The sequence below is a fragment of the Frigoribacterium sp. VKM Ac-2530 genome (assembly GCF_015350835.1).
In the GTDB taxonomy this organism is placed as follows: Bacteria; Actinomycetota; Actinomycetes; order Actinomycetales; family Microbacteriaceae; genus Frigoribacterium.
This window is the reverse complement of record NZ_JADKSE010000001.1, coordinates 1,606,123-1,662,661: the sequence shown is the minus strand read 5'-3', so window position 1 is coordinate 1,662,661 and position 56,539 is coordinate 1,606,123. Positions and strand designations below refer to the sequence as shown.

The following is a 56,539-nucleotide window of genomic DNA, read 5'->3' as shown; positions in this document are numbered from 1 at the left end:
GTTCGTGTCGCGGATACCCGCACCACCACGTGAGCCGCGCTCGTGGTCGCTCGGACGCGCCGCGTCAGACGCGCCGGTCGACGAGCGCGTCGGCCAGCTGCCGGGTGACCTCGGCGTCGATCGGCACCGGCTCGCCGTCCAGCGACGAGAGCGGCGCGACCAGCCGGCCGCTCGAGACGAGCCAGAGCGCGTCGGCCCGGCGCACCTCGTCCATCGGCAGCAGCACCTCGGCGACCTCGTGCCCCAGCGAGCGCAGCACCTCGAAGGCGGCGGCCTGGGTCGTGCCCTCGAGGATCCCCTGGTCGGTGCGCGGCGTGACGTACACGCCGTCGAGGCGCGCGATCAGCGACGCCGACGGCCCCTCGAGCGCGTAGCCGTCGCTGCTCACGAAGAGCACGTCGTCGGCTCCTCGGCGGGCGGCCTCGCGCAGCACGCTCTTGTTGACGGCGTACGACAGCGTCTTGGCGCCCTGCAGCAGCCACGGCGAGGTCTGTGCGACGTCGTGCCGGTAGCCGCGGTCGAGGGACACGACGCGGATGCCGTGCACGCGCTCGGCGTCGTGGTCGGGCATCAGCTCGGTGCGCACCCACGCCGTGGGCGACCCGTCGCCTCCCTCGATGCCCCGCGTCACGACGAGCTTCTGCAGGAGGAGCGGCGCCGGCTCGTGCAGCCTGGCCGACTCGAGGCAGGCGGCCCGGATCACGTCGAGGTCGAGCTCGGGCAGGTCGAGCAGGGCCGCCGAGCGGGCGAGCCGGGCGAGGTGCGGCTCGAGGGCCTGGATCGAGCCGTGCGAGACGCCGAGGCCCTCGAAGATCCCGTCGCCGCGGGTGACGCCGAGGTCGGTGACGTGGATCGTGCGCTCGGACGGCTCGACGACTCGCCAGCCCGTCTCGCCCGGACCGAGCGGTGGTCCGCCCGCGGCGGCTCGGTCGATCATCACGAGCACGGGAGGAGGGGCGTCGGTCATGGGGGCGACGCTAGCAGCGCACCGCGACCACGGGACAGTCGCTAGGCGGACTAGTCAGAGTGTCTAGCAAAAGTGGATGGTGACCAGGCTTTTTCGTCAGAGTCAACCCCTGTCGGGGAGTCGCCTGCGGCCGTAGGCTGGCGGAGCCCGCCTCGAGCAGGCACGTGGCTCTCCGCACTGTCGGAGCTTCACGCAGGGACGATCGCTGCGGAGGGTCACGAGGGGCAGGCTCGCGACACGTCGCCGCCGGGCCCGTCGCCTCCCGGCCTGACGCCGCCGGCTGGCCGTCCCCTCCGAGGAGGGGCCGCGCCCCTCGAGCGAGGAGCGCGACCCGGATGCCGCTCCGCGAGCGTGAGCTTCACGGGCAGGGAACGCTCGCGAGGCACGACATCCTGTGGGACCGGTGAGGTCCCGACCCGACAAGGCTACGCGTTCCGTCGAGTCCCCCGGAAGGGGGCCGGCGGACGCGCACGGCATGCACAGGCTGCACGGAGCCCCCCGGCGCGGCCCGTACCCCGGCGAGGTCCCCCGTCCTGCCCACGACCGCGCCGGCCACCACCCTGCCGTCCACGGCCGTCCCGCCAGGGTCGTGCGACAGACTGACGCCATGAGCCCCGAGCAGCCCCGCACGACCCTGACCGCCCGGGCGGTCGTCTTCGACATGGACGGGACGCTCGTCGACTCGACGGCCCTCGTCGAGCGCATCTGGACCGAGTGGTGCGGTCCGCTCGGCCTGCACCCCGGCGAGGTGCTCGCCTTCGCGCACGGTCGGCAGACCGCGGACACGGTCAGGCGGTTCCTGCCCGAGCTGGACGAGGAGGCGGTGCTCCGGCACGTCGACGCGCTGCTGTCGGTCGAGGGCGAGGCCCCCGACGGCGTGGTGGAGATCCCCGGCGCGGCCGCGTTCGTCGCCGCGCTGCCCGTGCAGCTCGTCGCGCTGGTGACGAGCGCGCCGGGGAACATCGCGCGGAGCCGCACCGCCGTCGCGGGGGTCGGGCTGCCCGCGGTCGTGCTCGCCTCCGAGGACGTTCCCGTCGGCAAGCCCGCTCCCGACGGGTACCTGCGGGCGGCCGAGCTGCTGGGCGTCGAGCCGGGCGATGTCGTCGTCTTCGAGGACGCGGAGGCGGGGCTGCAGGCCGCACGCGCCTCCGGGGCTCAGGTCGTGGTCGTGGGCGACCACGACGGGCCGGCCTCCGAGGGGCTGACGCGCGTCGCCGACTACCGCGGTGCCGCGGTCGAGCTCGGCGACGACGGGCTGCTCACGATCACGCTCTGAGCCTGGTCGGCAGCGCCCTCGCGGCCGTCAGCCGCTGAGCGGGTGCGAGCCGGCGTGCGAGTCGCGACGGCCGATCGCGCGGGCGAAGGCGCGCAGCGTGTCGCCGGAGGAGTACCGCGGCGTCCAGCCGAGCTGCTCGCGCGCGGCGTCCGTCGACATGACGGGGACCTTGGCGGCGATGTCGAGCCAGCCGGGCTCCGTCGGCTGCAGGCGCAGCAGCCACGTCACGAGCGCCGCGGCGCGCATCACGCGGTAGGGCACGGGCAGCAGCCGCGTGCCGAACGCCTCGGCCACCATCTGCGGGTCGACGATCGGCTCTGCCGCGAGGTTGAAGGCCCCGCCCACCCGGCGGTCGATCGCGCGCCAGAAGGCGTCGGCGACGTCCTCGGCGTGCACGACCTGCGACACGAAGCGCGGCGCGAGGGGGAGGAAGGGGAGGCGGTGGTGCTGCATCCACCGCGTCGGGACCCAGCGGCCGAGGAACAGGCCGATGATCTCGCTCGCGGCGGCAGGCTGGAACACGAGCCCGGGACGCATCCGCGTCAGGACGACGTCGGGGTGTGCCACGGCCCACGCGTCCATCAGCCGTTCGTTGACCGCCTTGTGCTTCGAGTAGCTCGACCGGCGGACGCCCTTGGTCTTGTAGGACTCCGAGACGCGACGCGACTTGGGGCCGCGGCTGTAGGCGCCGACGGACGACGCGACGAGCACGTGCGGCACCCCGGCCAGGGCGACGGCGTCGAGCACGTGGCGGGTCCCGACGACGTTGGTGCGCCACATCGCGTCGCGGTCGTGGCTCGGCTGCAGCGCCCAGCCGAGGTGCACGACGGCGTCGGCGCCGACGAAGGCGCGGGCCAGCCGGTCGGGCGAGGCGTCGTCGCCGACGTCGAGGGTGAACCACTGGACGTCGCCGTACGGCGGCGAGGCCGTCCGGGGCGCACGGCGGGCGATGCCGACCAGCTCGGTGACGTCGGCTTCGGACTGGAGCCGCGTCAACAGGGCCGTGCCCAGGTTGCCGGTGGCTCCGACGACGACCACGCGCATGCTGCGGTCTCCCTCGCATAGCTCTCGGACAGGTGTGGACGCCTCGGCCCGCCCACGCGGACCCGACGTCGCCTCGACCCTACGCGGCGCGCCTGGGCCGTCGCCCGGCACCGGCCGCCGCCCGAGGTCGCCCGCCCCCGTCGCGGGCACGTCGAGTTGCCCCGAACGGCTGCCTGGCCGTCGAGGAGGCGACCGTTCGGGGCAACTCGAGTGGTCAGGGGGAGGGAACGCGAGGGATCAGGCGGGGGCCGGGGCGCCGGCGGCCGCGGCGATCGCGCGCACCGCCTCCTCGTCGAGGACGAACACCTCGTCGCCGTCGTGATCGTCGTGCACCCGCACCGGCGTCGAGCGCACCGAGCCGTCGGGGAGCAGGTCGACGATGAGGAACCCCGACCCGCGCACGGCCCGCTCAGTGCCGTGCGGTGCGCAGACGTCGGTCTCGTTCGCGACCGCCGGGGCCACGAGCACGGGCGCCCCCGCCAGCGAGCCGACCACGTGGCGGTGGTAGTGGCCGGCGAGGACGACGCGGACGTCCGTTCCCTCGATCGCCTCAGCCAGCGCCTCCGGGGCCTGCAGGGCCAGCGACTGGTGCAGCGTGGTGGGCGCGGGGAGCGGCGGGTGGTGCAGCACGACCACGGTGCCGCGCGGCGCCGGCTCGGCGAGCAGGCCGCGGAGCCGGTCGAGCTGCTCCGGCCGCAGCAGGCCGTAGCCGGCCCTAGGCACCGAGGTGTCGAGGGTGACGACGCGCCAGCCCTCGACGAGCGAGAGGCCGTCGACGGGGCGCGCGGCGTCGGGCTGCGCGCCGTGCGGCTGCGCGCGGTGCGCGAGATGGCCGTCGCCGAGCACCTCCGTGAAGCCGGCGCGCAGGTCGTGGTTGCCGGGCACGAGGACGACGTCGACCTGCCCCTCCCGGCTCGCGGCCCAGGCCCCGAGCCGGTCGCGCAGCAGGGCGTAGGAGGCGGTGCTCCCGTCGTCCGACAGGTCGCCCGAGCCGACGATCAGCCGGACGCCGTCGACCCGGGCCGCCTCGGCGAGGACGCGGTCGAGGGCGGCGAGCGTGTCGACGGACCCCTGGTGCAGGCTCCCGTCGCCGCTCAGGTGGGAGTCGCTCAGGTGGACGACGCGCAGGGCTCCGGGCAGAAGGGCGAACATGCGCCGACCCTACTGGCCGCCACCGCCTCCTCCGCGACCGACCGCACGACCGGACGAGCGGTCGGCGCGGCTAGGCCAGGAACTGCTCGATGGGCCCGAGGCGTGCGTCGAGCTTGGCGCCGAGCTCGGCGAACATCGCGGTGACCGCGTCCCACTGCTCATGCGAGGGGTTCTGCGGCTCGACGTAGAGGCCGTAGAAGCGGCGGCCGAGCGCCAGGGTCTCGAGCAGGACGGTCTCGGTGTCGTCGAGGAACTGCGTGCCGTCCTTGTTCAGGTCGGACGGCGACACGTTCAGGCCGGTCAGGGTGCGGAACCCGCCCGCCGTCAGCGCCTTCGCGGTGGCCGATCGGGAGAGCCGCGGCAGTCGTTCCCGGCCGCCGCGCGGGTCGCCGTGGATCGTGCTCGCCTCGAGGCGGGCCCGGACGTGCGCGAAGACGAGCTCCGGCTCGAGCACGGGGTGGGTGCCAGGGGGCGGAGGGGTGGCCATCCGTCAACTGTGACAGGGCGCGCGACGCGGGGTCACGCCCAGTTCGGGGCCGACCCGGCCGGGGGTGGTGGCGCCTCCTCGACGCTGCCATCATGCCGGGAGGCAGCGTGGTCGCCGGCCCGCGTCGCCCTCCCGACGTGCCGGCGACACGACCGAGGGAGCACCGATGTCCGTCCAGCTCACGCCGTATCTCGCGTTCCGCACCCAGACCCGCGAGGCGCTCGACTTCTACGCCTCCGTGTTCGGCGGCGACCCCACCTACAGCAGCTACTCCGAGTTCGGCATGGGCGGCGAGGGCGAGGGCGACAAGGTCATGCACGGGCAGCTCGCGACTCCGCACGGGCTCCTCCTCATGGCGGCCGACCGGCCCGACTCGGTCCCGCTCGAGAGCGAGAACGCGATCTCGCTGTCGCTCTTCGGCGCCGCCGAGGACGAGGACCGGCTGACCGGCTGGTTCGCCGCGCTCGCCGAGGGCGGCACGGTCCACGAGCAGCTCGCGAAGGCGCCGTGGGGCGACAGCTTCGGCCAGCTCGACGACCGGTTCGGCATCCACTGGATGGTGAACATCGGCGGCACGGCCGCCTGAGGGGCCGAGGCCGACCCAGGGCGGGGGAGCCGAGGAGGTGCGGGGCGGCCGGGCAGCCGCGCCGCGCCTCCTGGGCTCGGTCGGCTGCACGTCGGCCCGCCGGGGTCGGCGATGATGGACGGATGGACGACTCCGCACGCTGCCCCTGCCTGAGCGGCGAGACCTACGGTGCGTGCTGCGGGCCCCTGCACGCGCACGTCGTGCCGGCTCCCACCGCCGAGCGGCTGATGCGCTCGCGGTACTCGGCGTTCGCCGTCGGCGACGTCAGCTGGCTGCTCGAGACGTGGCACCCGTCGACCCGTCCGGACGAGCTGGAGCTCGACCCGGCCGCGCGGTGGTTCCGGCTGGACGTGCTGCGGACCGAGCGCGGCGGGCCCCTCGACGACCAGGGCGTGGTCGAGTTCGCGGCGCACCGCCGGGTCGACGGGGACGCCGAGGTGCAGCGCGAGGTCAGCCGGTTCGTCCGTGATCGTTCGCGCCGGTGGCTGTACGTCGACGGGGTGCCCGGCTAGCCGGCGCTCGGCCGGCGCGGCTGGCCGGCGCGGGCTGGCCGGCGCTCGGCCGGTCGATCCGACGAGAACTGCTCTCCGAGGTGTGGCCGAGGGCAGTTCCCGCCGGTTCACCGGGCTGAGGTCCGGGCTAGGGCTGCGGGGTGCCCTGCGGGTACGCGCCGGGGTCGAGCTGCCCGCCCGTCGACGCGCGGCCGAGGGCGTGGGCGAGCTCGGCGAACGCCTCCTGCGACCGGGCCGCCCCGAGCGCCCCGCCCTTGACGAGGCCGGTGCCGAGGTCGCGGCTGAGGCGCACGACGAGGCGGTCGGAGTCGTCGACGAAGTACTGGAGCCAGAGCACGACGTGGAACGCCTTGCCGGCGAAGACCCCCAGGAACAGCGTCTTGGTGAGGTCGCCGCGCACGGCCTTGGTGCTGCCGTTCGGCATCTGCTCGAGCCGGAACCCCTGCGCCTGGGCCACGTGGTCGACGAGCCTGCGCGAGTCGTCGTGCGGTCCCGTGAAGAAGTAGTCGTAGCTGCTGTCGGCCATGCGTCCCCCGTGTCGATGCCCCGTGGCCCGAGCGGGCCCTGAGCGACAACCTAGCGCGGCCTCGGGGCACGGGCGCGGGGGCGCACGGCGACGCACCGCAGGCCCTGAACCGGTCTGCGGTGCGCCGCCGTGCGGAGCTGTCGCTGTTGCTGTTGCTGTTGCCGTTGCTGTTGCTGTTGCTGTTGCTGTTGCCGTCGCGATCGCGGGTGCGATCGCGTCGTCGCTCAGGCGCGTGCCCGGCGGCGAGCCGCGAGCAGCAGTCCGAGCCCGGCGAGCAGGGCCAGCAGGCCGGCTGCGAGGCCGCCCGTCGACTCGCTGCCGGTGAACGCGAGGGCCGAGGTGTCGGCCGCCGCGGCGACGGGCTGACCAGCCGAGGAGGCGGTCGAGACGGACACGATGCGTCCGGCCGTCGAGGCGGTCACCACGCCGGTGCCGGAGTCGGTCGTCACGACGACCTCGCCGCCGCCGGTCGTCGGGACGTCGCCGTCACCCTCAGTGGTCGGGGTGGTGGGGTCCGACGGGTCGAAGGGGAAGGCGGGCGTCACGGGGACCACCGGGGTGCCGGGGTCCGTCGGGTCGACGGGGGTGCCGGGGTCGACGGGCGTGGTGCCGGTGGTGCCCGTCGGGTCGGTGCTGCTGTCGCCGATGACGGTGACGGCGTTGCCGCCGAGGTCGATCGGGATCGTGATGACGGGGATGATCTGGGTGCCGCCGGCGATGCCGTCGTCGCCCGAGGTGGTGCCACCGGTGCCGGTGGCGGGCGTGGTGCCCGTGCCGGTGGTGGTGCCGGTGCTGCTGCTGTCGCCGATGACGGTGACGGCGTTGCCGCCCGCGGTGACGGGAGCGGTGACGACGGGGATGATCTGGGTGCCGCCGGCGATGCCGTCGTCGCCCGAGGTGGTGCCGCCGGTGCCGGTGGCGGGCGTGGTGCTGGTGCCCGTGCCGGTGGAGCTGCTGTCGCCGATGATGCTGACGGCGTTGCCGCCGGCGGTGATGGGAGCGGTGACGACGGGGATGATCTGGGTGCCGCCGGCGATGCCGTCGTCGCCCGAGGTGGTGGTGCCGGTGCCGGTGCCGGTGGTGGGCGTGGTGCCGGTGCCCGTGCCGGTGGTGGTGCCGGTGCTGCTGCTGTCGCCGATGATGCTGACGGCGTTGCCGCCGGCGGTGACGGGAGCGGTGACGACGGGGATGATCTGGGTGCCGCCGAGGACGCTGTCGTCGCCGGTGGTCGTACCGCCGGTACTGGGCGTGGTGACGGTGCCCGTGCCGGTCGCGGGTGTGGTGCCGGTGCCGGTGCCCGTGCCGGTGGAGCTGCTGTCGCCGATGATGCTGACGGCGTTGCCGCCGGCGGTGACGGGAGCGGTGACGACGGGGATGATCTGGGTGCCGCCGAGGATGCCGTCGTCGCCCGAGGTGGTGCCCGTCGAGCCTGCTCCGGACGAACCCGAGCCCGTCGCGGGCGTCGTGCCGACCACCGGCGTGGTGCCGGTCGAGCTGCTGTCGCCGAGGACGCTGACCGCGTTGCCGCCGATCGTGACCGGCACAGAGACGCCGGGGACGATCTGCGTGCCGCCGAGGACGGAGTCCTCACCGCTCGTCGTCGCCCCGGGAGTCGCCGGGGTCGACGTGGTCGGGGTCGTCGTCACCGGTGCGCCGGCGCCCGTGCTGGAGCTGTCGCCGAGGAGCGACAGCCCGTTGCCCGAGATCGTCACCGGCAGGGCGACGTCGACGAGGGCCTGCGTGCCGCCGCCGATCGAGTCGCTGCCGGAGGTGGTCGCCGCGGGAGCCTCGACCGGTGCGGTCGGAGCCGCGTCGGCAGGAGCCGCGGGCGCGGCCGGAGCCGTGCTGGCCGTGTCGCCGACGACCGAGATCGCGTTGTCGGTGACCGTGATCGGCACGTCGACCGAGACGATGCCCTGCGTGCCCGAGAGCAGACCCGAGTCGCCGCTGGTCGTCGTGACCGGGGCAGGCGCGGGTGCCGGAGCCGGAGCCGGTGCCGCTGCCGGTGCGGCGGCGGGGGCAGGAGCAGGGGCAGGTGCGGCAGGGGCCGCAGGTGCCGTCGCGGCGCTGTCGCCGACGACCGAGATCGCGTTGCCGAGCGCCGACACGGGGGCGTCGACGACGGCCCCGATCTGGGTGCCCGAGAGCAGCCCGTCGTCTCCGGTGGTGGCAGGTGCCGCGTTCGCGGCGGTGGTTCCGAGGGCCCAGAGGCCTCCGACGAAGAGCGCTCCGGTGAGCCCTCTCGAGACGTACTTGTTCATGACGAACTCCAAGATGAGATGAGGTGTGGTGCCGCGGTCTCGCGGCGTGGTCGCGTGTGTCGTCGGCAGGCAGGTGCCTGCTGTCGGGCCGGCTGCGGGTGCAGCAGGGCCCTGACGACGCGACCGACCTCAGTCGGGGGAGCTGTCGGTGTCGTACGTGGGCGTCGACGGGAGATCGTCGTCGCCGTCCGCGGAGCCCGCCGAGACGGCGAGACCGGGAAGCGAGGAGGGGCGGGCCGCGTCGCCGACGACGGCTCCCGCCGAGCCGGCACCCGCGCCGGCCGAGCCGGAGCCGGTCGACCCGGTGCTGCCGGAGGGCAGGCCCGGGAGGCCGTCGTCGCCGAGGGGCGAGCGGTCGTCGCCGGGCAGGGGAGAGACGGGAGCCGGGGCGCCCGCGGCTGCGGGGGAACCAGCACCGACATCGGACGCCTGGGCCGCGATGCGGTCGCGCAGGACGCTGGCGGGGTCGGCCGCGACCACGTCGGCGGAGCCGGCCGTCGCCTGGTCGGCCAGGGCCGCGGCGGCCGCGTCGTCGCCGGCCGCGACGCCGGAGGCGGGGGCCGAGGAGGGCGAGCCGTCGATCGACGCACCCGGCGTGCCAGGGGTGCCGGGCAGGTCGGGCAGGGGAGTCGTCACGGGCGGGACCGGCACGCCGGGCAGGCCCGGGGCAGGTGCTGCCGCGGCGTCGCCCGTGCTGTCGAGCGCCGTGTCCACGACGCCCGCGACGGGGGCCGTGACGGTCGAGACCGGTGCCTGGCCGACGACGGCGGGGACGACGGGGGTGGCGGCGACGACCGTGTCGACGACCTGCGCGACGGGGGCGACGACGCTCGAGACGGGCGCTGCGGCGGCCACGTGCTGCACGACCTGCGGCACCACCGGCGCCACGGCCTGGACGACCTGCTGCACCGGGGGAGCGACCGCGGTGGCCTGGGTGGCGACCTGCGTGACCGTCGACACCGCGCCTCCTGCGGTCGTCCCGACAGCGGCGACGGGAGCGTCGAGCGACTGCACGGCACCGCCCACCGCCGAGGTGACGCCGCCGAGCAACGACGAGTCGGCCGGCGGAGCGGCCGGTGCCGCCGACGCAGACGTCGACGAGAAGAACAGGCTCAGCACCACGGCCGCGAGAGCGGCCAGGCCGGAGACCACGAGGAGGCGCACGAAGGAGAGCGCGGCCGGTCGCCGCATCGTCCCCTCGGCCGTCTGATCCACGGCGCACCTTCTTCGGTCGCTGAGCTGCTGCCGGGGTGGTTGGGCCCGGCCGGCGGGGTGGTTGGTCCCGCTGTGCCCCTTTTCTACGCCAGCCGACCGCAGATGTCCACGAAGATCCCTCATTTGTACCCCTGGACACGCCTGGGCATCTCCTGTGGAGGAGTCGCGACGTCGGCCACCGGCCGCGCCGGGCCGCGGGGAGACCGGCCGGCCTGAGATCAGGTGAGCGGCAGCCTGAGCTCCAGCTCACGGCTCGCCGGGTCGAGCACGTACGGCACGGTGACGCCGGTCGGCTCGAAGCCCCGCCGACGGTAGTAGGCGACCGCCCGCGCGTTGTCCTCGTGGACGTGCAGCGTCAACGCCGAGCCCTCGGTGCGCGCCCACTCGACCACCGTGTCGAGCAGGGCGTCGGCGACCCCCGCCTCCCTGCCTCGCCGGCTCGGCCGTACGTAGACGCCGACGAGCATCGGGCTGCCGGGTGCGTCGAGGTAGCCGCCCATCGTCCCGAGCCACTCGCCGGTGTCGTCGTCGATCGCGGCGACCATCACGCTGTGCGGTGCCTGCCCGCGGGCGCCGCGCGTGCGCCACTCGGCCTCGCCGTGCGTCAGCCCGGTGGCGAGGGTCTCACCGTAGGCGAGCGGCGTGTCCTCGAGCATCTCGAGCCGCAGGTCGCGCACCTGCTGCCAGTCGTCGGCGGTCGTGCGGCGGATCGTGACGGTGCTGGGGACGCGCGGGCTCATGCGCCCAGCGTGCCACGCGCTGCGCGACTGCTGCGCGACTGCTGCGCGCGGCTCAGCGCCGGGCGCGCCCGACCGGCACGGTGCCCTCGGGCGCCGCGAGCCGCTGCACCTCGCGCGCGGGCGAGATCAGCGTCGCGCGCCGCCCGAGCGCGTCGGGCTCGGCGGCCGCGCCGAGCACCTGCATCCGCTCCGGACGCTGCGCCCGCATCGACGCCGTCCACGCGCAGACGAGGGCGTCGAGCAGGTCCTCGCGGTGCTTGTACGGCCGGTCGACGAGCGGCGACGGCTCGTCGACGAGGAGGCGCGACACCGGGTGCGAGAGCAGCCGCAGCGGCGGGTCGGCAGAGTCGAGGGCGGCCAGGCGCGAGATCAGGTCGTCGCAGGCGACCGCGCGTGCGCCGCGCCGCTCCTCCTGGGCGACGGTCGTGTCGGGACGCTTGTAGCGGGGCCGGCGCTCGTCGTAGCCGAGCTCCGGGGCGCCGACCAGCGTCGTGTACGGGTAGCACTCGAAGTACGAGACGGCGTCGGCCGGCACAGGCGCGACACCGTCGTCGTACACGGCGCCGGCGGCGGCGAGGCGCTCGCCGAGGCTGCGCCCGCCGAGCCACGGCAAGGAGGCGCTGGAGGCGTTCGCCGACACGTGCCAGCGCCCGTACGCCCGGCCCACGAGCCGTTCGCTCGGCCGCATGCCGGTCGCGTTCGGCACCAGCACGGGCGCGTCGATCGCGACGTGCGACCCCGGGGTCCCCCAGCGCAGCACCCACTCGGTCACCTCGTCGATGCCCCGCGCCCAGCCGGCGTCGAGCACGGTCCCGTCGGCGGCGATCACCGCCAGGCCCGTCTCGTTCGCGGGCTTCGTCGGGGTCGAGTCGCGCCATGCGAGGTCGACGCCGAGGTAGCGCGGGGCGTCGCCCGTCACGACCGTCCCGTCGGTCACGAGCGGCGGTCGAGCTTCCAGCCGACCCAGGCGGTGACGAGCACGACCCCGGCCGCGGCGAGCCGGGCGCCCGTCAGCACGCCGCTGCCGGTCGAGGTCGTCACGCTCATGTCGCTGCCGATCCCGATGCCCCAGACGAGGCCCGAGATCGTGAGGCAGGCGACGAGCGCGAGCCCCAGCAGGCCGGAGGTGAGCGCGAACGCCTTGGGCCCGACCGCGTCGACGGCGGCGGGGCTGCGGAGGCGGCCGCGGGCCCTCCCCGCCAGGCGCGAGGCGGTGAAGCGGACGGCGGCGAGCCAGAACAAGGCGACGGCGCAGGCACCGACGATGTCGCTCGAGCGGTGCCAGCCGTAGGCGACGGTCTGCTCGGCGACGATCGCGGCGAAGGCCGTGCCGATGAGGAACACGAGGGGGCGCACGTGGCGTCCGAACGCCGTCATCACGGCGAAGAGGGCGGCGACGGCGATCGTCGTGTGGCCGCTCGGGAAGCTGTTGCCGTACAGCTCGCCGGTGAGGTCGGGGCGCGGCACGAGCTGCTTGAGCACCTGGGTCGTCACCGTCGCGCCGATGATGAGCACGCCCGACTGCAGGGCCGCGCCCGGCCGTCGTCGGAGGAACGCGACCAGCATCGTCAGGCCGACGAGCAGCATGAGCGCCGCGGGCGAGATCGCGTCGAGCGCGGAGCCGGAGCCGAGGAGGCGGTCGTCGTCGACCGAGCTGAGGATGCTGTCCTCGACGGACTGGCCCGTCTCGGTCAGCACGGCCATGACGTACACGCCGCCGAACGCGACGACGGAGGCGCTCGCCGCGACGATCCACCGGGCCGACCCGTGTCGCCGGACGGCGCTCGAGGTCGGGAGAACGGGGGCTGCAGTCACTTCCCCATAGAACAGCACCCCTCCTGGACGCCGCCTCACACCCGCCTGGTGATGCGTCGAGAGGGGCGGGGACTCACAGCGGGAGGTCGGATCTCCTGAGCTGGGCGCGGAGCGCACGGACGCGACGAAGGCGATGCAGGCTCGCGAGCGGGTTCACGACGGTCATCACGCCGAAGAAGACGAGGCCGACCCAGGGGAGCCACGCCGGGAGGGTCGCGTCGGAGGGTGCGTCCGGGAGCGTGAGGAGGAGCGCGCTGAGAGCGGCGAAGACCGCGAACTCGATGGTGAACAGCCAGATCCCGCGTCTCGCCCAGGTCTCCTGGCGGGCGAGGACCGGATCCCAGGTCGACGCCTCAGCGCCGTCGGGGACGCGACCGGACCTGATCGCGCGGGCGATGCGCTCGGCCTGGGCCGCGCCTCCTTGCTGTGACCAGGTCCAGGCGATGGCGAGGGTCATCACGACGCCGAAGGGGAGGCCCGTAGCCAGACCGGCCACGACGCCCAGGGCCACAGCGGTCGAGACGGGCAGCTCCGCGAGCGGCACCAGGAAGGAGATGAACGCGCCCATCGACCCGCCGAAGACCACCGTCATGGCGAGGAAGAGCCAGAGCAACGTGCGTCGTCGTGGCGCCTCGAGCACGTGCTCCCTGATCCAGCCGCGCTGCTCGTCCACCCGTCGACCCTGGCACGGTCGGACACCCGCGCCGACCGCGGACACGCACGCTCACCCGTGGGCCCACCTGGTCGGTCGCCCGTGCTCTCGATCGAGTCGGCGTCTTGGCCGTCCTCCTGGGAGGCGCGGAGGTCGCCGGAGCATGATCGACGCACAGCAGCCGACACGGTCGGCTCGACACGAGGAGGCGCTCGATGAGCACCACGAACAGCAACGAGCCGCAGCAGGGCGGGGTCACCGACGAGACGGCCGAGTTCGGCGACCGCTCCGAGGTGCCCGTCGCGGGCAGCACTGAGAACCACGGCGAGGTGGAGCAGCCCGTTGCGCCCGGCACGGACGACGAGCCCGACCACCTCACGGGTCGCGAGGCCACGGGCGACGTGCTCGACCGCACGGGATCGGTCGACGCCTCCGACGTCGACGACCTGCTCGGCCGCCGCGAGGACCGCGACGACGACCACGAGGGCCCGCGCGCCCCGTAGCCCGCGATCGATGTGACGCTTGCGAGGGGTCTGCGCGCCGCAGATGCCCTCGTCGCGTCACTTTGTTCGCTACAGAGCAGGGCCGAGACGAGGAGGCGCCCTCGATTCGCGAGGACGCCACCGGTCGTGTAGTGTTTCCCCCGGCCATTCGGCCGAGGAAACGCGCCTGTAGCTCAACGGATAGAGCATCTGACTACGGATCAGAAGGTTGGGGGTTCGAGTCCCTCCAGGCGCACAGAACGAAGGCGGTCCACGATGTGGGCCGCCTTCTCTGTGCGCCCTGCGGGCCGAGAACCCCCGCGGCTCGACGACGCTTCGCGTCGTCCCCGCCCAGGCGCACGACACTCAGCACGGCCCCTGCCCTACTAGGCAGGAGCCGTTCTTCATTCTGGTGCTCGTCTGGCCGCCTCCCGGCGGCGTGCCGCCTGCGGCGGCCTCGTCCTGCGGACGCGAACCTGGCGGCGGCGGGCTCCGCTCGAGCTAGTCGTCGACGGCCGGAGGCGCGGGGCGAGGGTGCCGGATCGTCGCGACGGTGCCCGTCACGCAGACGGCCGTGGCGACGACGAGCGCGACGAGGATCAGCACGTCCACGAGGGCAGTGCCTCCTGAGTCGGTCGCCATACTGACGACCACGCTCACCACGCAGGCCAGCCACACGACTGCGGCGATGCCCCAGCCCACGGAGGAGCCGCGGAACGTCGGCCTCTGCAGGCGGAGCCGGCCTTCGTCGCGCTTCGTCTCGTCGTCCATCGTCGTGGTCCCCTCGTCGTCGTCGACCTCTCCACCGTACGTCGGGCCCCCTTGCCGGCTCAAGGGCCGGGCGGCGAGCGGGTCCTCCTCCAGGATGGCGAGCATCGTCCGCGAGACGGTCGGCACGAGGCCGCGGGCCTGTGATGCTCGCGGGATGAAGCGTTCGTTCACGAAGACCCTCGCGTGGTGGCTGCTGGGCGCCGCAGCCGGCCTCGTGCTCGGCGGTGCCACCTCCTACGGCCAGCAGTACCTGCCAGGCGGGCTGAGCTCGTTCGCGAACTCGAGCGGCGGCTGGACGGTCCTCACCTTCGCGACGGTCGTCGTGGTCACGCGCAGGCCGAGCGCCCGGAGGTGGTGGACGGGGGCCGGCCTCGGCCTCGTCGTGTTCCACGCCGCGGTCCAGGGCTACGTGGTCGTGTCCACCCTGCGGGGCTTCCCCGACTCGTACGGTCCGGGCGACTTCTGGTTCACGGCGGCGACCCTGGCCGGGCCCGTCATCGGGCTCGCCGGGCTGTGGTGGTGGTCGCCGCACCCCGTGCTCCGTGCGGCGGGCATCGCGGTCCTCGCCGCCGTGATGATCGGCGACGGCGTCTCCGGCCTGGTCCGTGTCGCCGACACGACCGGGACGACCTGGTGGCTGATCAGCATCGCCGTGGGCGTCGCGGCGCTCGGCTGGGTCGTGGTCCGGCGACTCGACGGGTGGCGGGAGCGCGCGCTCGCTGTCGGGCTCACCGCCGTCGGCGCCGCGGCCTTCGTCGTACTGTTCAGCCTGCTCTGAGGTGCCGCGGGCGGGCTGCCCCTGAGCGTCCTCCCGAGGTGCGACGCGCTTCGTAGACAAATGCCTACGAGCGAGGCACCATGGACGCATGCTCAAGACGATCAAGGTCGGCGACCTCCGACGCAACTCGGCCGAGATGATCGCGGACGTCCAGAACGGCGACCAGTACGTGCTCACCAGCAACGGGCGCGACGTCGCCCGCGTCGTGCCGATCCGCGACGACGAGCGCTGGACGCACAACCGGGAGCAGGTCGAGCAGGCGCTCCGGGCTGCCGCCGCCGCGGAGCTCGGAGATCTCGCGGAGATCGTCGCCGAGGGGCGCCGGTCCGAGCTCGGCACCAACCTGTGAGGGCCCTGCTCGACACGAACGTCCTCCTCGCCGGTCATCGGGTCCCCGACGGCTACGACGACCTCAAGGTGTCGGCCGTGACGTGGGCCGAGATCAGGCGCGGCATCGGCATCTACCGAGGCAGCGGCGACTCGCTGAAGGCCGTGCGGTTCGAGAACCAGTACCAGCACCTGCGCCTCGCCTTCGGGGCGGGGCTGCCGTTCGACGACGCGGCCGCCGCGTCGTTCCAGCACCTCGTCGAGCTGACGCACGCCGCAGGTCGAGACTCTCGAGGGCGCATCCTCGACCTCATGATCGCGGCGACGGCGGTCGTGCACGGCGCCGATCTCGTGACCGCGAACCCCGCGGACTTCGTGGGCCTCGAGGAGCTCGTCACCGTCGTCACGCCCTGACGGCGCATGCGGCGAGCGGGCGGGCGGCGTCACGCGCCGTCACCGTCGTGCCGGTGTCGGCGGCGACGGGCAGGGTGGGGGGATGAGCTCCCCCGACCCGGACACCGCCGACCCGACACCCGTCGTCCACGTGCTGCACGACAACGAGGAGTGGCTGCCGCCGCTGCTCGCCGCGCTCGACGCCGCGGGGGTGCCGCACGCCGAGCACGTTCTCGACGGGAGCTCCTTCGACCTGTCGGCCGCGCCTCCTGCGGGGGTGTTCTGGTCGCGCCTGAGCGCGTCGGCCGCGACCCGCGGCAGGGCGACGGCGAAGGAGGTGGCGCGCGCCACCCTGCGCTGGGCCGAGCGGCACGGTCGCCGGGTCGTCAACGGCAGCGGCGTGGTCGAGCTCGAGGTGAGCAAGGTCGCCCAGTACCTGGCGCTGTCGGCACACGGCTTCGACGTGCCGCGGACGGTCGCGGTGTTCGGCGCCGCCGACCTCAAGGAGCGAGCGCGCGAGCTGCCGACGCCGTTCATCACGAAGCACAACCAGGGCGGCAAGGGCATCGGGGTCCGCCGGTTCGACGACCACGGGTCGTTCGACGCGTACGTCGACGGTCCCGACTTCGAGCAGCCCGCCGACGGCGTCACGCTGCTGCAGGAGTACCTGCAGGCCGAGGAGCCGTTCGTCACCCGTGCCGAGTTCGTGGGCGGCCGCTTCGTCTACGCGGTCAGGGTCGACACGTCCGCCGGCAGCTTCGAGCTGTGCCCAGCGGACGCCTGCGTCGTCCCGGCGGGTGCCGACCCGGCGACCTGGGCGCCGTTCGCGGTGCGTCCGGCGGTGACGGCCGAGAACCCGCTCGTGGCCCGGCTCGAGGACTTCCTCGCCGCGAAGGGCATCGAGGTCGCCGGCGTCGAGTTCATCGAGACGGTCGACGGCCGCGTCGTGCCCTACGACGTCAACACGAACACGAACTACAACCCGGACGTCGAGCGGGAGTCGTCGGTGTCGGCGACCGCGGCGCTCGCCGCGTTCCTCGGGGGCGCGCTGGCGGTCGCCGCGTAGCCGCGCCGACGGCCGCCGCCGGGTTCCGACCGGGTCCCGCCAGAGTCCCGCCGCGAAAACGACGAAGCGACGCGGGGCCCCGCGTCGCTTTGTCCCTTTCGGGTCGGCACACTCGGCCGACCGTCGGCGAGACCGGTCGGCCGACGCCGTCAGCGCCCGTCGAACAGCTCGACCACCTGGCGGCGTACCGAGGCACGGTCGGTGATCGGCGCGGGCCAGGGCACGGTGAGGACGCCCTCGACGCCGTCGGCGTCCGTCACGGACCAGGTCGTCTCGATCGCGTCGAACCCGAGCATCAGCGCGGCCGTCGCCCCCGGCGCCCCGTGCCGACGCACGATGACGACCCCGTCGGAGGCGTGGTCGTCACGCATGTGCGCCAGCACCGCCTCGACCACGTCGTCGCCGAAGGGCAGCCGACGGGCGTCGGCGTCGGCGTCGGCGCGGCTCACGAGGCGACTCCCGTCGAGGCGCCCGCCGAGGCGCCGAGGTCGCGTTCGGCGTCGAGCTCGGCGAGGAGGCGGGCGTTCAGGTCGTAGGCGTGCAGGACCTCCGTGACCACCGCCTCCTCGTCGGCCTCGTCCCAGGGGAGGGAGTCCAGCCGGGCGCGGTACTCGTCCTTGAAGGCGGTCGGGTCGGGGACGTCGTCGAAGGTGAAGAACGTCGTCGCCTCGTCGGGCAGCCCGGAGCGCAGCCGCAGGGCACGGCCGATGTGCTGCCCGCCCGACAGGTCGCCGAGGTAGCGCGTGTAGTGGTGCGCGACGAACGCGGTCGGCGACGACGAGGCAGCCCCCCGGAGGCGGTCGACGTACTCGACCGTCGCGGGCACGGCGTCGAGACGGTCGCGCCACGCGGGCCCGGCGAGGTGCTCCAGGTCGGCCTCGAGCGAGGGCAGCCGCGTCAGCCGGTCGGTGACGAACGCCCCGGCGACCGGGTGCCGGGCGTGGGCGACCGCGGCCTGTTCGAGCGCTCGGTACATGTGCCAGTACTGGGCCAGCAGGCGGACGAGGTCGTCCCGGCTGCAGCTGCCGCGCATCAGGTCGGACATGAAGCCGGCCCGGCTGCTCGTGCCGTGGCCGTTGCGCGTGCGGGTGCGCAGCAGCTCCGAGAACGGGACGGGGGCCGGGGGCACGCCCGGATCCATCTCGTCGACGGTCGTGTCGCCGAGGGAGGCGCGGGTCGCGCCCCGGGGCTCGGCGGCGATCGTGGGGGGAGGTGCGGCGGTGGTGGTCACGGTGTCTCCTTCTCGTCGTCGTGCGCGGTGTGGGACGTTCCCGTCCTCGAGGTCCCCGTCGTCGAGCTGCCGGTCGAGCCGCCGGTCGTCGAGGCGCCCACGGCCAGCCGTCGACGGCGCACGAGGAGCCACGCCAGCGCCCCGAGCAGGGCAGCGGCGGCGACCGCCGACCAGGCCAGCGCAGCCGGGGTCGGGCCTGCGTCGGTGTCGGCGCGGGTGCCCGCGTCCGGCGTGCCCGCCGCCGCGGGGGCGGACGTGGCCGCCTGCGACGCGTCGGGGTCCGAGGCGGAGGCGACCGCCGCCTCCTCGGCGTCGACCGGTGCGGTGCAGGCGACCGGCACGTCCGCAGTCAGCGGGTCGAGCGCGGTGCCCGGCTCGTAGCTGCCGAACGCGGCGGCTCCCTCGGCGGTCAGCGTCGCCGGTGCCCCCGCGAACGAGAGCGCTCCCGTGGACGGGTCGACGGGGGAGGCGCTGAGGTCGACGTCGGCGAAGGGGACGTCGGGCGAGCTGACGGCCACCCCCTCCTGCGTCGTCCCGGCCACGTCGAGCAGCAGCTGGGCCGAGGTGGCCGACGTGAAGCGCAGCACCGGGTCGGCGATGGTCGTGTCGAGCACGCCCTGGTGGCCGGTGAAGCGGACGCTGCCGACGAACGCGACGTCGCCGGTCGCCCCGGCCGTCGGGTCGCCGAGCTGGCCTGCTCCGGCGGCCCAGCCGAACGACGGCGTCGCGTAGGTCGCGCCTCCCTCGGGCGTCCAGGCGCCCTTCGCGATCGAGCCGCTGATGTACGACCGGAACGACTCCTTCACGCCCCAGCTCAGGGTCGCCCCCGAGACGGTGCACGAGGAGGCGCGGGGCGCGGCAGCGGCACCGGCCACGGCCCCCGAGGGGGCCGGCAGCACCGCCGCGGCGGCCGCCAGGGCGAGGGCCCCGACGACCACCGCGGCGGTGCGGCGCCGAGCGGCGCCTGCGGCACGAGAGGCGTGAGCGGCACGAGTGGTGCCTGCTGCACGTGAGGCGCGACCGGCGCCTGCGGCACGCGCCTCACGCACGGGCGGCCTCGGGCGCAGGTGCGGCCACGAGCACAGCTGCACCCTCGAGCGCACCGGCGCGGCGACGGCGCACGGCCACCGCCCCGAGCCCGGTGAGCAGCAGCAGCGAGCCGAGCAGCAGGCCGCCGAGGCCCTGGTCGCCGCCCGTGAACGCGAGGGCGGACCCGGCCGGCGCGGTGCTGCCGTCGCAGGCCACGGTCGCGCCGAGCGGCAGCGAGAACGACACGGGGTCGAGCGCCTCACCCGCCTCGTAGAAGTCGCCGAACGCGACGGCGCCGGCCGCGGTGAGGGTGGCGGGCACGCCCGACCAGCCGAGGGTGCTGTCCGTGGCCGTGCGCGAGCCCTGGCCGAGGGCGAGGGTCGCCAGGGCGAGGCCCTTCGTCGTGACGGCGGCCCCGCCGGCGAGCGGCTTGCTCGTCATGTCGACGACGAGGGTCGCCTGGCTGCCCGAGACGAGCTGCATGCGCGGTGCGGAGATCGTCATGTCGAGCGAGCCTCCGTGGCCGGTGAAGTGCACTCCGCCGCGCCAGCTCGCCGAGCCGCGGCCGGCCTCGGTGTTGACCGAGCCCGAGCCGCCCGACCAGGCATAGGCCCCGCCGGAGGTGGTGGTCACGCCGTCGAGGGACACCGCGCCCTTCGCGATCGGTCCCGTGATGTACGAGCGGTAGCTCTCCTTGACGCCCCAGCTGAGGGTCGCGCCGCTGACCGCGCGGGCGACGCAGCGGTCCTGCTCGGCGGCGACTCCGGTCGGCGTGCCGGTGCCGGCCGGGACGACGCCGGTCCCGGTTCCGGCACCCGCGCCTCCTCCGGGCAGCGGGGCGACGATCGGGGTGTCGCCGCCGGGCTCGGCGACCGCGGTGCGGAAGCCGAACGAGACGGGGTCGGCGGCCTGGCCGCGATACTGCGCCCAGCCCGCGGGCGAGAGGGCGTCGCTGAAGGTGCCGGCGACCGCGTCCCACCGCGCCGTCGGCGCCGCGGCGGCGTCGAGGGCGGCGAGCAGGCTCACCGCGGGAGCGCCGGTCGCCGTGCTCTGCGCCAGGCGGACGAGCTCGATCCGCTCGGTCGAGCCGAGGCCGGCCGTGTCGCTCGTCGAGGTGCGGGCGGTGAGCACCGAGCCGCCGTCGGCGGTCGTCGTCACCCACGGGTCGGCGAAGCCGATGCTGAAGCGGTGCGAGGCGCTCGTGAAGAGCACGGCGCCCGTGTAGCGGATCGTGCCGAGCCCCGTGGCGGGGTCGAAGTCGCCGCCGTCGACCTGGTCGAAGACGAAGCGCCCGTCGGGGGCGACGGTGGCGCCTCCCGAGACCGCGGTGGTGCCGGCCGCGATGGTCGCGAGGTAGCCGCGCCAGGAGTCCTTGAAGCCCCAGGCGAGGTTGCCCTGCCCGGCCTCGGGCTCGGTGCCGGGGCCGGGGACCTCGGGGTCGGGCGTCTCGGGCTCGGGGGTCTCCGGCTCGGGCGTCGTCACGGGTGCGGCGCCCCAGGCGAGCGACACCGGCGACGGCGGCTTGGTCGCGTTCGCGGCCGTGGTGCCCGACGTGAAGTAGAAAGCGCGCACGGCGCTCGGGACCTGCAGCACGAAGGCGTTCGACCAGGCGTCGTCGAAGTCGCGGCTCCAGGTGCCCTGCGCGGTCGTGCCCTCGTAGGCCAGGGGAGCGGTGAGCTCTCCGTCGGCGGCGAGGTCGGGGAACGCGGCCCCGGTCACGGCGGCGACGACGGTCTCGACCGGTGCGGAGGCGTTCTCCGCGCCGACGCCGGTGCGGACGCCGGCGCTCCACGTGCCGGTGCCGTCGGACGCGATCGCGAGCGACGGGTCGACGAGCTCGACCCACTGGCCGGCGGGCGGGAAGAAGCTCGCGTAGGCCGCGACCCTCATCGTGCCGGTGAAGTCGACGACGACGCAGTCCGCGTCGCCGGTGGCGGTGCCGCCGGTGAGCGCGAAGGTCTGGCCGTCCTCGGCGAGCGAGATGCCGCCTCCTGCGGTCTTGGTCCAGCCGGAGCTGTAGGCCGACCAGCCCCAGCGGGCCGTGACGTCGTCGGAGGTGGCGACGGCCGCGCTGCCCGGCGTGCACGCCGCGGGCTGCGCCGCGTCGACGACGGACCAGTTGGCCGCGGAGGTCGCGCCCTGGCCGGTGCCCCTCAGCGGAGCCGAGGAGGCGCGGAACGCGGTGCTGCCGGAGGTGCCGCCCGCGTAGGCGGCCGAGATCGCGTGGCCGCCGGGGGCGAGGGGCGTCGTCAGCGTGGCGACGCCGTCGACGAGGGGAGCGCTGCCGAGGTCGACCGGCGTCGTGGAGCCGGCCGGGGTCGCGCTGAAGGCGACGGTGCCGGTGGGCACCGCCTGCCCGGCGTCGGCGCCGTCGGCGGTCTCCGCGGCGGCGACGGTCGCGGTGAAGGTCGAGGGGGCAGGCGCGACGACCGGTGCGGTGCTGGTCGCGGCGACCGTCGTCGTCGTGTCGAGCGTGGTGGTCGGCTCGGCCGGGGTCGTCGGGTCGGGCGTGCTCGGCTCGGGGCTCGGCTCGGGCTCGGCCGGGGTGCTCTGCTCGGGGTCCGGGGTCGGCTCGGGGTCGGGGGTCGGCTCCGGCGTCGGCTCGGCGGCGAGCGTGCGGTCGACCGTGATCGTGACGGGGTCGAGCGACGAGCCGGTCGCGCGCACCTGCGGCGTCTGCGAGGCGTCGGAGCCCTCGAGCAGCGCGAGCACCTGGGCGCCCTGCGCGGTGATCGCGGCGGGGGCGGCGGTCCAGGTGATGGAGGTCGGTGTGCTGACGGCCTGCACGGCCGAGAGGTCGACCGTCGCGAACGTGCGCGTGGCCTTCGCCGCCGTCGGCAGGGCCGGGTTCAGGTCGTGCGACGAACCGGCGGTGGTGCCGGAGATCGTGGCGACGCCTCCGGAGATCGAGACCGTGGGGGAGCCGAGGTGCACGTAGTTGCCCTGGGCCGTGCCGACCTGGGCGTCGCTGCCGAGTACGTAGCCGATGCGCGCGGTGCCCGAGAAGGCGAGCTCGCCCTGTTGGGAGGCGTCGTCCCACGTGCCGCCCGAGAGCGGGAAGGTCGCGAGGTCGTCGACGAACGAGGCGGGGGCCGTGGCCGTGCGGTAGTTCGCGAAGGTCGCCCGGTAGTCGGCGTCGATCCCCCAGCTGAGGGAGCCGGCGGTCGCGTCGACCGGTGCTGCGGCCGCGGGTTCGACCGGGGCCGCGAGGCCGACGAGGCCGGCGCCGGCCACGAGCGACGCGGCGACGAGCAGGGACAGGTGGCGGCGCGCCGAGGCGCGCGGGAGTGGTGTCACAGAGGGGCTCCAGAGATGTCGGAGGGGCAGGTCGGACTCGACTGCCGGGGACTCCTGCACCGTATTTAGGTAAGCCTCATTAAGGCAAGCCTTACCTAACTATTGCCCTCCGTCGTTACCGGACCGTGACGTTCGGTCCCGCCCGGATGCCCGGGCGCGGCTCACTGCCCGGGCGCGTAGACCGCGCGGGCCAGCGCCGCGAGCACCTCCGGCGTGCGGGGGCCGAAGCTCAGCACCTGCCCGTCGGCCATGTCGACGAACCGCCGGTGCTCGCCCGCCGCCGTCAGCGCGACCGCGGGCTTCGCCGCGAGCAGTCCGTCGACGCCGCCGGCGCTCTCGAGCCCGCCCGTCATCACGAGGAACACGTCGGGGTCGGCCGCGACGAGCGCCTCGTCGGTCATCGGCCGCGCGCCGACCCACCCGATCTCGGCCGCCACGTCGACCCCGCCGAGCCCGTCGACGAGCGCGTCGGCGCCCGTCCCCTCGCCGAGCAGGTAGTAGATGCCCGCGCTGCCGCGCAGGTAGAGGAACGCGATGCGCAGCCGGTCCGCCTCGGCGGCCGGGGCGAGCCCGACGATCTGGGCCTGCACCTCCTCGGTGCGGGTGCCCACCGCGTCGGCCAGCGCCTCGCCGGCCGCGGGCACCCCGAGGGCCGCCCCGACCGCGCGCGCCAGGTCGCCTGCCCCGGCCGGCGACGGCTCGTTCTCGACGTAGACGACGGTCACCCCCGACTGGCGGAGCTGCTGCACGACGTCCGTCGGCCCGATGCTGCCGTCGGTGATCACCAGCGTCGGCTCGAGCGAGAGCACGGCCTCGGCGTTGATCGAGTGGCCCTCCTTGGTGACGACGGGCAGGTCGGCCGCGCTGGCGAAGGTCGTCGAGACGTCACGCCCGACGAGCAGGTCGCCGAGCCCGAGCCCCGTGACCGTGGCCGCGAGCGCGCCCGAGATGTCGAGGGCGAGCAGCCGCGACGTGTCGGTGACGACCTGGGCCGTGTCGCCGGTGAGGTCGTGCGAGGTCACTTCGACGGGGAGGCTCGCGACCCCCGGCTCGACGAGCGGCACGACCTCGTCCGAGGCGAGCACGGCGGTCGACGGCCCCTCGAGCGTCCGCAGGTCGGCGGGCACGTCGAGCTCGTCGAGCGGGGTGGCTGCTGCTGCCGCGGTGCCGGTGCCGCCGCCGGACGTCCCGCCGCCGCTCGCTGCGTCGCCTCCCGTGCAGCCGGTCGCGACGAGGGCGATGCCGAGGGCGAGTGCGGTCGCGACGCCCGCCCGTCGCCGGCGAGCCTGCCTCGAGCCGCGGCGCGACGTGGGCACCGAGGTGGGGGCCGGCGACGGCGGCGAGCACGGGAGGTCGAGGGGCAACATGTAGGTAAGGCTATCCTTACCGAATGCCTTCTCGAGTCGACCTCCGCATCGACCGCCACGCAGACCCGCGCGCAGACCCTCGCGCCGACCTCTGCACGGCCCGCCGCACCGGCCACCACGCCCGGCACCGCCGCCTGGTCGCCCTCGCCCTCGTCGTGCTGCTCGTGCTCGTGCTCGTCGTGGCGGTGCTCTCGGCGGGCATCGGCCAGTACCCGGTCGCGCCGCGCGACGTCGTCGGCGCGGTGCTGAGGGCCTGGGGCGCAGGAGGCGCCCCCAGCGACCCCGACGCCCGCTTCGTCGACCAGGTGGTCACCGGCATCCGGCTGCCGCGGGTGGCCCTCGCCCTCGTGGTGGGCGCCGCGCTCGCCGCCGCCGGCACGCTGATGCAGGCCGTCTTCGCCAACCCGCTGGCCGAGCCGGCGGTGATCGGGGTCAGCTCCGGGGCCGCGCTGGGCGCCTCCTCGACGGTCGTGCTCGGCTGGGTGTCGGCCGGGCTCTGGGTGACGCCGACGGCGGCCTTCGCCTGTGGCCTCGTGACGACCCTGCTCGTCTACGGCCTCTCGCGCTCGGGCGGGAAGACCGAGGTCGTCACGCTCGTGCTCACCGGCATCGCCGTCAACGCGGTCGCGGGGGCGGGCATCGCGCTGCTGACGTTCCTCGCCGACACGCAGGCGCGCGAGCAGATCGTCTTCTGGCAGATGGGCAGCATCAACGGGGCCCTCTGGACCGACGTCGCGGTCGCCCTCCCGATCGTCGTCGTGGGCGTCGGAGGCGCCGCCCTGCTCGTGCGGAAGCTCGACCTGCTGGCCCTCGGGGAGCGCAGCGCCTCGCACCTCGGCGTCGACGTCGAGCGCCTCCGGATCGTCGCGATCGTGCTCGTCGCCCTGCTCGTCGGGGCCGGAGTCGCGTTCACGGGCATCATCGCGTTCGTCGGGCTCGTGGTGCCGCACCTGCTGCGGATGGTCGTCGGCCCGTCGCACGGCGGGCTGCTCGCCACGAGCACGGTCGCCGGCGCGCTGCTCGTGCTCGTCGCCGACACCGCCGCCCGCGTCGTCGTGCCGAACGCCGACCTGCCGCTCGGGCTGCTCACCTCTCTGGTGGGCGGGCCGTTCTTCTTCTGGCTGCTGCGGCGCACGCGGCGCCGGGCCGGGGGCTGGGCATGAGCCGCGGAGGCACGACGGGCCGTGCTGCATCGGGTCGTGGTGCCGACGCCGAGCGCGAGATCCCCGCCGCCGCGCTGCGCGTCCGCGGCCTCGGCGTCGAGCTCGAGGGCACGACGATCCTCGACGGCGTCGACCTCGACGTCCGCCCCGGCGAGGTCGTGGCCCTGCTCGGCCCCAACGGCGCGGGCAAGTCGACCCTGCTCGGCTGCGTGGCCGGCGACGTCGCGGCCGCTCGCGGCACCGTGGAGCTGGACGAGCGCCTCCTCGGCTCGTTCGGCTCCGGTGAGCGGGCGCGCCGACGCGGGGTCATGACGCAGGAGGCGCACGTCGCGTTCCCCTTCACGGTCGCGGAGGTCGTCGCGCTCGGTCGTGCCCCGTGGTCGCGCAGCCCGGAGGCGGACCGCGACGACGCCGTCGTCGACGAGGCGCTCGCCGCCACGGACACGACGGCGCTGCGCGACCGCCGGTTCCCGTCGCTCTCGGGCGGCGAGCGCGCCCGGGCCTCGTTCGCCCGGCTGCTCGCGCAGCGGACGCCGGTGCTGCTGCTCGACGAGCCCACCGCCGCCCTCGACCTCGGCCACCAGGAGCAGCTGCTCGGCACCCTCCGCGACCTCGCCTCGGCGGGCGCCTCCGTCGTCGTGGTGCTGCACGACCTCAGCCTCGCGGCGGCCTGGGCCGACCGGCTCGTGCTGCTCGAGCGGGGCCGTGTGGTCGCGGCGGGCACCCCGGTCGAGGTGCTCACGGCGGAGCGGGTGTCGCAGGTGTACGGGCACCCGGTCACGATCGTGCCCGACCCGTCGACCGGGGCGCCGCTCGTCGTGCCGGTGCGTCGCGGACGAACCGGTTGAGCGAGCTACACCCCTGAACGAGCACCACACCCCGTGATCCGGGGGTGTGGTGCTCGTTCAGGGGTGTGCCGCCGGATCAGGGGCCGAGCTCCGCGCCACCGGAACTGCGTCGCCGGGGCCCGCCGATAGTGTCAACGGAGACCGGAGGAGACCTATGAGCACGCCCGAGCCCGAGCCCGCCGCCGCTGCCGCCGCGCCCACGCCCGCTGCCGCTGCACCCGCGAGCACGACCGAGCGCTGGGACCACGTCGTCGTCGGCGCCGGAGTGATCGGCGCGGCGACCGCGCGGGCACTCGCGCGACGCGGCGGAGACGGCGGCAGCGGCGCGAGCGTCCTGCTCGTCGAGCAGTTCGGCCGGGGCCACGACCGCGGCTCGTCGCACGGCGCGAGCCGGATCTTCCGTCGCGGATACACCGCCGACGACTGGCTCGCGCTGACGGGCGACGCGATCACGGCCTGGCAGGCGCTCGAGGCCGAGACGGGTCGCACCCTGCTCGACTTCACGGGCGCCCTCGACCACGGCGACCCTGCCGTGCTCGACGAGATCCAGGCGGCGCTCGAGCGCGGCGGCGTCGCGCACGAGCGTCTCGCCCCCGACGAGGCCGCGACGCGCTGGCCGGGGCTCCGCTTCGACACGAGCGTCCTGGTCCACGCGCAGGCCGGCCGGGTCCGCTCGGCCGACGCCGTCGAGGCGCTGCTCGACAGCGCCGCGGCCGCGGGCGCCGAGCTCCGCTTCGACACCGTCGTCGCCGCGATCGAGACGGCCGAGATCGAGACCGAGGGCGGCGACGTGGTGCTGCGTCTCGGGGGCGCGGGAGGCGCCTCCTCGACGGTCGTCTCGACCAGCGTCGTGCTCGCGGTCGGCTCCTGGGCGCGCCACCTGGCCGGGGACCTCGTGCGGCGCGGGGGAGCGGCGCTGCCCGAGGTCAGGGTCACGCAGGAGGAGCCCGCCCACTTCGCAACGGAGCTGCCCGACAACGCCTGGCCGAGCTTCGTGCACCACCCGACCGACCCGGCGCTGCGAGCGAGGGTCAGCACGATCTACGGGCTGCTCACGCCAGGCGAGGGCGTCAAGGTCGGGACCCACGGCACCGGCCGCGAGGTGCACCCCGACGCCCGCCTGGTCTCGCCGGGTGCGGAGGGGCAGGCCGTGCTGCGCGACTACGTCGCCGCGTGGGTGCCCGGCGTCGACGTCGACACGCTCGCGCCGATCAGCTGCCTCTACGACACGACCCCGACGGAGGACCCGGTGCTCGACCGCGTCGGCTCCGTCACCGTCGCGACGGGGTTCTCGGGGCACGGCTTCAAGTTCGGCGCCGTCTTCGGCGAGCTGCTGGCCGGGGTCGCGACGGGCACCCCCGCGCCGGAGCGGTTCCGCCTGCGCCGCGGCTGAGCGTCGGCCGCGGCTCGGCGTGGAACCCTGTCAGTCGTCAGTGCCGCGGCGTCTGCCGCCCTTCATCCCCTGGGCGACGAGCACGATGCCGACGACCAGCATCGGCAGCCCCGCCCAGGGCGTGTCGATCGCGAGGAACAGCGTGAGGCCGAGCAGGCCGAACACCACCCCGATCCCGACGCTGTCGCTGCGCCTCTTCTCGTCGGCGGCCGCCTTCGCGCCTGCCTCGGTCTCGGGCCGCTCCTCGTCCATCCCTCCAGGCTAGGCAGGCGCCCCGGCAGGGGCGTCCCCCGCGCGACGGACCCGAGGAGGGGGCAGTCCCGCCCGCGCATCCCTCACGCGGCGTCCCTCCGCGAGAGCGACGAAGCGACGCGAAGTTCCACGGAGGTTCGTCGCTCTCGAGGAGGATCGCGGCGCGCGGCGTGGCGCGGCGCGGCGCCGCGTCAGCCGGCGGGGCCGAGCAGGTCGCGCGCGAGCTCGCGCACCGCGGCACGGCCGGCGCGGTTCGCGCCGACGGTCGACTGCGACGGCCCGAAGCCGATCAGGTGCACCCGCCGGTCGCGGGCGGCCCGGGTGCCGACGAGCGGGACGCCCCCGAGCGGGCCGCGCAGGTCGAGACCGTCGAGGTGCCCGACGCTCGGCCGGAACCCCGTCGCCCACAGCACGGCGTCGACGCTCGTCGTCGAGCCGTCGGCCTCGACCACGTGCCGCGGCCCCATCGCGGTGAACATCGGACGCCTCTCGAGCACGCCGCGCCGCGCGGCCTCGCGGGCGTACCCGGTCCAGATCAGCCCGGTGTACGACACGATGCTGCCCGGCAGGCGGCCGACCGCGGCGTCCTCGGCGACGCGTCGCTCGACGTCGACGCCGTCCGACCCCGAGGTGAAGTCGTGGTCGAGGAACACGGGCTCCCGCCGCGTGTACCAGAGCGTCGTCGCGACCCGGCTGATCTCGTCGAGCAGCTGCACCGCCGAGATGCCGCCGCCGACGACGGCGACGCGCCTCCCCGCGAACTCCGCCGCGGACACGTAGTCGCGCGTGTGCAGCTGGCGACCCGTGAACGAGGAGGCGCCGGGCACGTCCGGCAGCACCGGCTCGTCCCAGGTGCCGGTCGCGTTCACCAGCCCTGACGTCGTCCACGTCCCGGCGTCGCTCTCGACCCGGAGCAGGCCCACGGGGTCGTCGTCGACGGGTTCGACCCTCGTCACGTGCACGGGGCGGTGCGCCCGCAGCTGCTCCGCCTCCTCGTAGGCGGCGAAGTACCGCGGCACGGCGACCCGGCTCGGCTCGGACTCGTCGACGGGCGGCAGCGCCATGCCCGGCAGGTCGAAGATGCCGTTGACGGTGGCCATCCGCAACGACTCCCAGCGGTGCTGCCACGCGCCTCCGGGGGCCTCGCCGGCGTCGACGACGACGAACGTCGGCGGAGCATCGACATCGCCCGAGCTCGCGACGGCCCCGCCCCCAGCGGGCACGAACCCCCGCAGCCGAAGGTGGTGCGCCGCGGACAGCCCCGCCTGCCCGGCCCCCACGACGGTGACGGTCGCGTGCCGGAGGTCGCTCAGGTGGTCCACGGGACCACGCTAAGGCCGCCGGCCGGTGAGCCCGCCCCTGCCTCCGACGCGGACCCCCATTCCGGGGGTCGACCGGCCGGATCGGGGGACATGCGGCGAAATAGGTCGAGCGATCCTCGCCGACGTGCCCTATCGTCGGCCAGGTAGCGAGTCTGCTGCCTCGGTCTCACCAACCGACGGCGCGGGCGCCAACCACCGCTGCCATGAGGATCAGGAGCGAGTCCATGAGGACTGAAGCACTCGCGCGCGCCGAAAAAGGGCGACCGACCGCGCACCGTCACCACTCCAGGGCGAAGCAGGGCGTGGCCGTGCTCACGGCCGCCCTGCTCGGCATCGGCGGCAGCGTGCTCGCCGCGGCGCCGGCCACGGCCGCCCCGACGGCCTCGATCGCGGAGGGGCGGTTCCTCGGCGGCACGGCCCTCGGCCTCGACCTGGACGCGGTCCTCGCCCTGCGGCCGGCCGCGGCGGTCAACGCCGGAGGCGGGACGGTCACCCAGGCCACGCCGCTCGACGTGACCGTGCTGAACGCCGCGCGTGCCGATCTCGGCAACGGCCTGCAGCTCCTCGGGCCGAACGGCCTCCTCACGGTGGGCGCGATCAACCAGTACGCGCAGGCGAACCCGGACGGCAGCTCGCTCGCCGCGACCGGTGCCGTCACGAACGCCGGCGCCATCGGCGTCGGCGGACAGGGCGGCGTGCCCCAGGCCAACGCCACCCTGAACCTCGGCTCGCTGACCGGCGGGCAGGGCAACGCCCTGACGAACCTCCAGCTCACGACGGGCGCGCTCTCGGCCACGGCGGCGCAGGCGGCCGGGGCGAACGGCGCCCAGACCGGCGACTACGGCATCGCCGACCTCGACCTCAGCCTCACGAGCCCCGTGCTCGGCACGACGGTCAACGGGCTCCGCACGACCGTCGCCGGCCTCCAGCCCGTGGTGAACGGGCTGCCGGCGCTGATCAAGGCGATCCCGGCCGTCGGTTCGCTCGCGGTCGTCACCGGACTGCCGAACCTCACGGCGATCACCGACTCGCTCACGACGGTGACCACCCCGAACGGCGGCATCACCGCCGATCTCCGCACCGGCGCGATCACGATCGACGTGCCGCTCGCGCTCCAGGCCGAGGGGCTCGACCTCAACTCCCTCGACCCGAACACCGAGCTGCTGCCGCTCATCACGCAGGCGCTGACGAACCAGCTGCTGCCCGCGATCACGGTCACGCTGCAGAACGTCGTGACCCAGCTCACGAACGGCATCAGCGGGATCTCGGTGAGCGTCCTCGGGGTCCCCGTCGCGCTCGCCGTCCTCGCCCCCGTGCTCAACCCGGTCATCGCCCAGGTCGTCGCCCCGGTCAACGCGGTGATCAGCACCCTCGGCTCGACCGTGGTCACGCCCCTCGCGACCGCGCTCACCGGAGTCGTCTCGCTGCGGGCCAACACGCAGGCCCGCAGCGGCGGGGTCTTCACGCAGGGCGCGCTCCGCGTGGGCCTGCTGGGCGGCCTCCAGGCCGGCACCGCCGTCGAGCTCGCCTCCGCCTCGGTCGGCCCGAACGCCGGCCCGCTCGCGGCGCCGACGCTCACCGGCATCACGCCCGTCGAGGGCCCCGTGGCCGGCGGCACCTCCGTCACCCTGACCGGCACGACCTTCACGGCCGACTCGCGCGTGAGCGTCGACGGCGGCGCGCCGATCACGCCCACGGCGGTCTCGGACGACGGCACCTCGCTGACCTTCAGCACGCCGGCCCACGCGGCAGGACCGGTGCCCGTCACCGTCACCACCGCGGTCGGCACCTCGGGCCCGCAGACCTTCACCTACCTCGCGGTCCCCGCGGTCACGGGCCTCACGCCCGCGCAGGGCCCCGTCGGAGGCGGCACCTCGGTGACGGTGGCCGGTTCCGGCTTCATCGCCGGCTCCACGGTCTCGGTCGACGGCTCCGCGCCGATCACGCCCGACACCGTCGCGGCGGACGGCACCTCGTTGACGTTCACGACACCCGCGCACGCCCTCGGCGGCGTGCCCGTCACGGTCACCACGCGCGGCGGCACCAGCGCCCCGCAGACCTTCACCTATCAGCCCGCGCCGGTCGGCGCGCCCGTCCTGACCGACATCACGCCGGTCGAGGGCCCGGCAGGAGGTGGCACGGTCGTCACGATCACCGGCACCGGCTTCACCGCCGGCTCGACGGTCTCGGTCGACGGGTCCGACCCCATCACGCCCGACACGATCGTCGACGGCACGACGCTGACCTTCACGACGCCCGCCCACGTCGCCGGCCCCGTGCCGGTGACGGTCACGAACGGCACGGGCACCTCGGCGCCCCAGACGTTCACGTACGTCGCGCCCCCGGCCGCCGCCCCCGTCCTCGAGGCCCTCGACCCCGACGAGGGCCCAGTGGGAGGCGGCACCCCCGTCACGATCACCGGCACCGGCTTCGCCGCCGGCTCGACGGTCTCGGTCGACGGCTCCGGCCCGATCACGCCCGACACGATCGACCCCGACGGCACCTCGCTGACGTTCACGACGCCCGCGCACGTCGAGGGCACGGTCACGGTCACGGTGACGAACGCCGGCGGCACGTCCTCGCCCCTGGACTTCACCTACACGCCCGCCCCGGCGGCCGCGCCGGTGCTGACCGACATCGACCCCGAGGTCGGCCCGGCAGGAGGCGGCACCCCCGTCACGATCACCGGCACCGGCTTCACCGCCGGGTCCACCGTCTCGGTCGACGGCTCGGACCCGATCACGCCTGACACGATCGACCCCGACGGCACCTCGCTGACGTACACGGCCCCGGCCCACGTCCCCGGCACCGTGCAGGTCACGGTGACGAACGCCGGCGGCACGTCCGCCCCGCTCGAGTTCACCTACGAGCCCGCCCCGGCCGCCGCGCCCGTGCTCGAGACCATCGACCCCGCCGTGGGCCCTGCCGGAGGAGGCACGGTCGTCACGATCACCGGCACCGGCTTCGCCGCGGGCTCGACGGTCTCGGTCGACGGCTCGGACCCGATCACGCCCGACACGATCGACCCCGCAGGCACGTCGCTGACGTACACCGCCCCGGCGCACGTCGCCGGCACGGTGGCCGTCACGGTGACGAGCACGGGCGGCACGTCCGCCCCGCTCGACTTCACCTACCAGCCGGCCCCGCCGACGGCGCCCGTGCTCGCGACCATCGACCCTGCTGAGGGCCCGGCCGGAGGCGGCACCGCCGTCGTCGTGACCGGCACCGGCTTCACCGCCGACTCGACGGTCACCATCGGTGGCACGACGGGCCTCGTGCCCGACTCGGTCGACCCGGCGGGGACGTCGCTGACGTTCACCACACCGCCGAACGCCGCCGGCGACGTGACCGTCACGGTCACCACCGCCGGGGGCACGTCCGCACCGCTGCCGTTCACCTACACCGCGCCTCCTGCGGGCGCCCCGGTGCTCGCGACGATCGATCCCGCCTCGGGACCGGTCGGCGGCGGCACCCCGGTGACCATCACCGGCTCGGGCTTCCTGCCCGGCTCGACGGTGACCATCGGCGACACGGCGGGCGTCGTGCCCGACTCGATCGACCCCGCGGGGACGAGCCTGACCTTCACGACGCCGCCGAACGCCGCCGGCGACGTGAGCGTCACGGTGTCGAACCTGGCCGGCACGAGCGCACCGCTCGGCTTCACCTACGTGCCTGCCCCGGCCGGCGCACCCGTGCTGACGACGATCGTCCCCGAGGAGGGACCGGTCGGCGGCGGCACCCCGGTGACGATCACCGGCTCGGGCTTCACGCCCGGCTCGACGGTCTCGATCGGCGACACCGCGGGCGTCGTGCCCGACTCGATCGACCCGGCGGGGACGTCGTTGACGTTCACCACCCCGGCGAACGCCGTCGGCCCCGTGTCGGTGACGGTGACGAACGGCGCGGGCACGAGTGCCCCGCTGACCTTCACCTACGTGCCCGCTCCGGCCGACGCCCCCGTGCTGACGGAGATCGACCCTGCTGAGGGACCGGCCGGAGGCGGCACCACCGTCACCGTGACCGGCACCGGCTTCACCGCCGGGTCGACCGTCACCATCGGCGACACCGCAGGTGTCGTGCCCGACTCGATCGACCCCGCGGGCACGTCGCTGACGTTCACGACGCCGCCGAACGCCGTCGGCCCCGTGTCGGTGACGGTGACGAACGGCGCGGGCACCAGTGCTCCGCTGCCGTTCACCTACACCGCGCCTCCTGCAGGTGCCCCGGTGCTCGCGACGATCGTCCCCGACGAGGGACCGGCCGGAGGCGGCACCCCGGTGACGATCACCGGCTCGGGCTTCCTGCCCGGCTCGACGGTCTCGATCGGCGACACGGTCGGCATCGTGCCCGACTCGATCGACCCGGCGGGGACGTCGCTGACGTTCACCACCCCGCCGAACGCCGTCGGCCCCGTGAGCGTCACGGTGTCGAACCTGGCCGGCACGAGCGCACCGCTCGGCTTCACCTACGTGCCTGCTCCGGTCGGCGCACCCGTGCTGACCTCGGCCACCCCTGCTGAGGGCCCGGTCGGAGGCGGCACGACCGTCATCGTCGCCGGCTCGGGCTTCACGCCCGGCTCGACGGTCTCGATCGGCGACACGGTCGGCATCGTGCCCGACTCGATCGACCCGACGGGGACGTCGCTGACGTTCACCACCCCGCCGAACGCTGCGGGCCCCGTGAGCATCACGGTGTCGAACGACGCGGGCACGAGTGCCCCGCTGGCCTTCACCTACCTGCCCGCTCCGGCGGACGCCCCCGTGCTCACCACGATCGACCCGACCTCGGGACCGGTCGGCGGCGGCACCACGGTGACGATCACCGGCACCGGCTTCACGGACGGGTCCACGGTCTCGATCGGCGACACGGCGGGCCTCGAGCCCGACTCGATCTCGACGGACGGCACCGAGCTGACCTTCACGACGCCGCCGAACGCGGTCGGCCCCGTGAGCGTCACGGTGACGAACGACGCGGGCACCAGCGCGCCGCTCGGCTTCACCTACGTCGCGGCGCCCGCCACCGCGCCCGTGCTGACGACGCTGACGCCCGACTCGGGCCCGGTCGGCGGCGGCACCCCGGTGACGATCACCGGCACCGGCTTCACGCCCGGCGCCACCGTCACGGTCGGCGGCACGGCCGGCATCGTGCCGGACGACGTCTCCGACGACGGCACCGAGCTGACCTTCACGACTCCGCCCGGCACCGCGGGCGACGTGCCGGTCACGGTGACGACCGACGGCGGCACCTCCGCGCCGCTGACGTTCACCTACGAGGCCGCTCCCGCGGGCGCTCCGGTCCTGGCGTCGCTGACGCCCGAGACCGGCCCGGCCGGCGGCGGCACCTCCGTCACGATCACGGGCTCCGGCTTCCTGCCCGGCTCGACGGTCACGGTGGGCGGCACCGACGGCATCGTCCCCGACGCCATCGGCGGCGGCGGCACGACGCTGACGTTCACGACGCCCCCGGGCATCGCGGGCGACGTCCCGGTCACGGTCACGAACGAGGTGGGCACCAGCGCTCCGCTCACGTTCACGTACGTGGCGCCTCCTGCGGGCTCGCCCGTGCTGACGGCCATCGCGCCCGACGCGGGCCCCGTCGCGGGCGGCACCTCGGTGACGCTCACGGGCACCGGCTTCACCGCCGGGTCGATCATCACGATCGGCGACACGACGGGCATCGTCGGCACCCTCTCGCCCGACGGCACGCAGCTGACGTTCACGACCCCCGCGGCCACCGTCGGCGGCGTGCCCGTGACGGTGACGAACGGGACGGGCACCAGCGAGCCCCTCACGTTCACGTACCAGGCGGCTCCCGTCGTCGCTCCCGTGCTGACGAGCCTGACGCCCGACGAGGGCCCTGCAGGAGGCGGCACCCAGGTCACGATCGTGGGCACCGGCTTCACGGGCGACTCGACGGTCACGGTCGGCACCACGACGGGCATCGTGCCCGTCTCGGTCTCGACCGACGGCACCACGCTGGTCTTCGAGACGCCGGCCGGCGCCCCGGGCACGGCGGACGTCTCGGTGACGAACCCGGCAGGCACGAGCGGCACCCTGCCGTTCACCTACCAGGCGCCTCCGGCCGGTGCTCCCGTCCTGACGACGCTGGCACCGACGAGCGGCCCGGCCGGAGGCGGCACCCCGGTGACGATCACCGGCACCGGCTTCACCGCCGGGTCGACGGTCTCCGTGGACGGCTCCGCGCCGATCACGCCGACCGTCGTCAGCCCCGACGGCACGACGCTGACCTTCACGACCCCGGCGCACGTCGCGGGCACCGTGCAGGTGACGGTGACCGACGACGCGGGGACCTCCGCGCCGCTGCCCTTCACCTACCTGGCACCGGCGTCCACCGCGCCCCTGCTGCTGAGCCTCTCCCCGGAGTCGGGCTCGGTCGGCGGAGGCACCGTGGTGACGATCACCGGCTCGGGCTTCGTGGTCGGGGCGACGACGGTCTCGATCGACGGAGGCGCGCCCCTGACGCCCTCGTTCGTCTCGCCGGACGGCACGTCGCTGACCGTCACCACGACGGCGCACGTCGCCGGCGAGGTGCCGGTCACGGTGACCACGGCGGGCGGCACCAGCGCCCCGCTGGCCTTCACCTACGTCGCGGCTCCCGACGGGGCGCCGGTGCTGGCCTCGCTGACGCCGAGCTCCGGCCCGGTCGGCGGCGGCACCACGGTGACGATCACGGGCACCGGCTTCACAGCCGGCTCGACCGTCTCGGTCGACGGCGGCGCGGCGATCACGCCCGTCACGATCAGTGACGACGGCACGTCGCTCACGTTCACGACCCCGGCGCACGTCGCCGGTCTGGTGACCGTGACGGTGACGAACGACACGGGCACGAGTGCCCCGCTGACGTTCTCGTACCAGGCGGCTGCCGCGCTGGCTCCCGAGCTGACGTCGCTGACGCCTCCCGTGGGACCGATCACCGGCGGCACCGTCGTCACCGTGACGGGCACCCGGTTCACGCCGGGCTCGACCGTCTCGGTCGGCGGCTCCGCGCCGATCACGCCGGACAGCATCTCGCCCGACGGCACGACGCTGACGTTCACGACCCCGGCCGGCACGGCGGGCAGCACGACCGTCACCGTGACGAACGGCGCGGGCACCAGCGCTCCGCTGCCCTTCGTGTACGCCGACCCCGACGCAGTGCCGGTCATCACCTCGCCGGTGCAGGGCCAGGTCGTCACGACGCCGAACCCGGTCATCACGGGCACGGGGACGCCGGGCTACCAGCTGCGGGTGCGCATCCTCGACCGGGTGCTCTGCACCACGGTCGTCGCGGCCGACGGCACCTGGGCCTGCTCGCCGCTCGGCGGGCTGCCCGAGGGCGAGTACACGCTGACGGCCACGCAGACCGGCCCTGACGGGGTCGAGTCGGCAGCGTCGGAGCCCGTCGAGTTCGCGGTCGACCTGCCGGCACCCGGCGAGCCCGGCGGCGAGACGCCGGGCACGCCCGGCACGCCCGGCACGCCCGGCACGCCCGGCACGCCTGGTGCGCCCGGTGCGGGCGGGGTCGGCGGAGCTGGCGGCGTCGGCGGCGCCGGCAGCTCGGGCGGGCACTACAGCGGCACTGCGGGCAGCGGCCCGCTGGCCTTCACGGGCAGCGACACCGCGCCGGTCCTGCTGGCCGCGTTGCTGCTGATGGTCGCGGGCGGGTTCCTCACCCTGCGGAGGAGGTCGCGCCGCAGCTGAGCCCGCTCAGCAGCACGAAGGAGGTGCCCGTCCGGCCGTGCCGGACGGGCACCTCCTCGTCTGCGCCCGTGCCGCGGGGGCTGTGTCCCGTGATCTGGTCCGGGAGTGCCCGGGAACCTGGTCCCGTGGGGCTCCCGACGCGGATCACTCTCGCTCTGCGGCGACGAGCAGCGTGCCGCACGGGACGGTCTGTCGGTAGCGTCGGGGCATGAGCGATCCCGTGACTCCTCCCTCGGCCCACGTCCACCCTCCGGCCGCAGCCTCATCGCCCGCGGGCCTCGACCGCAGGGCACTCGTCGTCGCGGGCGTGCTCGTCGGGCTGGCTGCCCTGGTGACGGCCGCGCGCTTCCTGATCGGCCTGGCCGCTCTCTCGACGATCTCGCTCTACGCGGTCCTGCCCGTCTTCGCCCTGATCGCGACCCTCGCCACGTCGGCGGGGCTCTGGCTGGTCAGCGGCCGAGGGGGCATCTGCGCGACCTCGCCCGCCGGACGCGTCGCGCTGCGCATCGCCGCGGTCACGCAGCTGCTCGTCGCCGTCCTCGCCCTCGTCCCGGCCGTCCTCGCCACGGGCCCGGGGCCGCTCGTGGTCCTCCTCCTCACGGTCGTGTCCGTCGTCGCGGCCCTCGTGGGCGCCGTGCTGGCAGCGCGTTCCGGCGACGGCGTCCGGGGCCTGGCCGGCTGGGCCCTCGTGCCGTGGACGGTGGTGGCGCTCGCCCGCACCGTCGTCTTCTCCACCCCGGTCGGGTTCGCGCTCGGCGCCTCCTCGGTCACCGCCGTCGCCTACGGCGGGCAGGTGCTCACGATCGTCACCCTGCTCGTCGTGGCGGTCGCGTGGCTGGTCGCCGGGCTCCGCACAGCCCGCTGATCTGCCCTCGGCGCTCACGATGAACCGGGTTCCGAACCATGAACCGCGAAAGAACGCGGTTCATGGTTCGGAACGCGGTTCATGGGCACGGGCGGTGGGCCGGGCGGCAGCGACACAGGCTCGTTGACACGCCCGGGCGCCGGGACTACGTTCTGGCCATGAGCGGTCCCGACGCTTCTCCCGGCCGCGTGCCGACCTCCTCCTCGCGCCCGGCCGCCCCCGGTGCACCGGGGCCCGCCACCCCGGCCCCCGGCACCCCGTCAGCAGGCAAGGGCCTCGCGGCCGGCACCCTCGGCCTCTGGGGGTCGACCGTCATCGGCCTCGCGAGCACGGCGCCCGTCTACTCGCTCGTCGCGACGCTCGGCTTCGTGGTCGCCGCCGTCGGGGCGCAGGCACCGATCGCGTTCATCGTGGCGTTCGTCCCGATGCTGTTCATCGCCTTCGCCTACCGCGAGCTGAACCGGGCCGTGCCCGACTGCGGCACGACCTTCACCTGGGTGACGAAGGCCTTCGGCCCCCGCGTCGGCTGGATGGGCGGCTGGGGCGTCGCCATCGCCGGGATCGTCGTGCTGGCCAACCTGTCGCAGATCGCCGGGCAGTACACCTGGCTGATGGTCGGCGACGGCTCGCTCGCCGAGAACGTGCCGCTGGTCACGGCGACCGGCGTCGTGTTCATCGCCCTGATGACCTGGATCAGCTACCGCGGCCTCGAGCTCGGCGAGCGCGTCCAGAACGTGCTGCTGGGCGTCCAGTACGTGGCCCTCGCGCTCTTCGTCGTCGTCGCGCTCTACAAGATCGCGACGGGCGATGCCCCGAACGTGACCCCGGTCGAGTGGAGCTGGTTCGACCCGACCGCGTTCACCGACTGGTCGGGCTTCGTCGAGGCCGTGCTGCTCGCCCTGTTCATCTACTGGGGCTGGGACGCCTGCCTCGCCCTCACCGAGGAGACGAAGGACCCGCAGCGCACCCCCGGCCGCGCCGCCGTGCTGTCGACGGCGATCCTGCTCGTCACCTACGTCGGTGTCACTGTCGTGGCGATGTCGTTCGCGGGCCTCGGCAGCACGGGCATCGGCCTCGCGAACGAGGCGAACGCCGACGACGTCTTCTTCGCGCTCAAGGACCCGGTGCTCGGCCCGCTCTCGGTCGTGCTCGTCATCTCGGTGCTCGTCTCGGCCGTCTCGTCGACGCAGACGACCATCCTGCCGACGGCCCGCGGAACCCTCGCGATGGCCGTCTACGGCGCCCTGCCCGCCCGGTTCGGCCGGGTGCACCCGCGGTTCCGCACCCCGTCGTTCTCGACCTTCGTGATGGGCGTCGTCGCGATCGTGTTCTACGTCGTCATGACACTGGTGAGCGCGAACGTGCTGCAGGACTCGATCCTGTCGCTGGGCCTCGCCATCGCCTTCTACTACGGGCTGACCGGCTACGCGTGCGTCTGGTACTTCCGGCGCGAGCTGACGTCGTCGTGGCAGGCGTTCCTCTTCAAGGGCCTGTTGCCGCTGCTCGGGGCGCTGATGCTCACGTACGCCTTCGTGCAGTCGGTGGTCGACATGCTCGCGCCCGACTACGGCTACACGGTGCTGCTCGGCATCGGCGGCACCTTCGTGATCGGCATCGGCTCGCTGCTGCTCGGCGCCGTGCTGATGGTCGTCTGGTCGGCCTTCGCGGAGTCCCGCCCGTTCTTCCGCGGCGAGAGCCTGAACCGCGACACGGAGGTGCTCGTGCCCGACGAGCCCGAGATCTACACGCGTTCCATCGACGGAGGACTGGCATGACGACGGCACCCACCACCCCCGCACCCGGCGACGTCGCCGCGGCGCCGGCCCGCATCCTGATCGTCGGCGCGGGAGGCGTGGGCTCGGCCGCCGTCCGCATCGCCGTGCGGCGCGCCTTCTTCGAGCTGCTCGTCGTCGCGGACCACGACCCGGCCCGCCCGCAGGCGCTGGTCGACTCGCTGGCCGACCCGCGCCTCCTCGGCGCCTCGGTCGACGCGTCGAGCGCCGACTCGGTCACGGCCCTGATCCGCGAGCACGCGATCACGCACGTGCTGAACGCCGTCGACCCGCGCTTCGTGATGCCGATCTTCGAGGGCGCCTTCGCGGGCGGCGCGGTCTACCTCGACATGGCGATGAGCCTGTCGAGGCCGCACCCCGACGAGCCGCACGCGCTGACCGGCGTCAAGCTCGGCGACGAGCAGTTCGCGCAGGAGGCGCGGTGGCGGGACGCAGGACGGCTCGCCCTGGTCGGCATGGGCGTCGAGCCCGGCATGTCCGACGTGTTCGCGCGCTGGGCCGAGGACGAGCTCTTCAGCGAGATCGACGAGCTGGGCGTGCGCGACGGCGCGGACCTGGTGGTCCGGGGCTACGACTTCGCTCCCTCGTTCTCGATCTGGACGACCATCGAGGAGTGCCTGAACCCCCCGGTCGTCTGGGAGGAGGGGCGCGGCTGGTACACCACCGCCCCGTTCAGCGAGCCCGAGGTCTTCGACTTCCCCGAGGGCATCGGCCCGGTCGAGTGCGTCAACGTCGAGCACGAGGAGGTGCTGCTGATGCCCCGCTGGACGAGCGCGAAGCGCGTCACCTTCAAGTACGGCCTCGGCCAGGAGTTCATCGACGTGCTGAGGACGCTGAACAAGCTCGGGCTCGACAGGACGGCCCCCGTCGACGTGAAGGGGGTGCAGGTCTCGCCGCGTGACGTGGTCGCGGCCGTGCTGCCCGATCCGGCGACGCTGGGCGACGTGATGTCGGGCAAGACGTGCGCGGGCGTCTGGGTGCGGGGCACGGGAAAGGACGGCAGGCCGCGGTCGACGTACCTCTACCACGTGGCCGACAATGAGACCTCGATGCGCGAGTACGGCTCGCAGGCCGTCGTCTGGCAGACGGCGCTCGGTCCGGTCATCGCCCTCGAGCTGCTGGCGACGGGCGTCTGGTCGGGCGTCGGCATCCTCGGGCCGGAGGCGTTCCCGGCCGGGCCGTTCCTCGACCTGCTCGCGTCGCCCGACGGGCACGACTCGCCGTGGGGGATGGTCGAGAAGCCGATCTGAGCGGCGACGCGGAGCGGCCCGGCCCAGCCGCGGCGGCCCTCCGGCGGCCCTCCGGCGGCCCTCCGGCGGCGGTGACCGCCAGGATGGTCGGATGGCCCTCTCGCACCGTGCCCGCTCCGTTCGCCGCTCGACGGCGCCGTCCGGTGCGTCCGGCACGTCCGACGCCTCGTCGTCCGCGCGCTCGACGGCCTCGCGTGACGAGTCGTCCAGCCCGCTGCGTCGTCCCGGCGCGTTCCGCTTCGGCCTGATCGCGACCCTCGGCGGCGGGCTCGGCGTCGGCATCATCGTCGCCCTGATGGCGCTCTCGACGATCCTCGTCTACATCGGCCTCGCGTTCTTCCTCGCCCTCGCCTTCGAGCCCGTCGTGCGGCGCCTCTCCCGGGCCGGTGCCCCGCGCTGGGTCGGCGTCGTCGTCTCGATCGTGCTCGTGCTCGGCGCGGTCGTCGGCATCCTCGCCGCCGTCGTGCCCGCGCTCGTCGACCAGGTCGGCCACGTGATCCGCACGGCGCCCGCCGCCCTGCAGGACATCTCGCGCCAGCCGTGGGTGCAGCAGGCCGTCGAGACCCTCGGCCTGGAGGTCGACGTCGACGACGCGGTCGCCGCCCTGAGCTCGTACCTGCTCGACCCCGACCGCCTGCTCGCCCTCGGGGGCGGCGTGCTCGCAGTCGGACAGGGCATCACCAGCGGCATCACCGCGGTGATCATCGTCGCGATCCTCACGATCTACTTCGCCGTCACGCTGCCGCAGATGCTCCGCTCGCTGAGCCGGGCCGTGCCGCGCAGCCACCGCGAGCGCGTGATGGACATCTCGGACGAGATCTTCCTGTCCGTCGGCCGCTACGTCGCGGGGCAGGTGGCGCTCGCCGCGATCAACGCCGTCTTCGTCTTCGTGGTGCTGACCATCGCCGGCGGTCCCGTGCCCGTGCTCTTCGCGGCCCTGGCGTTCCTCGGGGCGCTCATCCCCGTCGTCGGCACCGTGGTCGCGTACGCGATCATCATCGCGGCGACGCTCACCGTCTCGCCGGTGACCGCGATCGTCGTCGGCGTCGTGCTGCTCGTCTACGCGCAGGTCGAGGCCTACGTGCTCACTCCGCGGGTGATGTCGAAGGCCGTGGCCGTGCCGGGGGCGCTGGTGATCGTCGCGGCGTTCGGCGGGGGAGCGCTCGGCGGCGTGCTCGGCGCGCTCGTCGCGATCCCGATCGCCACCGCGGGGGTCGTCGTGTTCGAGCGCGTCGTCGTGCCGCGGCAGCAGAAGGTCTAGCGGCCCCGGCCGACCGAGGAGCGGGCGCCGAGGGCGAGGAAGAGCCGCGGCTCGGTCCGTCGGGCCCCGGCTCAGGCCGTCAGGTCGACGGGGCCTCGTCGGCGTGGCCCGCGGGCCGCGCCGGGCGGGCCGGACGGAACGCGGGAGCCGGCTGGGTGCGGTCGTCGGGGTCGCGGGGCTCCGGCGGGCGGGTGCGGAGGGGCGCGTCGTCGCCGGACTGCGCGGCGTGCTCCTCCTCGTCGACCGAGCTGCCCGACGCGGCGTCCACGAAGCGCGCCCCGCCCACGGCGGCGGCGCGGCGCACGAGCTCCGCGACGAGCGCCTCGTCCTCGGGCTCGAGCTCGTCGTCGGGGGCGGTCTCGATCATCAGCTGGCTGGCGGGGCCGAGCAGCAGCTCGGCGGTCGCCGCCGAGCCGTGCTCGTCGCTCGTGGGTACGTCGACGATGTCGGTCGTGCCGTTCTGACCGAGGGCCGCGGCGTAGGCGATGACGGCCTCAGCGATCGCGTCGCCCGTCATCACGCGGTTCTCGCCATAGACGATGTACTTCATGGTCCCCCTCGGTAGGCCTCCAGCATGCTCCGCGGGCGGTGTCCGCGCTCGCAGGGGGCGCCTCCTCGGGGCAGTGGGAAAGTCACCCAATCGGGGGGTGCCTCGGCTCCGAAGACATGCCCGGGTGTTCCCTAGGCACCCGGTGCGGCTGGCGGCCGCGCACCTCCGGGAGCCCGAACTCCCGGTGGACGCCGAGAGCCCCGACTCTCGGCACGGGCTCCTGCGTCAAGGGCGACGCACGGGCCTGCCAGGGGGACTCGCCCGGGCACCGGCGCAGGACATCTCCCGTTCACCTACTCTTCGTGCGATCAGTGCACAAGGGGGTGTTGCTGACCAATTCCGGACAAACCGCCCGGCTGGGAGCAAGCTGGTGGTCGACCTCGGGTCGCCTGCCCCGAAGCGGCCCCTCACCTTCTTAAGAAAGGGCTCATCATGGGCTTCCTCGCCTTCATCCTCCTCGGCCTCATCGCCGGCGCCATCGCCAAGCTCATCCTCCCCGGCCGTCAGGGCGGCGGATGGCTCGCCACCCTCGTGCTCGGCGTGATCGGCGCCCTCATCGGCGGCTGGATCGGCGGCGCCGTGTTCGGCGTCGGCTACGACGGCTTCTTCTCCATCCAGAGCTGGCTCATCGCCATCGTCGGCGCCATCGTCGTCCTGCTCATCTGGGGCCTCATCACCGGTCGTCGCGGCGCCAAGCGCTGACCCGACCCGCAGCACCCGAAGGCCCCCGTCGCTCTGCGGCGGGGGCTTTCGCCGTCCCCTGCCGCCCGCTAGCGGCCGTTCGGCGCCGGCACCGGGCCGGTCGTGCCGCGGACGACGAGCTTCGTCGGCAGCTGCACCTCGGGCCGGTCGATGACCCCGCCCTCGAGCAGCGTGAACAGCATCGTCGTGGCGACGGTCCCGAGCCGGTGCATCGGCTGGCGCACCGTCGTCAGCGCCGGCTGCTCCCGTGACGCCTCGGGGATGTCGTCGAACCCGACGAGGCTGAGGTCGTCCGGCACCCGCAGGCCGAGCTCGTGGGCCGTGCGCAGCACGGCGATCGCGGACAGGTCGTTGGCCGCGAACACGCCGGTGGGGCGGACGGCCGGCCTGACGTCGAGCAGCTCCCGGGCGGCCCGGCGGGCGGCGCCCATCTCGAAGTCGCCGTCGCGGGTCAGCGCGGGGTCGCGCACGATGCCCGCCGAGCGGAGCGCGTCCGCGTAGCCGGCCTCGCGCAGCGACGCGGAGCGCAGGTCGGGCCGCCCGGCGAGGAACCCGATGCGCCGGTGCCCCAGGGAGACGAGGTGCTCGACCGCCTGGACCGCGCCTCCTCGGCTGTCGGCCTCGACGCTCGGCAGGTCGGCGCGTCCCTTGTGCGGGTCGACCGCGACGACCGGCACGCTCGTGGTCGTCGTCAGGACCGACGGGGTGACGAGGATCGCCCCGTCGATGAGCGTGCCGCTGAGTCGGCTGAGCGAGCGCCGCTCCCAGCCGTCGGCGCCGCCCTGGTGCGCGCCGCTGTAGGCCAGCAGGTCGTACTCGGCGCCGAGCTGGCGCACGGCGGTGCCGACGCCCTTGAGCACCTCGGAGCTGAACGGCTCGAAGTCGGCCACGAGCACGCCGATCACGCCGGTGCGGCGGGCCCGCATGCTGCTGGCGACGAGGCTCGACTCGTAGCCGAGCGCGTCGACGACGGCCATCACCTTCGCCGTCGTCTCGGGGGAGACGCCGTAGCGGCCGTTCACCGCCTTCGAGACGGTCGCGAGCGAGACGCCCGCCGCCGCGGCGACGTCGTGGATGGTGGGACGGGCGTTCACGAGCGCGAGCCTAGCGCCGTCGAAATGGTTTTCGAAAACGTTTGACACCCCCTCGGCCATTTCTGACACTTGTCCGACGCAGCACATCGGAGCGCTGCGTCACGGGCCGACCACGGCCGCTCAACGACGAGGAACAGGTGGCAACGATGGCGAGCAAGACGATGACGACCCGACGACTCCTGGCAGGGTCCGCAGCCCTGCTGATGGGAGCGGGGCTCCTGACCGGCTGCAGTGCAGGCGGCGGTGGAGGCGGCGCCGACGACGGCACCCTCACCCTGTGGCAGAACAGCACCACGGGCCCCGGCCAGGACTTCTGGACCAAGGCAGCTGCCGACTTCACGAAGGCGAACCCGGACGTCGCGATCGACGTCCAGACCGTGCAGAACGAGGACTTCGACAGCAAGCTGCAGACCGCCCTCAACTCGGGCGACGCCCCCGACGTGTTCCTGCAGCGCGGCGGCGGCAAGCTCCAGGCGATGGTCCAGGCCGGACAGGTCAAGGACATCACCGACGGCATCTCTGACGACGCCCGCGCCGACATCAGCGAGGGCACCTTCGGGGCCGGCTCGATCGACGGCAAGGTCTACTCGATGCCGATCGCGGTGCTGCCCGGCGGCTTCTGGTACAGCCAGGACGTCTTCGACGCGGCGGGCATCACGACGCCCCCGACGACGATCGACGAGCTCGACGACGCCGTCACCGCGCTGAAGGACTCGGGCACCCAGCCCGTCGCCCTCGGCGGCAAGGACGCCTGGCCCGCCGCGCACTGGTACTTCTTCTTCGCCCTGCGCGCCTGCAGCAGCGACACCCTGGAGCAGGCCGCGACCGACCGCGACTTCAGCGGCCCGTGCTGGGTCGACGCGGCGCAGGACCTCGCCGACTTCCGCGACACGGAGCCCTTCAACGAGGGCTTCCTCACCACCGCCGCGCAGCAGGGCGCCGGCAGCTCGGCCGGCCTCATCGCCAACAAGCAGGCCGGCATGGAGCTGATGGGCGCGTGGGACCCGGGCGTCATCGCCTCGCTCACCCCCGACGCGAAGCCGCTGCCCGACCTCGGCTGGTTCCCGTTCCCCGCGATCGACGGCGGCGACGGCGAGCCCGGCGCGATCATGGGCGGCGTCGACGGGTACTCGTGCTCGGCCGGCGCGCCCGACTCGTGTGTCGACTTCCTGAACTACCTGGCCACCCCCGACGTGCAGGAGGCGTACTACAAGGCCTTCAACGCGCCTCCGGTGAACACGGTGGCCCAGCAGGCCGTCACCGAGCCGTACCTGCAGGAGGTGCTGGCCGCCTACAACGACGCCCCGTTCGTCTCGCAGTGGCTCGACACCGTCTACGGCCTCAACGTCGGCAACGCGATGAACGTCGCCGTGGTCGACCTGCTCTCGGGCGACGGCACGCCGCAGGAGTTCGTGGACGCCGTCGACGCGGCCGCCAAGAAGGCGTAGGCCCCTCGTGAGCCTCCGCGAACCCCCCGTGCGGCCCGCCGCACCAGCCGGGGCTCACGCCACCGCCGGGGGCGAGGCAGTCGCCTCGCCCCCGGCGGCCTCCCGGGCCGTGTCCCGGCAGGGGCGTGGCGCCCGCGGCCTCGAGATCGCGCTGCTGGTCGGCCCGGCCCTCGTGGTCTTCCTGGCCTTCGTGGTCTTCCCGATCGTGATGGCCGCCTACTACGGCTTCTTCAGCTGGCAGGGCTTCGGCCCGCCGACCGACTTCGTCGGGTTCCGCAACTACCTGACGATCTTCCAGGACACGACGTTCCTCGACGCCCTGCGCCACAACGCCACGATCGTGGTGCTCTCGCTGGTGCTGCAGGGACCGGTCGCGATCGGCCTGGCCCTGCTGCTCAACCGCAAGCTGCGCGGGCAATCGCTGATCCGGGTGCTGATCTTCGTGCCCTACGTGATCAGCGAGGTCGTCGTCGGCACCGGCTGGAGCCTCATGCTCCAGGGCAGCGGCGCCGTCAACGACGTGCTGACGAAGGTCGGCCTCGGCGCCTTCACGCAGGACTGGCTCGCCGACCCGAGCATCGCCATCTGGACGCTGCTCGTCATCATCACCTGGAAGTACGTCGGCTTCGCCGTGATCCTGTTCCTCGCCGGCCTGCAGGGCGTGCCCGAGGAGCTCAGCGAGGCGGCGGCGATCGACGGCGCGAGCTGGTGGCAGATCCAGCGCCGCATCACGCTGCCGCTGCTCGGCCCGACGCTGCGCATCTGGGCGTTCCTGTCGATCATCGGCTCGCTGCAGCTGTTCGACCTCGTCTACATCATCTGGGGCCAGTACATCGCGGCCACCGCTGGCACCTCGACCATGGCGACGTACATGGTCGCCAACGGCCGCACCTCGGGCAGCTACGGCTACGGCAACGCCGTCGCCGTCGTGCTGTTCCTCATCTCGCTCGTCGTCGCCCTCGTCTACCAGCGCTTCGTGCTGCGGCGCGACACGGCCGGCGCCCTCACCACGTCAGGAGACGAGTCATGACCGCGAGCACCCTGCCCGCCCGCCCCCGCGGCGCGGCGGGCCCGGACGGCGGAGGCGCGGGCGCACCGACGCGCACGCCCCGGTCCCCGGCCGGCCGGCCGACCCGCAGGAGGCGCGGCATCGCCGACCCCGGACGCGGCGTCGCGTACGTGGTCGCGGCGGTCGTCATCGTGGCGATGCTCGCCCCCGTGGCGTTCATCGTGATCGGCGGCTTCCGCACCAACGCGCAGATCACGACCGACCCCTCCGGGTTCCCGAGCCCCTGGCAGGTCGGCAACTACCTCGACGTGCTGACCGGCGGCACCTTCTGGCGGCAGGTCGGCAACTCGCTGATCTCGGCCGGGGCCACCACGATCGGCACGGTCGCCCTGGGCCTCGCCGCGAGCTACGTGCTGGCGCGCTACCGGTTCGCCGGGCGCGGGGTGCTCTACGCGCTCTTCGCCGCCGGGCTGATGTTCCCGATGACCGTCGCCATCACGCCGCTCTACCTCGTGATCCGCGACCTGGGGCTGACGAACTCGCTGGCCGGGGTGATCCTGCCGCAGATCGCCTTCGCGCTGCCGACGACGATCATCATCCTCGTGCCGTTCCTGCGGGCGATCCCCGACGAGATCGAGGAGGCCGCGTTCATCGACGGCTGCAGCCGACTCGGCTTCTTCTTCCGGATGGTCGTGCGCCTGTCGCTGCCGGGGGTGATCACGGTCGGCATCCTCGCGTTCATCGGCGCGTGGAACTCGTACCTGCTGCCGCTGTTCATCCTCAACGACCCGTCGACGTTCACCCTGCCGCTCGGCGTGCAGGCGTTCTCGTCGCAGTACTCGGTCGACACGGCACGGGTGCTCGCCTTCACGGCGCTGTCGATGCTGCCCGCGCTGATCTTCTTCAGCCTGTTCGAGCGCCGCATCGTCGGCGGCCTGACGGGGGCGGTGAAGGGATGACCATCGAGATGCAGCACACCACCGGCCGGCACGGCGACGAGGGCCGAGCCGAGGAGGCGCGGGCCGCGACGAGCGCGACCGGTCTCGTCCTCAGCGACCGCGTCCGCCGCCTCCTCGACGACATGTCGCTCGACGAGAAGCTGGCCCAGCTCGTCGGGTGGTGGGTCGACCAGGGCGGCGGCGCCGTGGCGCCGATGCAGGGCGCGATGACCCCCAGCGACGACTACGGGGCGGCGACCGAGCACGGGCTGGGGCACCTGACCCGGGTCTACGGGACGCGGCCGGTCGACCCGGTGCAGCGCGCCTCCTGGCTGTGGGAGGAGCAGCGCCGGCTCCGCACCGAGACGCGCCTCGGCGTCCCGGCGATCGTGCACGAGGAGTGCCTGACGGGCCTGGCCGCCTGGCAGGCCGCGACGTTCCCGACGCCCCTCGCGTGGGGCGCCTCCTTCGATCCCGACCTCGTCGAGCGGATGGCGGCGCTGATCGGGGGCTCCATGCGCGAGCTCGGCGTGCACCAGGGCCTCGCGCCGGTGCTCGACGTGGTCCGCGACCCGCGGTGGGGGCGCGTCGACGAGTGCATCGCCGAGGACCCGTACGTCGTGGGCACCATCGGCACCGCGTACGTGCGCGGCCTCCAGTCGGCCGGGGTGCACGCCACGCTCAAGCACTTCGTCGGCTACTCGCTCTCGGACGCAGGCCGCAACCACGCCCCCGCGAACGTCGGCCCGCGCTACCTCGCCGACGTGCTGCTGCCGCCGTTCGAGATGGCCGTGCGCGACGGCGGGGTGCGGTCGGTGATGAACTCGTACGCCGAGGTCGACGGGGTGCCCGTCGGGTCGACGCCCGAGTACCTGACCGACCTGCTGCGCGGCGAGTGGGGCTTCGACGGCGTCGTCGTGTCCGACTACTTCGCGGTGGCGTTCCTCGAGGTCATGCACGCCGTCGCCGCCGACCGGGGAGAGGCCGCCGCGCTCGCCCTCGAGGCGGGCATCGACGTCGAGCTGCCCACGGGCGACGCCTACCTCGCGCCGCTCGCCGAGCGCGTGCGGGCCGGGCTGGTCGACGAGACGCTGGTCGACCTCGCGGTCGCCCGCGTCCTCACGGAGAAGGAGGAGCTCGGCCTGCTCGACGAGGCCGCCCTCGACGCCGCGGAGGCCGCGGGTCCGCCGACCGAGATCGACCTCGACAGTCCGGCGCACCGCGCGGTCGCGCGCCGCCTGGCCGACGAGTCGGTCGTGCTCCTCACGAACGACGGGGTCCTGCCGCTGGGCGGAGGCGCCGGGGCCCCTGGCACCGGCGCCGCTGCGTCCGCCGGCCCGGCGCGTGTCGCGCTGATCGGCCCGAACGCCGACAGCGCCGAGGCGCTGATGGGCTGCTACTCGTTCGTCAACCACGTGCTGGCGCACCACCCGGGGGTGCCCACGGGCATCGCGGTGCCGACCGTGGCGGAGGCGCTCCGCGAGGAGCTGCCCGCCTGCGAGCTCGTCGTCGTGCCCGGCTGCGAGGTCGAGGGCGCTCTCGACGCAGACGCCCGCTCGGGCATCGACGAGGCCGTCCGCGAGGCAGCCGCCTCCGACGTCGCCGTCGTCGTGGTCGGCGACCGCGCCGGGCTCTTCGGCCGCGGCACCGTCGGCGAGGGCAACGACGTCGAGAGCCTCGAGCTGCCGGGGCCGCAGCGCGACCTCGTGGAGGCGGTCGTCGCCTCCGGCACCCCGGTCGTGCTGGTCGTGCTCTCGGGCCGTCCCTACGCGATCGGCTGGGCCGTCTCGGGGTCGAGCGCCCCGGCGGCGGTCGTCCAGGCGTTCTTCCCGGGGGAGGAGGGCGGCCCCGCGATCGCCGGCGTGCTCTCGGGCAGCGTCGTGCCGTCGGGCCGGCTGCCCGTCTCGCTGCCGCGGTCGGCCGGCGCGCAGCCGTTCTCGTACCTGCACCCGCCGCTCGGCGGCCCGAGCGAGGTGACGAGCGCCGACAGCACCCCCGTGCTGCCGTTCGGCCACGGCCTCTCGTACACGACCTTCGAGCGGTCGGGGCTCGTCGTCGAGGCGGTCGACGGTGCGGCTGGTGCGGGTGGCGCGGACCGCGACGGCGCGTCGGGCCGACCGGGCGGCGTGCCCGCAGGAGGCGCGTTCACCGCGACCGTGACGGTGCGGAACACGGGCGGCCGGGCCGGTGCCGACGTGGTGCAGCTCTACGCGCACGACGTCGTCGCCTCCGTGACCCGTCCGGTCGCGCAGCTGCTGGGCTACGCCCGGGTCGAGCTCGAGCCGGGGCAGGAGGCGCGGGTGACGTTCCGCGTGCCGACGCAGCGCCTCGCGTTCAGCGACCGCCGGATGCGGCGCGTGGTCGAGCCCGGCGCCGTCGAGCTCTGGGTCGGTGCCTCGTGCGCCGTGCGCGAGACGGAGGCGGCGCTCACCATCACCGGGCCGGTGCACCTCGTCGGGCTCGACGACGCCCGCGTGGTCAGCGTCGAGGTCGAGCTGCGCTGAGCCCGGCCCTCCCGGGCCCGGCCCTCCCGGGCGCGGCCCGGCGGGCCCCGCCTCGCGCCGCACCCCTGATCGTGCAGCACACCCCCGGATCCGAGGGTGTGCTGCACGATCGGGGGTGTCGCGCGTGCCCGGCGCGAGCGACGTGCGGGCGAGCGCCGCGCCTCGCCGCGCCGCGCCTCGCGCTCAGCGCCGCGGCGGCGCCGTCGACGCGCGCACCGTCAGCGTCAGCGCGGGCCCGGGGCGGGACGCCAGGCGCTCCGACGACGCGAGCTGGTCGAGCAGCAGGCGGGTGGCGCGCTCGCCGAGCTCGACCGTGTCGCGGGTCAGGGTCGTGAGCGCCGGCCGGACGAGCTGGGCCATCACCGAGTCGTCGAAGGAGGCGACCGACAGGTCGCCGGGGACGTCCACGCCCATCTCGGCGGCGACCCCGAGACCGGAGACCGCGAGGACGTCGTTGTCGTAGACGATCACGCTCGGGCGCACCGGCAGCGAGAGCAGGCGCCGGGTCGCGTCGGCGGCCGCCGCGGCCGAGTAGTCGGTGGTGATCGTCTCGGCCATCTCGAGCCCCGCCGAGCGCGCGAACCCGACGAGGGCGGCCTGCCGGAGCGCCGTGTGCTCGAACTCGGCGCGGCCGGCGACGTGGGCGAACCGACGGTGGCCGAGCGCGTGCAGGTAGCCGAAGAGGGTGTCGGCCGCGGCGACGTCGTCGATCCAGACGGACGGGCCCGTGCCGGTGGTCGAGGGGTGCGACCCGATGACGACGAAAGGCATGCCGATCGACTCGAGCAGACGGAGGCGCGGGTCGTCCTCCCGGGGGTCGATCACGAGGACCCCGTCGACCCGGTGGCCGCTCCACCACTCGCGGTAGACCTCGACCTCCTCGTCGAGGTCGCGCGCCACGAGCAGGTTCAGCGCCACGTGCGAGGTGGGTGCGGAGCCGTCGCGGCCGCCGCCTCCTGCGCTCGTCAGCCCCAGCTGGATGCCCGAGATCAGGTCGCCGAAGAACGACTCGGTGCCGAGGGCCCGCGCGGGCCGGTTGAGGACGAAGCCGACCGCGTCGGCCCGGGCGCCGCTGAGGGCACGGGCGGCGGTGTGCGGCCGCCAGCCCAGCTCGGCCGCGATCGCCTTGATGCGGCTCCGGGTCTCGGCCGAGACGCCCGGGCGGTCGTTGAGGGCGAACGAGACGGCGCCGATCGAGACGCCGGCCCTGGCGGCGATGTCGCCGATGGTGGCGCGCCGGGGCTGGGTCACGGGCGGTCCTCCGGATCGGTCATGGGCTCATCATGCAGGACGAGGGCTTGACTATAGCGCTTTAGTGCAGCACGATGACGACACCGGCACGCGATGGAGCTCGACCGGGCTCCGTCGCCTGTACCGCTTCAGCGCCTCACCGCACGACCGCGAACGAAGGAGTCCGACGTCATGCAGATCATCTCCACCCCCACCTCCCGACGCTTCCCTGCCCCCGGCAGGCGACCCGCACTCGTCGTCGCGGCCGTCGCCGCCGCGTCCGCGCTCGTCCTCTCCGGTTGCTCCGGGGGTGCCGGCGGCGCCGCGAGCGGCGACGTCGACGGGCCCGTCGACGGCACCATCACGGTGCAGACCTGGTCGCTGACGCCCACCTACACGGACTACCTCGAGGGCGTCGCCACGGCGTTCGAGGAGGCCAACCCCGGCACCGAGGTGAAGCTCGTCGACCAGCCGGGCGACGGCTACGCCGAGAAGGTGCTGAGCCAGGCCAGCTCGGGCACGCTGCCCGACGTGGTCAACCTGCCGCCCGACATCGCGCTGCCGCTCGCGAAGCGCGGGTTCCTCTACGACATCTCGCAGGCGGACGACTCCCTCGACGACACCTACGTCCCGGGAGCGCTCGACGCCTACGAGTACAACGGCGTCGACGGGGTCTACGGCTACCCCTGGTACCTCAACACCGACGTCAACTACTGGAACGCCGTCCGGATGGACGCCTGCGGCCTCGACTCCACGACGGTGCCCGCCGACACCGACGAGCTCTTCACCCAGGCCGCCACGATGCACGAGGCCTGCCCCGACGACTACCTGATGAGCCGCAAGCCCGGCCTCAGCGACTTCAGCCTCGCCGGCGCCCAGGTCGTCAGCGACGACGGCTCGGAGTTCGTGTTCGCCGACGACGACGCCTCGGCCGACCTGATCGACCGGTACGCGAAGGCGTACCAGCAGGGCTATCTGCCCCCGTCGGTGCTCACCAGCGAGTACCTCGGCAACTCCACGCTGTTCACCCAGGCCAAGGTGGCCTGGACGACGGGAGGCGCGTCGTCGCTGAGCGACTTCGTCACGAACAACCCCAGCCTCGAGGGCCAGGTCGTCGTGTCGCCCGCGCTCGACACCCCGCCGCTCTACGTGCAGGGGCTGAGCGTCTCGGCGAAGAGCAAGGAGCTCGCGACGGCCACCGCGTTCGCCGCGTTCATGACGAACGAGGAGAACCAGAACGCCTTCGGCCACATCGTCAACGTGTTCCCGTCGACGACCGCGTCGGCGTCCGACCCGTACTTCTCCGAGGACGACGGCACGGTCGACGGCAAGGCGAGGGCGCTCGCCTTCGAGTCGCTGAAGACGGCGGAGAACCTCTCGCCGGTCGAGGCCAACTCGGCGATGACGCAGTTCCTCGACCAGCAGATCGCGCTGGCGATGAAGGGCGACGTCACGGCCCAGGAGGCGCTCGACACCGCCCAGCAGAAGATGAACCAGCTCCTGGCCAACGGCTAGCCGGAGCAGGTCGTCATGAGAGCGAACCGCTGGTTCACCCCCTGGCTGCTGGTCGGGCCGGCCCTGCTGTGGCTGCTGGTCTTCAGCCTCTGGCCGTCGATCAACACCGTCAGGTTGTCGTTCACGAACGCGAGCCCCCTCGGGGGAGTGACGGACTTCGTCGGGCTGCAGAACTTCGAGACCCTGCTGGGCGACCCGCAGGTCTGGCTGGCGCTGCTCAACAGCGTCGTCTACATGGCGGTCTGCCTGCCGTTGCTGACGCTGCTGCCGTTGTTCATCGCGACCCTCGTCGAGAAGAACATGCCGGGCATCGCGTTCTTCCGCACGGCCTTCTACACGCCGGTCATCGCGTCGGCGGTCGTCGTCGGCCTCATCTGGACCTGGATCCTCGACGACCGCGGAATCATCAACGAGATGGCGCAGGCCCTGCAGGTGATCCAGGGCCCGCTGCCCTTCCTGACCGACCGGTGGCTGCTGCTCTTCAGCGCCATCAGCCTCACGGTCTGGAAGGGGCTCGGGTACTACATGATCATCTACCTGGCCGCCCTCGGGAACGTGGGCAAAGAACTACACGAGGCCGCGGCGATCGACGGGGCCGGGGCGATCCGGCGCTTCTTCAGCGTCACCGTGCCCGGCGTGCGGGGCGCGATGACCCTGATCGCCATCCTCGTCTGCGTCTCGGCGCTCCGGGTGTTCTCCGAGCTGTTCATCCTCACGAACGGCACCGGGGGGCCCGGCGGCCAGGTGCAGTCGCTGGTCATGCTCATCCAGCAGTACGCCCGCGGCTTCACCGGCAACCTGGGCTACGCCTCCGCGCTCAGCCTGCTGCTCTTCGTCGTCACGCTCGTGCCGATGATCGCCCTCGCCCGCATCAACAGCAAGGCAGACCGATGAGCACGACGACGACCACGCCCGAGCCCGTGCTCGACGGCGCCCGGGGCGCTGCCGCCCCGAGCCCCGACGGCGTCCCGCCCCGGCAGCCACGAGGCCGTCGGCGACGACGCGGCATCGACTCGATGGGGGTCGGCGAGCGTATGCTCCGCTACGCCCTGCTGCTCTTCGTGCTGGTCATCTGCATCGGCCCGTTCCTGTGGCAGTTCTCCACCTCGCTCAAGGGCAGCGGCGAGGACATCTACACGCGGTCGCCGAGCTTCGTCCCGTCGCAGCCGACCATCGAGAACTACCTCAAGGTCGCCGACGCGATCCCCGTCTTCAGCTACATCGGCAACTCGCTGGTCGTGGCGGCGATCGACGTCGGCGGCAACGTCGTCTTCGCGACGCTCGCCGGCTTCGCGATCGCGCGGCTGCGGTTCAAGGGGCGGGGCATCGTGCTCGGGCTGTTCCTGGCGACCCTGGTGCTGCCCGGGGAGGTGACGATCGTGTCGCAGTTCCTCACGATCCGCGACCTCGGCCTCGCCGACACCCTCGTGGGCGTCGCGCTGCCGGGCATGATCGCCGCCCTCAACGTGCTGCTGATGTTCAACGCGTTCCGACAGATCCCCGACGAGATCGACCAGGCGGCGGTGATGGACGGCGCGAACGCCTGGCAGCGCCTCCGCCTCATCGCGCTGCCCGCCGTCCGCGGCACGATCGCGGTGGTCGCGATCTTCTCCTTCATCGGCGCCTGGGACGACTTCCTCTGGCCGCTGATCGTGCTGACGACGCCCGACAACTTCACCCTGACGATCGGCCTGCAGTACCTCGCCGGCACCTTCAGCAACGACCAGCGGCTCATCGCCGCCGGCACGATGATCGCGTTCATCCCGATCGCGATCGTCTTCGCGGTGCTGCAGCGCTTCTTCTTCAAGGGACTCGAAGAGGGAGGCGTGAAGGGCTGATGCGGTTCGGGGTCAACTACACGCCCTCCCAGGGCTGGTTCCACTCGTGGCTCGACTTCGACGTCGACGCCGTCGCCCGCGACCTCGAGCAGATCGCGTCGCTCGGTGTCGACCACGTCCGGGTGTTCCCGGTGTGGCCGCTCGTCCAGCCGAACCGCACGCTGATCCGGCAGCGCGGGCTCGACGACGTCGCGACGGTCGTCGACCTGGCCGCCGCCGCCGGGCTCGACGCCAGCGTCGACGCCGTGCAGGGGCACCTGTCGAGCTTCGACTTCGTGCCGTCGTGGCTCGAGAGCTGGCACCGGCGCAACCTCTTCACCGACCCGGACGTCGTCGCCTCCACGGCCGACTACGTCCGCGCCCTCGCCCGCACGGTCGGCGGCCGCGACTCCCTGCTCGGCGTCACGATCGGCAACGAGCTGAACCAGTTCGCCGGACCGCCGCACCCGGCGCCGCACCGGATCGACGCCCGAGAGGCGTCGGCCTGGCTCGAGACGATGACGACCGCGGCGCGCACCGGCCTGCAGGAGGCGGGCGGCGCCTCCTCGGGTCGGGTCGCGTCGGTCACCCACGCGATGTACGACGCCGCCTGGTACGACGACCGGCAGCCCTTCGAGCCGGCCCACGCCGCCGACCACGGCGACCTCACGGTGACGCACTCGTGGGTGTTCAACGGGGCGGCACAGCTCGCAGGCCCGCTCGGCCCCGGCTCGGCGCGGCACGCCGAGTACCTGGTCCAGCTGGCCGCGGCGTGGAACCGAGACGCGTCGCGACCGAACTGGCTGCAGGAGGTGGGCTCGCCGACCAACGTCGTGCCCGCCGCCGACGGCCCCGACTTCGTCGAGGCCACCCTGCGGCACGCGGCCGACGCCCCGGGCGTCTGGGGCGTGACCTGGTGGTGCTCGCACGACGTGTCCCGCACGCTCAGCGACTTCCCCGACCTCGAGCACGACCTGGGGCTCTTCACGGCCGACGGGGTGCTCAAGCCGACCGGGCGCCGGTTCGCCGAGGTCGCCGCCGAGCTGAGGGGTCGGCAGGCGCCCGTCCCCGCGCCGGACGCGCTGGTGCTCGACGACGTCGGCCCCGACGGCTCCGCCGAGCCCGGGCACCGGGCCTCCTGCGCCCCCGGCGGGGCGTTCTCGTCCGCCTGGCTGCGCCTGGCCGAGAGCACGGGGCGGGGGCCCCAGGTGGTGCTGGCGTCCCGGCTCGGCGACCAGCGCCTCCTCGAGGCGAGGGGAGTGCGGACCCTCCACAGGACGACTGAGCGCGGATCCGTCCCCTTGGCGGTCGCGCACCCCGCCACGCTGCGGTGAGCTGTGGTCTGCTGGAGCCGACCGCCGGGACCGCGCGGGACGCCCAGACCGCCCTGACCGCCTGGACTGCCTTGACCGATCGACCGACCCTCATGCGCTGACCGACCCTCGTGAACTGACCGACCGAACGACCGAGAACCGACCGCCCCCGACCTGCCGGCCACCCGGCGAGAGGCCACCATGCACGACGACATCCCCCTGACCACCGGACGCGCCCGCCGGGTGCTCGACGAGCGCATCGTGCCGGCCGTGCACGCGACGTCGGTGCCGCTCGAGGTCGCCTGGCACGTGCTGCCGGGCGAACCGGTGCCGCCGACCGAGGGGCTCGCGCTCGACTACGAGCCCTACGAGGTCGGCACCCCGTGGGGCGCCGCCTGGGGCACGACCTGGTTCCGGCTGCGGGGCACCGTCCCGGCCGAGTGGGCCGGCCGCCGGGTCGAGGCCGTCGTCGACCTCGGCTTCGACGTCAACATGCCCGGGTTCCAGTGCGAGGGCCTCGTCTACCGCGCCGACGGCACGCCGGTGAAGTCGATCAACCCGCGTAACCAGTGGGTGCTCGTCAGCGAGGAGGCGGAGG

At 74.1% G+C, this 56,539-nt stretch carries 48 protein-coding genes and 1 tRNA gene (1 of these 49 cut by a window edge); 27 read left to right on the top strand and 22 right to left on the bottom strand.

The window, feature by feature from the left end:
• Window positions 1-64: 64 nt before the first annotated feature.
• Window positions 65-967, bottom strand: coding sequence for an aminodeoxychorismate lyase (locus tag ITJ48_RS07820; protein WP_194613061.1), 903 nt, complete (start codon window positions 965-967; stop codon window positions 65-67).
• A 607-nt stretch (window positions 968-1,574) separates the two neighbouring features.
• Here ITJ48_RS07820 and ITJ48_RS07815 point away from each other — a divergent pair.
• Window positions 1,575-2,243 (top strand): HAD-IA family hydrolase, encoded by a 669-nt coding sequence (locus ITJ48_RS07815; protein ID WP_194613060.1) that lies wholly within the window; start codon window positions 1,575-1,577, stop codon window positions 2,241-2,243.
• Window positions 2,244-2,270: 27 nt separating this feature from the next.
• On the opposite strand, the gene ITJ48_RS07810 is transcribed toward ITJ48_RS07815, so the two are convergent.
• The 3 genes from ITJ48_RS07810 to ITJ48_RS07800 form a co-directional block, all read right to left on the bottom strand.
• Window positions 2,271-3,287, bottom strand: coding sequence for an NAD-dependent epimerase/dehydratase family protein (locus ITJ48_RS07810; RefSeq protein WP_194613059.1), 1,017 nt, complete (start codon window positions 3,285-3,287; stop codon window positions 2,271-2,273).
• A gap of 237 nt (window positions 3,288-3,524) precedes the next feature.
• The gene (locus ITJ48_RS07805; RefSeq protein WP_194613058.1) at window positions 3,525-4,439 is read right to left on the bottom strand and encodes a metallophosphoesterase; all 915 of its coding nucleotides are present in this window, start codon (window positions 4,437-4,439) and stop codon (window positions 3,525-3,527) included.
• 70 nt (window positions 4,440-4,509) lie between these two features.
• Window positions 4,510-4,926 carry a hypothetical protein gene (locus tag ITJ48_RS07800; RefSeq protein WP_194613057.1) on the bottom strand — a complete coding sequence of 139 codons (417 nt, stop codon included), beginning with the start codon at window positions 4,924-4,926 and terminating at the stop codon, window positions 4,510-4,512.
• A 166-nt stretch (window positions 4,927-5,092) separates the two neighbouring features.
• Between ITJ48_RS07800 and ITJ48_RS07795 the strand changes: the two genes are divergently transcribed.
• Window positions 5,093-5,512, top strand: a complete 420-nt coding sequence (locus ITJ48_RS07795; RefSeq protein ID WP_194613056.1) for a VOC family protein — start codon at window positions 5,093-5,095, stop codon at window positions 5,510-5,512.
• 122 nt (window positions 5,513-5,634) lie between these two features.
• Entirely contained in the window at window positions 5,635-6,024 is a 390-nt protein-coding gene (locus tag ITJ48_RS07790) for a YchJ family protein (RefSeq protein ID WP_194613055.1), read from the top strand.
• Window positions 6,025-6,151: 127 nt separating this feature from the next.
• Here the strand turns inward: ITJ48_RS07790 and ITJ48_RS07785 are convergent, their stop codons facing one another.
• The 7 genes from ITJ48_RS07785 to ITJ48_RS07755 all read right to left on the bottom strand — a co-directional run bounded on the left by ITJ48_RS07785 (window position 6,152) and on the right by ITJ48_RS07755 (window position 13,254).
• Window positions 6,152-6,550, bottom strand: a complete 399-nt coding sequence (locus ITJ48_RS07785; RefSeq protein ID WP_194613054.1) for a hypothetical protein — start codon at window positions 6,548-6,550, stop codon at window positions 6,152-6,154.
• 224 nt (window positions 6,551-6,774) lie between these two features.
• Window positions 6,775-8,811 carry a hypothetical protein gene (locus tag ITJ48_RS07780; protein WP_194613053.1) on the bottom strand — a complete coding sequence of 679 codons (2,037 nt, stop codon included), beginning with the start codon at window positions 8,809-8,811 and terminating at the stop codon, window positions 6,775-6,777.
• 129 nt (window positions 8,812-8,940) lie between these two features.
• Complete coding sequence (locus tag ITJ48_RS07775) at window positions 8,941-10,026, bottom strand: hypothetical protein (RefSeq protein ID WP_194613052.1); 1,086 nt, start codon at window positions 10,024-10,026, stop codon at window positions 8,941-8,943.
• 218 nt (window positions 10,027-10,244) lie between these two features.
• Window positions 10,245-10,766 carry an N-acetyltransferase gene (locus ITJ48_RS07770; RefSeq protein ID WP_194613051.1) on the bottom strand — a complete coding sequence of 174 codons (522 nt, stop codon included), beginning with the start codon at window positions 10,764-10,766 and terminating at the stop codon, window positions 10,245-10,247.
• A gap of 52 nt (window positions 10,767-10,818) precedes the next feature.
• Window positions 10,819-11,703 (bottom strand): DUF429 domain-containing protein, encoded by an 885-nt coding sequence (locus ITJ48_RS07765; RefSeq protein ID WP_228506234.1) that lies wholly within the window; start codon window positions 11,701-11,703, stop codon window positions 10,819-10,821.
• Window positions 11,700-12,581 (bottom strand): phosphatase PAP2 family protein, encoded by an 882-nt coding sequence (locus ITJ48_RS07760; RefSeq protein WP_192042461.1) that lies wholly within the window; start codon window positions 12,579-12,581, stop codon window positions 11,700-11,702. Before ITJ48_RS07760 ends, ITJ48_RS07765 begins: the two co-directional genes overlap by 4 nt.
• Window positions 12,582-12,654: 73 nt before the next feature.
• The gene (locus ITJ48_RS07755; RefSeq protein WP_194613050.1) at window positions 12,655-13,254 is read right to left on the bottom strand and encodes a hypothetical protein; all 600 of its coding nucleotides are present in this window, start codon (window positions 13,252-13,254) and stop codon (window positions 12,655-12,657) included.
• Between the two features lie 194 nt (window positions 13,255-13,448).
• Between ITJ48_RS07755 and ITJ48_RS07750 the strand changes: the two genes are divergently transcribed.
• Window positions 13,449-13,736, top strand: coding sequence for a hypothetical protein (locus tag ITJ48_RS07750; RefSeq protein ID WP_194613049.1), 288 nt, complete (start codon window positions 13,449-13,451; stop codon window positions 13,734-13,736).
• A 162-nt stretch (window positions 13,737-13,898) separates the two neighbouring features.
• Window positions 13,899-13,971 (top strand) — tRNA-Arg (locus tag ITJ48_RS07745).
• A gap of 245 nt (window positions 13,972-14,216) precedes the next feature.
• Here the strand turns inward: ITJ48_RS07745 and ITJ48_RS07740 are convergent.
• Complete coding sequence (locus tag ITJ48_RS07740; RefSeq protein ID WP_194613048.1) at window positions 14,217-14,657, bottom strand: hypothetical protein; 441 nt, start codon at window positions 14,655-14,657, stop codon at window positions 14,217-14,219.
• On the opposite strand from ITJ48_RS07740, the gene ITJ48_RS07735 reads away from it, so the two are divergent.
• The 4 genes from ITJ48_RS07735 to ITJ48_RS07720 all read left to right on the top strand — a co-directional run bounded on the left by ITJ48_RS07735 (window position 14,641) and on the right by ITJ48_RS07720 (window position 17,050).
• The gene (locus tag ITJ48_RS07735; protein WP_194613047.1) at window positions 14,641-15,264 is read left to right on the top strand and encodes a DUF6518 family protein; all 624 of its coding nucleotides are present in this window, start codon (window positions 14,641-14,643) and stop codon (window positions 15,262-15,264) included. The two genes, ITJ48_RS07740 and ITJ48_RS07735, sit on opposite strands and share 17 nt — an antisense overlap.
• 88 nt (window positions 15,265-15,352) lie before the next feature.
• Window positions 15,353-15,613, top strand: coding sequence for a type II toxin-antitoxin system Phd/YefM family antitoxin (locus ITJ48_RS07730; protein ID WP_194613046.1), 261 nt, complete (start codon window positions 15,353-15,355; stop codon window positions 15,611-15,613).
• Window positions 15,610-16,005 (top strand): PIN domain-containing protein, encoded by a 396-nt coding sequence (locus ITJ48_RS07725; RefSeq protein WP_194613045.1) that lies wholly within the window; start codon window positions 15,610-15,612, stop codon window positions 16,003-16,005. Before ITJ48_RS07730 ends, ITJ48_RS07725 begins: the two co-directional genes overlap by 4 nt.
• Window positions 16,006-16,087: 82 nt before the next feature.
• A complete protein-coding gene (locus ITJ48_RS07720; RefSeq protein WP_194613044.1) occupies window positions 16,088-17,050 on the top strand; it encodes a RimK family alpha-L-glutamate ligase in 963 nt (320 codons plus the stop codon).
• A gap of 149 nt (window positions 17,051-17,199) precedes the next feature.
• Here the strand turns inward: ITJ48_RS07720 and ITJ48_RS07715 are convergent, their stop codons facing one another.
• The 5 genes from ITJ48_RS07715 to ITJ48_RS07695 form a co-directional block, all read right to left on the bottom strand.
• The gene (locus ITJ48_RS07715) at window positions 17,200-17,499 is read right to left on the bottom strand and encodes a DUF2470 domain-containing protein (protein ID WP_370544830.1); all 300 of its coding nucleotides are present in this window, start codon (window positions 17,497-17,499) and stop codon (window positions 17,200-17,202) included.
• Window positions 17,496-18,281, bottom strand: coding sequence for a heme oxygenase (biliverdin-producing) (locus ITJ48_RS07710; protein ID WP_370544829.1), 786 nt, complete (start codon window positions 18,279-18,281; stop codon window positions 17,496-17,498). The genes ITJ48_RS07715 and ITJ48_RS07710 overlap by 4 nt, the downstream gene beginning before the upstream one ends.
• Complete coding sequence (locus ITJ48_RS07705) at window positions 18,278-19,219, bottom strand: HtaA domain-containing protein (RefSeq protein WP_194613043.1); 942 nt, start codon at window positions 19,217-19,219, stop codon at window positions 18,278-18,280. Before ITJ48_RS07705 ends, ITJ48_RS07710 begins: the two co-directional genes overlap by 4 nt.
• Window positions 19,220-19,322: 103 nt before the next feature.
• Window positions 19,323-22,607, bottom strand: coding sequence for an HtaA domain-containing protein (locus ITJ48_RS07700; protein ID WP_194613042.1), 3,285 nt, complete (start codon window positions 22,605-22,607; stop codon window positions 19,323-19,325).
• A 161-nt stretch (window positions 22,608-22,768) separates the two neighbouring features.
• The gene (locus ITJ48_RS07695) at window positions 22,769-23,974 is read right to left on the bottom strand and encodes a hemin ABC transporter substrate-binding protein (RefSeq protein WP_194613041.1); all 1,206 of its coding nucleotides are present in this window, start codon (window positions 23,972-23,974) and stop codon (window positions 22,769-22,771) included.
• A 23-nt stretch (window positions 23,975-23,997) separates the two neighbouring features.
• On the opposite strand from ITJ48_RS07695, the gene ITJ48_RS07690 reads away from it, so the two are divergent.
• The 3 genes from ITJ48_RS07690 (at window position 23,998) to ITJ48_RS07680 (ending at window position 27,378) form a co-directional block, all read left to right on the top strand.
• A complete protein-coding gene (locus tag ITJ48_RS07690; RefSeq protein ID WP_194613040.1) occupies window positions 23,998-25,137 on the top strand; it encodes an iron ABC transporter permease in 1,140 nt (379 codons plus the stop codon).
• A complete protein-coding gene (locus ITJ48_RS07685) occupies window positions 25,134-25,985 on the top strand; it encodes a heme ABC transporter ATP-binding protein (protein WP_194613039.1) in 852 nt (283 codons plus the stop codon). Before ITJ48_RS07690 ends, ITJ48_RS07685 begins: the two co-directional genes overlap by 4 nt.
• A gap of 154 nt (window positions 25,986-26,139) precedes the next feature.
• On the top strand, window positions 26,140-27,378 hold the full coding sequence (locus ITJ48_RS07680) for an FAD-dependent oxidoreductase (protein WP_194613038.1): 1,239 nt from the start codon (window positions 26,140-26,142) through the stop codon (window positions 27,376-27,378).
• A 30-nt stretch (window positions 27,379-27,408) separates the two neighbouring features.
• On the opposite strand, the gene ITJ48_RS07675 is transcribed toward ITJ48_RS07680, so the two are convergent.
• Window positions 27,409-27,630, bottom strand: a complete 222-nt coding sequence (locus ITJ48_RS07675) for a hypothetical protein (RefSeq protein WP_194613037.1) — start codon at window positions 27,628-27,630, stop codon at window positions 27,409-27,411.
• Window positions 27,631-27,821: 191 nt separating this feature from the next.
• On the bottom strand, window positions 27,822-28,952 hold the full coding sequence (locus ITJ48_RS07670) for an NAD(P)-binding domain-containing protein (protein WP_370544828.1): 1,131 nt from the start codon (window positions 28,950-28,952) through the stop codon (window positions 27,822-27,824).
• 224 nt (window positions 28,953-29,176) lie between these two features.
• Between ITJ48_RS07670 and ITJ48_RS07665 the strand changes: the two genes are divergently transcribed.
• The 5 genes from ITJ48_RS07665 to ITJ48_RS07645 all read left to right on the top strand — a co-directional run bounded on the left by ITJ48_RS07665 (window position 29,177) and on the right by ITJ48_RS07645 (window position 41,821).
• Window positions 29,177-36,652, top strand: a complete 7,476-nt coding sequence (locus ITJ48_RS07665) for an IPT/TIG domain-containing protein (RefSeq protein ID WP_194613036.1) — start codon at window positions 29,177-29,179, stop codon at window positions 36,650-36,652.
• 208 nt (window positions 36,653-36,860) lie between these two features.
• Window positions 36,861-37,517, top strand: a complete 657-nt coding sequence (locus ITJ48_RS07660) for a hypothetical protein (RefSeq protein WP_194613035.1) — start codon at window positions 36,861-36,863, stop codon at window positions 37,515-37,517.
• Between the two features lie 158 nt (window positions 37,518-37,675).
• A complete protein-coding gene (locus ITJ48_RS07655; protein WP_194613034.1) occupies window positions 37,676-39,292 on the top strand; it encodes an APC family permease in 1,617 nt (538 codons plus the stop codon).
• Complete coding sequence (locus ITJ48_RS07650) at window positions 39,289-40,560, top strand: saccharopine dehydrogenase family protein (protein WP_194613033.1); 1,272 nt, start codon at window positions 39,289-39,291, stop codon at window positions 40,558-40,560. Before ITJ48_RS07655 ends, ITJ48_RS07650 begins: the two co-directional genes overlap by 4 nt.
• 91 nt (window positions 40,561-40,651) lie before the next feature.
• Window positions 40,652-41,821, top strand: coding sequence for an AI-2E family transporter (locus ITJ48_RS07645; protein WP_194613032.1), 1,170 nt, complete (start codon window positions 40,652-40,654; stop codon window positions 41,819-41,821).
• A 79-nt stretch (window positions 41,822-41,900) separates the two neighbouring features.
• Here ITJ48_RS07645 and ITJ48_RS07640 read toward each other — a convergent pair whose 3' ends face one another.
• A complete protein-coding gene (locus ITJ48_RS07640) occupies window positions 41,901-42,371 on the bottom strand; it encodes a hypothetical protein (protein ID WP_194613031.1) in 471 nt (156 codons plus the stop codon).
• 432 nt (window positions 42,372-42,803) lie between these two features.
• Here ITJ48_RS07640 and ITJ48_RS07635 point away from each other — a divergent pair, with 432 nt between their 5' ends.
• Window positions 42,804-43,073 (top strand): GlsB/YeaQ/YmgE family stress response membrane protein, encoded by a 270-nt coding sequence (locus ITJ48_RS07635; protein WP_123546987.1) that lies wholly within the window; start codon window positions 42,804-42,806, stop codon window positions 43,071-43,073.
• A gap of 68 nt (window positions 43,074-43,141) precedes the next feature.
• On the opposite strand, the gene ITJ48_RS07630 is transcribed toward ITJ48_RS07635, so the two are convergent.
• Window positions 43,142-44,167 carry a LacI family DNA-binding transcriptional regulator gene (locus ITJ48_RS07630; RefSeq protein WP_194613030.1) on the bottom strand — a complete coding sequence of 342 codons (1,026 nt, stop codon included), beginning with the start codon at window positions 44,165-44,167 and terminating at the stop codon, window positions 43,142-43,144.
• A gap of 161 nt (window positions 44,168-44,328) precedes the next feature.
• On the opposite strand from ITJ48_RS07630, the gene ITJ48_RS07625 reads away from it, so the two are divergent.
• The 4 genes from ITJ48_RS07625 to ITJ48_RS07610 all read left to right on the top strand — a co-directional run bounded on the left by ITJ48_RS07625 (window position 44,329) and on the right by ITJ48_RS07610 (window position 50,066).
• On the top strand, window positions 44,329-45,615 hold the full coding sequence (locus tag ITJ48_RS07625) for an ABC transporter substrate-binding protein (protein WP_194613404.1): 1,287 nt from the start codon (window positions 44,329-44,331) through the stop codon (window positions 45,613-45,615).
• A gap of 28 nt (window positions 45,616-45,643) precedes the next feature.
• A complete protein-coding gene (locus ITJ48_RS07620) occupies window positions 45,644-46,645 on the top strand; it encodes a carbohydrate ABC transporter permease (RefSeq protein ID WP_370544856.1) in 1,002 nt (333 codons plus the stop codon).
• On the top strand, window positions 46,642-47,583 hold the full coding sequence (locus tag ITJ48_RS07615) for a carbohydrate ABC transporter permease (protein ID WP_194613029.1): 942 nt from the start codon (window positions 46,642-46,644) through the stop codon (window positions 47,581-47,583). Before ITJ48_RS07620 ends, ITJ48_RS07615 begins: the two co-directional genes overlap by 4 nt.
• A 122-nt stretch (window positions 47,584-47,705) precedes the next feature.
• The gene (locus tag ITJ48_RS07610; RefSeq protein ID WP_228506737.1) at window positions 47,706-50,066 is read left to right on the top strand and encodes a glycoside hydrolase family 3 N-terminal domain-containing protein; all 2,361 of its coding nucleotides are present in this window, start codon (window positions 47,706-47,708) and stop codon (window positions 50,064-50,066) included.
• A 183-nt stretch (window positions 50,067-50,249) separates the two neighbouring features.
• Here ITJ48_RS07610 and ITJ48_RS07605 read toward each other — a convergent pair whose 3' ends face one another.
• Window positions 50,250-51,317 carry a LacI family DNA-binding transcriptional regulator gene (locus tag ITJ48_RS07605; protein WP_194613028.1) on the bottom strand — a complete coding sequence of 356 codons (1,068 nt, stop codon included), beginning with the start codon at window positions 51,315-51,317 and terminating at the stop codon, window positions 50,250-50,252.
• A 171-nt stretch (window positions 51,318-51,488) separates the two neighbouring features.
• On the opposite strand from ITJ48_RS07605, the gene ITJ48_RS07600 reads away from it, so the two are divergent.
• The 5 genes from ITJ48_RS07600 to ITJ48_RS07580 form a co-directional block, all read left to right on the top strand.
• Window positions 51,489-52,811: an extracellular solute-binding protein gene (locus tag ITJ48_RS07600; RefSeq protein WP_194613027.1), complete on the top strand. Its 1,323-nt coding sequence runs from the start codon at window positions 51,489-51,491 to the stop codon at window positions 52,809-52,811.
• A 15-nt stretch (window positions 52,812-52,826) separates the two neighbouring features.
• Window positions 52,827-53,705, top strand: a complete 879-nt coding sequence (locus tag ITJ48_RS07595) for a carbohydrate ABC transporter permease (protein WP_146905064.1) — start codon at window positions 52,827-52,829, stop codon at window positions 53,703-53,705.
• The gene (locus tag ITJ48_RS07590) at window positions 53,702-54,649 is read left to right on the top strand and encodes a carbohydrate ABC transporter permease (protein WP_228506232.1); all 948 of its coding nucleotides are present in this window, start codon (window positions 53,702-53,704) and stop codon (window positions 54,647-54,649) included. The genes ITJ48_RS07595 and ITJ48_RS07590 overlap by 4 nt, the downstream gene beginning before the upstream one ends.
• On the top strand, window positions 54,649-55,962 hold the full coding sequence (locus ITJ48_RS07585) for a glycosyl hydrolase (RefSeq protein WP_194613026.1): 1,314 nt from the start codon (window positions 54,649-54,651) through the stop codon (window positions 55,960-55,962). Before ITJ48_RS07590 ends, ITJ48_RS07585 begins: the two co-directional genes overlap by 1 nt.
• Window positions 55,963-56,142: 180 nt before the next feature.
• Window positions 56,143-56,539: the 5' portion of a glycoside hydrolase family 38 C-terminal domain-containing protein gene (locus ITJ48_RS07580; RefSeq protein ID WP_194613025.1), read on the top strand. Its footprint extends 2,651 nt past the window's final position; only the first 397 of its 3,048 coding nucleotides appear in the window; it begins with the start codon at window positions 56,143-56,145; the stop codon falls past the right edge of the window.

Excerpts from the sequence above, each read along its gene's own strand:
- ITJ48_RS07780 (WP_194613053.1), bottom strand. The coding sequence starts at position 8,811 with ATGAACAAGTACGTCTCGAGAGGGCTCACCGGAGCGCTCTTCGTCGGA.
- ITJ48_RS07640 (WP_194613031.1), bottom strand. The coding sequence starts at position 42,371 with ATGAAGTACATCGTCTATGGCGAGAACCGCGTGATGACGGGCGACGCG.
- ITJ48_RS07800 (WP_194613057.1), bottom strand. The coding sequence starts at position 4,926 with ATGGCCACCCCTCCGCCCCCTGGCACCCACCCCGTGCTCGAGCCGGAG.
- ITJ48_RS07735 (WP_194613047.1), top strand. The coding sequence starts at position 14,641 with ATGAAGCGTTCGTTCACGAAGACCCTCGCGTGGTGGCTGCTGGGCGCC.
- ITJ48_RS07675 (WP_194613037.1), bottom strand. The coding sequence starts at position 27,630 with ATGGACGAGGAGCGGCCCGAGACCGAGGCAGGCGCGAAGGCGGCCGCC.
- ITJ48_RS07810 (WP_194613059.1), bottom strand. The coding sequence starts at position 3,287 with ATGCGCGTGGTCGTCGTCGGAGCCACCGGCAACCTGGGCACGGCCCTG.
- ITJ48_RS07770 (WP_194613051.1), bottom strand. The coding sequence starts at position 10,766 with ATGAGCCCGCGCGTCCCCAGCACCGTCACGATCCGCCGCACGACCGCC.
- ITJ48_RS07690 (WP_194613040.1), top strand. The coding sequence starts at position 23,998 with ATGCCTTCTCGAGTCGACCTCCGCATCGACCGCCACGCAGACCCGCGC.
- ITJ48_RS07610 (WP_228506737.1), top strand. The coding sequence starts at position 47,706 with ATGTCGCTCGACGAGAAGCTGGCCCAGCTCGTCGGGTGGTGGGTCGAC.
- ITJ48_RS07655 (WP_194613034.1), top strand. The coding sequence starts at position 37,676 with ATGAGCGGTCCCGACGCTTCTCCCGGCCGCGTGCCGACCTCCTCCTCG.
- ITJ48_RS07685 (WP_194613039.1), top strand. The coding sequence starts at position 25,134 with ATGAGCCGCGGAGGCACGACGGGCCGTGCTGCATCGGGTCGTGGTGCC.
- ITJ48_RS07815 (WP_194613060.1), top strand. The coding sequence starts at position 1,575 with ATGAGCCCCGAGCAGCCCCGCACGACCCTGACCGCCCGGGCGGTCGTC.
- ITJ48_RS07790 (WP_194613055.1), top strand. The coding sequence starts at position 5,635 with ATGGACGACTCCGCACGCTGCCCCTGCCTGAGCGGCGAGACCTACGGT.
- ITJ48_RS07595 (WP_146905064.1), top strand. The coding sequence starts at position 52,827 with ATGAGAGCGAACCGCTGGTTCACCCCCTGGCTGCTGGTCGGGCCGGCC.
- ITJ48_RS07795 (WP_194613056.1), top strand. The coding sequence starts at position 5,093 with ATGTCCGTCCAGCTCACGCCGTATCTCGCGTTCCGCACCCAGACCCGC.
- ITJ48_RS07590 (WP_228506232.1), top strand. The coding sequence starts at position 53,702 with ATGAGCACGACGACGACCACGCCCGAGCCCGTGCTCGACGGCGCCCGG.
- ITJ48_RS07645 (WP_194613032.1), top strand. The coding sequence starts at position 40,652 with ATGGCCCTCTCGCACCGTGCCCGCTCCGTTCGCCGCTCGACGGCGCCG.
- ITJ48_RS07805 (WP_194613058.1), bottom strand. The coding sequence starts at position 4,439 with ATGTTCGCCCTTCTGCCCGGAGCCCTGCGCGTCGTCCACCTGAGCGAC.
- ITJ48_RS07650 (WP_194613033.1), top strand. The coding sequence starts at position 39,289 with ATGACGACGGCACCCACCACCCCCGCACCCGGCGACGTCGCCGCGGCG.
- ITJ48_RS07820 (WP_194613061.1), bottom strand. The coding sequence starts at position 967 with ATGACCGACGCCCCTCCTCCCGTGCTCGTGATGATCGACCGAGCCGCC.
- ITJ48_RS07635 (WP_123546987.1), top strand. The coding sequence starts at position 42,804 with ATGGGCTTCCTCGCCTTCATCCTCCTCGGCCTCATCGCCGGCGCCATC.
- ITJ48_RS07680 (WP_194613038.1), top strand. The coding sequence starts at position 26,140 with ATGAGCACGCCCGAGCCCGAGCCCGCCGCCGCTGCCGCCGCGCCCACG.
- ITJ48_RS07615 (WP_194613029.1), top strand. The coding sequence starts at position 46,642 with ATGACCGCGAGCACCCTGCCCGCCCGCCCCCGCGGCGCGGCGGGCCCG.
- ITJ48_RS07750 (WP_194613049.1), top strand. The coding sequence starts at position 13,449 with ATGAGCACCACGAACAGCAACGAGCCGCAGCAGGGCGGGGTCACCGAC.
- ITJ48_RS07730 (WP_194613046.1), top strand. The coding sequence starts at position 15,353 with ATGCTCAAGACGATCAAGGTCGGCGACCTCCGACGCAACTCGGCCGAG.
- ITJ48_RS07625 (WP_194613404.1), top strand. The coding sequence starts at position 44,329 with ATGACGACCCGACGACTCCTGGCAGGGTCCGCAGCCCTGCTGATGGGA.
- ITJ48_RS07585 (WP_194613026.1), top strand. The coding sequence starts at position 54,649 with ATGCGGTTCGGGGTCAACTACACGCCCTCCCAGGGCTGGTTCCACTCG.
- ITJ48_RS07695 (WP_194613041.1), bottom strand. The coding sequence starts at position 23,974 with ATGTTGCCCCTCGACCTCCCGTGCTCGCCGCCGTCGCCGGCCCCCACC.
- ITJ48_RS07785 (WP_194613054.1), bottom strand. The coding sequence starts at position 6,550 with ATGGCCGACAGCAGCTACGACTACTTCTTCACGGGACCGCACGACGAC.
- ITJ48_RS07720 (WP_194613044.1), top strand. The coding sequence starts at position 16,088 with ATGAGCTCCCCCGACCCGGACACCGCCGACCCGACACCCGTCGTCCAC.
- ITJ48_RS07600 (WP_194613027.1), top strand. The coding sequence starts at position 51,489 with ATGCAGATCATCTCCACCCCCACCTCCCGACGCTTCCCTGCCCCCGGC.
- ITJ48_RS07665 (WP_194613036.1), top strand. The coding sequence starts at position 29,177 with ATGAGGACTGAAGCACTCGCGCGCGCCGAAAAAGGGCGACCGACCGCG.
- ITJ48_RS07660 (WP_194613035.1), top strand. The coding sequence starts at position 36,861 with ATGAGCGATCCCGTGACTCCTCCCTCGGCCCACGTCCACCCTCCGGCC.